This is a genomic window from Variovorax sp. S12S4 (assembly GCF_023195515.1).
GTDB lineage: Bacteria > Pseudomonadota > Gammaproteobacteria > Burkholderiales > Burkholderiaceae_C > Variovorax.
Genome location: NZ_JALPKR020000002.1, coordinates 5,826,949 through 5,883,272 on the forward strand (window position 1 = coordinate 5,826,949; position 56,324 = coordinate 5,883,272).

The following is a 56,324-nucleotide window of genomic DNA, read 5'->3' on the forward strand; positions in this document are numbered from 1 at the left end:
ATCACGAACAGCAGGCCGGCATTGATGTTGGCCAGCGCCATTTCGGGGCCGAACGGAATCACGGCCCATGCGACGAGTGCCGGCATGATGGTCATGATCGGGCCCAGCAGGAACAGGCCCTTGTTGGCGACCGTCGGAAGAATGATTTCCTTGGTCATCAGCTTGAGCGCGTCGGCAATGGGCTGCAGCAGGCCCAGCGGTCCGATGCGGTTCGGGCCCACGCGGATCTGCGTGAAGCCGATGGCCTTGCGTTCCCACAGCGTGAGGTAGGCCACGGCGCCCATCAGCGGAAGCACGACCACGATGATCTTGATCAGCGTCCAGATCACGGGCCAGGCCACCCGTCCACCAGCCGGCGTTGATCAGCCCCTGGCCGAAAGCGTGCACTGCGTCGATCATGCCAATGCCTCCTCGGCACGGGCCGGTGCGGCCGCCATTGCGTTGCGCGCGTCGGCGGTGAGTTGCAGCGACGGTGCGCGGCGCACGATGGAGTCGAGCTGATAGATGCTCGCCACCGCGGGTGCGGGAACCGCGCCGCTGGCAGCCACTGCCTTGGCGGCGGTGGCGTTGCCGAGCGCATCCGCGGGCACGGCGCCGTTGTCGCCGATGGTGCGGAGCACTTCAGCGGTGGATTCGAAAGCAAAGCCGGGCAGGCCGAGCAGGTTGGCCAGCACGCGCAGCACCTTCCAGGCTGGGCGCGTCTCGCCTTGCGGCTTGACGACGGCATGGAAGCTTTGCACACGGCCTTCGGCATTGACGAAGGTACCGGGCGTTTCGGTGAACGGCGCGATGGGCAGCAGCACATCGCTGAACTCGAGGTTGGCCTTGAAGGGGCTCAACGTGACGACCATCTGCGCATTGCCGATGACATCGGCGGCTGCGGCACCCGCGGCGGAGTCGAACACCGGCTCGGTGTTGAGCAGCACCACGGCCTTGAGGCCGGAACCGGCTGCCAGCATGCGGCCGGCATCGAGGCCGCCGTTCTTCGGGAATGCGCCGACGAGTTGCGCGCCCACGGTATTGGCGGCTTCGGTCAGGTAGCCGACGGTGGCGCCAGTTTGCGCGCCGATCCAGTTTGCAAGCGCCAGCAGGCTGCTGGCTTGCGCATGGTGGGCGGCGGCGTTGCCGAGCAGGATGGCCTTGCGCTCGCCGCTCAGCAGCGAAGCCGCAATGGCTTGCGCCGCGGCGTCGGGTGCGTTTGCCGGTGCGAGCGGCGCGGCCTGGCCGGTGGTCTGGCCCACGGCGGCGGCAATGCCGGCGAGCACTTCGACCCACTGGCCGGCATCGACGATCGACGCCTGCGCCACGCTCATGGCCCACGCTTCGCGGTCGGCCATGAGGTTGGACGAGGTCAGCACCGACAGCGCGGCGCCCTTGCGCACGGCCTGGCGGATGCGCTGCGCGAACAGCGGATGGTCCTTGCGCAGGTTCGAGCCGATCACGAATGCGCGCTGCAGCTGCGTAAGCGATGCGATCGAGGTACCGAGCCAGCGCACACCTTCGAACGCCGTGAATTCGGCGTTGCGGAGGCGATAGTCGATGTTGTCGCTGCCGAGCTCACGCGTGAGCATGGCGGCAAGCTGCAGCTCTTCGAGCGTGCTGTGCGGGCTGACCAGCGTGCCGATGCTCTGCGCGCCGTGGTCGGCCTTGATTTGCTTGAGGCCGTTGGCCACGTATTCGAGCGCCGTCTGCCAGTCGACCTGCTGCCATTGGCCGCCCTGCTTGAGCATCGGCTGCGTGAGGCGTTCGGGGCCGTTGAGCCCTTCGTACGAAAAGCGGTCGCGGTCGGCAATCCAGCATTCGTTGACGTCTTCGTTCTCGAGCGGCACCACGCGCATCACGCGGTTGTTCTTGACCTGGACGATCAGGTTGGCACCGGTGGAGTCGTGCGGGCTCACCGACTTGCGGCGCGACAGCTCCCAGGTGCGGGCGCTGTAGCGGAACGGCTTGCTCGTGAGCGCGCCGACCGGGCAGATGTCGATCATGTTGCCCGAGAGTTCCGAGTCGACCGAGTCGCCGAGGAAGGTTTCGATTTCGGAGTGCTCGCCGCGCTGGGTCATGCCGAGCTCCATCACGCCGGCCACTTCCTGGCCGAAGCGGACGCAACGCGTGCAATGGATGCAGCGGCTCATCTCTTCCATGCTGATCAGCGGGCCGACGTCCTTGTGGAACACGACGCGCTTTTCTTCTTCGTAGCGCGAAGAAGAACCACCGTAGCCCACGGCCAGGTCTTGCAGCTGGCACTCGCCGCCCTGGTCGCAAATGGGGCAATCCAGCGGGTGGTTGATCAGGAGGAACTCCATGACCGACTGCTGCGCCTTGATGGCCTTTTCGCTCTTGGTGCGAACGATCATGCCCTGCGTGACGGGCGTGGCGCAGGCCGGCATCGGCTTGGGCGCCTTTTCCACGTCGACCAGGCACATGCGGCAGTTGGCCGCAATGCTGAGCTTCTTGTGATAGCAGAAGTGCGGGATGTACGTGCCCGCCTTGTCGGCCGCATGCATCACCATGCTGCCTTCGGTCACTTCGACCTTCTTGCCGTCGAGTTCGATTTCAACCATATATGTGTTTCTCGCGCTCAGGCCTTGACGGGCGCTTTCGGGACGTAGCCCGGAATCAAGGCCTCGAACTCGTGACGGTAGTGCTTGATCATGGCGCGCACCGGCATGGCCGCCGCGTCGCCGAGCGCGCAGATCGTGCGGCCCTGGATGTTGTCTGCCACGGAGTTGAGCAGGTCCATGTCGGACGCCCTGCCCTGCCCGTTGTGGATGCGGTCCACCACGCGGTACAGCCAGCCCGTGCCTTCGCGGCAAGGCGTGCACTGGCCGCAGGATTCGTGCATGTAGAAATACGAAAGGCGCCTGAGCGACTCGACCATCGAACGGCTGTCGTCCATGACGATGACCGCGCCCGAACCCAGCATGGAGCCGGCCTTGGCGATGGAGTCGTAGTCCATCGTGCATTCCATCATGATCGACGCCGGCAGCACCGGCGACGACGATCCACCGGGAATCACGGCCTTGAGCGTGCGGCCCTTGCGAACACCGCCAGCCAGTTCAAGCAGCTTGGAGAACGGTGTGCCCATGGGCACTTCGTAGTTGCCGGGCAGCTCGACGTCACCGCTCACCGAATAGATCTTGGTGCCGCCGTTGTTCGGCTTGCCGCACTCGAGGTAGGCCTGGCCGCCGTTGCGGATGATCCAGGGCACCGCCGCGAAAGTCTCGGTGTTGTTGATGGTGGTCGGCTTGCCGTACAGGCCAAAGCTGGCCGGGAACGGCGGCTTGAAGCGCGGCTGGCCCTTCTTGCCTTCGAGCGACTCGAGCAGTGCGGTTTCTTCGCCGCAGATGTAGGCGCCGAAGCCGTGGGCCGCGTGCAACTGGAAGTTGTACGTACTGCCCATGATGCCGTCGCCAAGGTAGCCGGCGGCGCGCGCTTCCTCGAGGGCTTCCTCGAAGCGGTCGTAGCTCTGGAAGATCTCGCCGTGGATGTAGTTGTAGCCCACGCTGATGCCCATCGCATACGCGGCGATGGCCATGCCTTCGATCACGATGTGCGGGTTGAACTGCAGGATGTCGCGGTCCTTGCACGTACCCGGCTCGCCTTCGTCGGAATTGCAGACGAGGTACTTCTGGCCCGGGAACTGGCGGGGCATGAAGCTCCACTTCAGGCCCGTGGGAAAGCCCGCGCCGCCGCGGCCGCGCAGGCCCGAGGCCTTGACTTCGGCAATCACCTGGTCGGGCGTGAGGCCCTCGGTGAGGATCTTGCGCAGCGCCTGGTAGCCGCCGCGCGCTTCGTAGTCGGCCAGGCGCCAGTTGGTGCCGTCGAGGCCGGCATAGATCTGCGGCTCGATGTGGCGGTCATGGAAGCAGGTCTGGACGCCCGTGGCCTGGAACTGCTGGAGCACTTGTTCGGGCGACATCATGCGGCCTCCCCTTTGGTGGTTCCGTGGACGAGCGCAGCCCGTCGATGAGCTGGTCGAGCTTCTCGTTGCTCATGAAGCTGCACATGGTGCGGTCGTTGACCAGCATCACGGGCGAATCGGCGCAGGCGCCCAGGCATTCGCTCTGCTGCAGCGTGAACAGGCCGTCGGCCGTGGTCTCGCCCATCTTGATGCCGAGCTTCTTCTCGAGGTGAACGAGCGCTGTGACGCCGTCACGCAGCTGGCAAGGCAGGTTGGTGCACACGTTGAGCTTGAACTTGCCCACCGGGTGCTGGTTGTACATGTTGTAGAAGGTCGTGACCTCATGCACGGCGATGGGCGCCATGCCGAGGTAGTCGGCGATCTCGCGCTCGCGCTGCATGCTCACGTAGCCTTCGTCCTGCTGCACGATGGCCAGGCAGGCCATCACGGCCGATTGCTTGCCCGCTTCAGGGTACTTGGCAACCTCGCGCGCAAAGCGCTCGAGAATCGCGGGCCTCAGAGGAGCAGAAGGCGCCGTAGGCGCCGTGTCATGGTGGGTCGAGGAAGTCGTCATTCGCTCTTTCTCACCTGTCGATTTCGCCGAACACGATGTCCATCGTGCCGATCACCGCGACAGCGTCGGCGATCATGTGGCCGCGCGACATTTCGTCGAGGGCGGCGAGGTGCGGGAAACCGGGCGCGCGGATCTTCAGGCGGTACGGCTTGTTGGCGCCGTCGCTCACCAGGTAGATGCCGAACTCGCCCTTCGGGTGCTCGACGGCGGCATAGGCCTCGCCTTCGGGCACGTGGAAGCCTTCGGTGAAGAGCTTGAAATGGTGGATCAGCTCCTCCATGTTCGCCTTCATCGATTCACGCGCAGGCGCGGCGACCTTGTGGTTGTCGGTAATGACCGGACCGGGGTTGGCGCGCAGCCATGCCGAGCACTGCTGGATGATCTTGTTGGCCTGGCGCATTTCTTCCACGCGCACCAGGTAGCGGTCGTAGCAGTCGCCCGTCTTGCCGACTGGCACGTCGAACTGCATCTGGTCGTAGACGTCGTAGGGCTGCTTCTTGCGCAGGTCCCACTCCACGCCCGAGCCACGCAGCATGGGGCCGGTGAAGCCGAGATTCAGCGCGCGCTCCGGCGTGACCACGCCGATGCCCACGGTGCGCTGCTTCCAGATGCGGTTGTCGGTGAGCAGCGTTTCATACTCGTCGACCATCTTCGGGAAGCGCTTGCAGAAGTCGTCGATGAAGTCGAGCAGCGAGCCCTGGCGGTTCTCGTTGAGCTTCTCGATGGCCTTCGCATTCTTGATCTTGCTGACCTTGTACTGCGGCATGGCATCCGGCAGGTCGCGGTACACGCCGCCTGGACGGAAGTACGCCGCGTGCATGCGCGCGCCCGACACGGCTTCGTACATGTCGAACAGGTCTTCACGCTCGCGGAAGCAATAGATGAGCATGTTCATCGCGCCGCAGTCGAGACCGTGCGCGCCGAGCCACAAGAGGTGGTTCAGCAGGCGGGTGATCTCGGCGAACATCACGCGGATGTACTGCGCGCGGATCGGCACTTCGAGGCCCATCATCCGCTCGATGGCCAGGCAGTAGGCATGCTCGTTGGACATCATCGACACGTAGTCGAGGCGGTCCATGTACGGCAGCGACTGGATGAAAGTGCGCGATTCGGCGAGTTTTTCGGTCGCACGGTGCAACAGGCCGATGTGCGGATCGGCGCGCTGGATCACTTCGCCGTCGAGCTCGAGCACCAGGCGCAGCACGCCGTGCGCTGCAGGATGCTGGGGACCGAAGTTGAGTGTGTAGTTCTTGATTTCGGCCATATCAGTGCAAACCGCTGCCGTAGTTGTCTTCGCGAATCACGCGCGGCGTGATTTCCCGCGGCTCGATGGAGACCGGCTGGTAGATGACGCGCTTCTGCTCTTCGTCGTAGCGCATTTCGACGTGCCCCGACACCGGGAAGTCCTTGCGGAACGGATGGCCGATGAAACCGTAGTCGGTAAGGATGCGGCGCAGGTCGTCATGCCCCTCGAACACGATGCCGTAGAGGTCGAAGGCTTCGCGCTCGAACCACGTGGCGGCATTCCACACAGGCTGGAGCGAATCGACCACGGGCAGGTCTTCGTTCGGCGCAAACACCTTGAGGCGCACGCGCTGGTTGAGGCTCACCGAAAGCAGGTGCGTGACGACGCAATAGCGCTCACCCTGCCACTCGCCTTCGCGGTAGTCGGAGTAATCCATGCCGCAAAGGTCGATCAGCTGCTCGAAGCGGCAGCCGGGCGCATCGCGCAGCAGCGTGGCAGCTTCGATGTAGTCGGCAGCGCCGACGACCACGGTCACCTCGCCCAGCGCGATCGTCACGCTCTTGGCCTTGGCGCCGAGGGTCTCGGCGATGGTGGCGCGCAGCACCTCCGGCGATATTGCAAAGTCGGTCATCGTCGGCAGTCTCTCAGGCGCGGGCAATGGTGTTGGTGCGGCGAATCTTCTGCTGCAGCTGGATCACACCGTAGAGCAAGGCTTCGGCGGTGGGCGGGCAACCCGGCACATAGACGTCCACCGGCACGATGCGGTCGCAGCCGCGCACCACCGAATAGCTGTAGTGGTAGTAGCCGCCGCCGTTGGCGCAGGAGCCCATGGAAAGAACCCAGCGCGGCTCGGGCATCTGGTCGTAGACCTTGCGCAGAGCGGGCGCCATCTTGTTGCACAGCGTGCCGGCCACGATCATCAGATCGGACTGCCGGGGGCTGGGCCGAAACAGCATGCCGAAACGGTCGATGTCATAGCGGGCCGCGCCCGCGTGCATCATTTCGACGGCACAGCAAGCCAGACCGAAAGTCATCGGCCAGAGTGATCCGGTCTTCGCCCAGTTCACCACCGAGTCGTAGGTGGTGGTGACGAAGCCTTCCTTCATGACGCCTTCAATGGCCATTTTGATGATTCCTTGTCATTCCCAGTCGAGCGCGCCTTTTTTCCACTCGTAGGCGAAGCCCACGACGAGGATGGCGAGAAAGATCATCATGGCCCAGAAGCCGACGGCGCCGATTTCCTTGAGCGCAATGGCCCACGGAAAGAGAAAGGCAATCTCGAGATCGAACAGGATGAAGAGAATGGCGACGAGGTAATAGCGCACGTCGAATTTCATGCGCGCATCCTCGAAGGCCTCGAAGCCACACTCGTAGGGAGCGTTCTTCGCTGCGTCGGGCCGATTGGGACCCAGGATGTAGCCGATGACTTGCGGTGCGACACCTACACCGACACCGACCAAAATAAACAAAAGGACGGGGAGATAGGAATCGAGGTTCATCGGGAGATTTTTCACCGCTTGCCACCGGCAGGAAAACGCTCTGGATGAGGTTTTCTGCCGGTGAGATTTGGTGCGGTCGGCGAGACTCGAACTCGCACAGCTTTCGCCACTACCCCCTCAAGATAGCGTGTCTACCAATTTCACCACGACCGCGGTTTTTTGTTCGGATGGCATGAGGTACCTGTGAAGGTGTTTGGCTTTCCGAACAGCTTTAGAGTTTACCCTGAAATGGAGCCGTTTCTCACTGGCGGCTCCATGAAAACAACTTGATTATTTGTTCGGGATCTGGCCCGGGCCCGAAACAGGCGCGGCAGGAGCCGAGGCAGGCGCATTGGCCGGCGCAGCGCCCGAGGTACCCGAGGGAATCTGGCCGGGAATTTGCCCTGCGGGAGCAGAAGCAGGCGTGGCGGGTGCACCGACAGCCGCGCGCTCCAGCAGGCTGCCGCCGCCGGCGGGCCGTGCGTGGCTGAAGTAGGCCAGCAGCAACGTGCACACAAAGAACACCGCCGCCAGCACTGCCGTGGTGCGCGAAAGGAAATTCGCGCTGCCGCTTGCGCCGAACAGGCTACCGGCGCTGCCGCTGCCGAAGGCCGCGCCCATGTCGGCGCCCTTGCCGTGCTGGATCAGGATCAGCCCGATCATTGCAAGGGCCGACAGCATCTGCACGCCGACCAAGAGATTGAGGACCACATTCATTCGTTCTTACTCCTAATTGATGTCAGCCGCCCCTCGCGTTCAGCGAGCGGCAGCGGAAATGATCTGCAAAAAGTCTGCTGCCTTGAGCGAAGCGCCGCCGATGAGGCCGCCATCGATGTCGGGCTGCGCCAGCAACTGGGCGGCGTTGGCCGCGTTCATGCTGCCGCCGTAGAGGATGCAGATGCCGGCCGCGTGTTCGCTGGCCGCATGGTGCAGTTGCGCACGCAGCACGGCGTGCACGGCCTGCGCCTGCTCGGGCGTGGCGGTCTTGCCGGTGCCGATGGCCCAGACGGGCTCATAGGCCACGACGATCTCGCTGATGCAGTGGCCATTGACGTGGATCACCGCGGCCAGCTGGCGCTTGACGACTTCTTCGGTATGCCCGGCTTCGCGCTCGGCCAGCGTTTCGCCCACGCAGACGATCGGCGTGATGCCGTTCGCGAGCGCAGCCGCCGTCTTGGCTGCCACCGCTTCGTCGGTTTCGCCGTGGTACTGGCGACGCTCCGAATGGCCGACGATGGCATAGCGCACGCCGAATTCCTTCAGCATGGCCGCCGATTGCTCGCCGGTGAACGCGCCTTGCGGGTGCGCCGAAATGTCCTGCGCACCAAGTGCAATGGCCTTCGAGTCCGCCAGCAGCGATTGCAGCTGCGCGAAATACGGAGCCGGCGCGCAAAGCGCGACATCGCAACTGGCCGGCGCAGCAGCCAGGCCCTGCAGCAACGCCTTGACCAGCGCCTCGTTGGCAGCCAGGCTGCCGTTCATCTTCCAGTTGCCGGCGATCAGCTTCTTCTTGGTTGTCATCGTGTTGTTGCCCGTCACCATGTCAGCACGATCTTGCCAATGTGCTGGTTGGATTCCATGAGTGCATGCGCCTGCGCCGCGCCGCTGGGTTCGCCGCCCGCTGCAAAGGTGCTGTGGATCACGGGCTTGACCGCGCCGCTTTCGAGCAGCGGCCAGACCTTTTCGCGCAGCGCCTTGGCAATGGCGCCCTTGAACGCCACCGGCCGGGGACGCAGCGTCGAGCCGGTGATCACCAGCCGCTTGCGCAGCACCAGGCCCGCATTGAAGTCGCTCTTGACGCCGCCCTGCACCGCGATGATCACCAGCCGGCCGTCTTCGGCCATGCATTCGATCTCGCGCGCCACGTAGTCGCCCGCGACCATGTCCAGGATCACGTCCACGCCCTTGCCGCCGGTGAGCTTCTTCGCCTCTTCGGCGAAATCGCTCGTGCGGTAGTTGATGGCGTGGTCCGCGCCCAGCTTCTTGCAGGCTTCGCACTTGTCGTCGCTGCCGGCCGTGACGATCACCGTCGCGCCCAGCGCCTTGGCAATCTGGATCGCCGTCACGCCGATGCCGCTCGAACCGCCCTGGATCAGCAGGGTTTCGCCCTTTTGCAGGCGGCCCCGGTCGAACACGTTGCTCCAGACGGTGAAGAAGGTCTCGGGCAGCGAAGCCGCCTCGATGTCGCTCCAGCCCCTGGGCACAGGAAGACATTGCGCCACGGGGGCCACGCACAGCTCGGCATAGCCGCCGCCGGCGATCAGCGCGCAGACGCGGTCGCCGATCTTGAAGCCCGCCTCGGCCAGGGCCGCAGCATCACCCGACACGATCTCGCCGGCGACTTCGAGGCCCGGCAGGTCGGAAGCGCCCGGCGGCACCGGATAGTGGCCCTTGCGCTGCAACACGTCCGGACGGTTCACGCCGCTGGCTGCGACGCGAATCAACAGTTCGCCCACGCCGGCCACCGGATCGGGACGCTCCACGGCGCGCAGCACCTCAGGGGCGCCGTACGAAGTGATTTCAATGGCTTTCATGGTCTTTGGCCTGCAACGCCCGTGTTCCGGGCGTGGTTAGCTGTTTAAAAAGTTGGCAACGGCGGCAAAGCTGCCGTTGCGCCCTTCTTACTCTTGCGGTTCGCGCGGTGCGTACGGCTGCTCGCCGGCGGGGGCCTGCGGCTGCTCGTTGCGCGGCTGCTGCTGCTCGTTGTTGAAACGAGGAGCACGTTCGCCGCCGCGGTCACCACCGCGGTCGCCACGGTCCGAACGCTCGCGACGCTCGCCGCCGCGATCACCGCGGTCGCCACGATCTTCACGCGGTGCACGTTCCTGGAATTCCATGCCTGCCGGACGCTCGCTCAGGGCCTTCATGGACAGCTTGACGCGGCCCTTTTCGTCCGTCTCGAGAACCTTGACCTTCACGATCTGGCCTTCGCTCAGATAGTCGGTCACCTTCTCGACGCGCTCGTGCGCGATCTGGCTGATGTGCAGCAGGCCGTCCTTGCCGGGCAGCAGGTTGATGAGCGCGCCGAAGTCCAGGATCTTGGTGACCGGGCCTTCGTAGACCTTGCCGATTTCGACTTCGGCGGTGATCTGCTCGATGCGCTTCTTGGCCAGCTCGGCCTTTTCCGGATCGGTCGAGGCGATGGTGATGGTGCCGTCTTCGTCGATGTTGATCGTCGTGCCGGTTTCTTCCTGCAGGCCGCGAATGACCGCGCCGCCCTTGCCGATCACGTCGCGGATCTTCTCGGGATTGATCTTGAGCGTGGTCAGGCGCGGTGCGAACTGCGACACCTCGGTCTTGGCTTCGCCCATGGCTTCCTGCATCTTGCCGAGAATGTGCATGCGCGCTTCCTTGGCCTGCGCCAGTGCGACCTGCATGATTTCCTTGGTGATGCCCTGGATCTTGATGTCCATCTGCAGCGCGGTGATGCCGTTGGTCGTGCCGGCCACCTTGAAGTCCATGTCGCCCAGGTGATCTTCGTCGCCCAGGATATCGGTCAGCACCGCAAAGCGGTTGTCTTCCTTGATCAGGCCCATGGCAATGCCGGCCACGTGCGCCTTCATCGGCACGCCGGCGTCCATCATCGAGAGGCAGCCGCCACAGACCGAAGCCATCGACGAGGAGCCGTTCGATTCAGTGATTTCCGACACCACGCGAATGGTGTACGGGAATTCTTCCTTGGTCGGCAGCACGGCGACGAGCGCGCGCTTGGCCAGGCGGCCGTGGCCGATTTCGCGGCGCTTGGTCGAGCCCATGCGGCCCACTTCACCGGTGGCGAAGGGAGGCATGTTGTAGTGGAACAGGAAGCGGTCTTCGTACTCGCCGGCCAGCGCATCGATGCGCTGTGCGTCGCGCTCGGTGCCGAGCGTGGTCACGACCAGGCCCTGCGTCTCGCCACGCGTGAACAGCGCCGAGCCGTGGGTGCGCGGCAGCACGGAGTTGCGGATCTCGATGGGGCGCACGGTGCGCGTGTCGCGGCCGTCGATGCGGGGTTCGCCCGACAGGATCTGGCTGCGGACGATCTTCGATTCGATCGAGAACAGCAGGTCGTTGACCTTGCCGGCGTCGAAGGGCTCGCCGCTTTCCTTCAGCGTGTTCATCACGCTGGCATTGGCTTCGCGCAGGGCTTGCGTGCGGGCTTGCTTGCTGCGAATCTGATAGACGGCGCGCAGCTTTTCTTCGGCCAGGCTCTTGACCTTGGCGACGAAGGCTTCGTCTTCGGCCGGCGGCTGCCAGTCCCACACCGGCTTGCCGGCGTCGCGCACGAGTTCATGAATCGCGTTGATCGCGATGTTGGCTTGTTCGTGGCCGAACACCACGCCGCCCAGCATGATTTCTTCGCTGAGTTGCTGCGCTTCGGATTCCACCATCAGCACGGCGGCTTCGGTACCGGCAACGACGAGGTCCATCTGCGAATCCTTGCGGGCGGTCTGGCCCGGATTCAGCACGTACTGGCCGTTGATGTAGCCCACGCGCGCAGCGCCGATCGGGCCGCTGAACGGAATGCCGGAAATCGACAGCGCGGCGCTCACGCCGATCATGGCGGCGATGTCGGCGTCGACTTCGGGGTTGAGCGACAGCGTGTGGATGACCACGTGCACTTCGTTCAGGAAGCCTTCGGGGAACAGCGGGCGGATCGGACGATCGATCAGGCGGCTGGTCAGCGTTTCGTGTTCGCTGGGCTTGGCTTCGCGCTTGAAGAAGCTGCCGGGGATCTTGCCCGCGGCATAGGTCTTCTCGATGTAATCGACGGTCAGCGGGAAGAAGTCCTGGCCGGGCTTTGCCGACTTGGAGGCCACCACGGTCGCCAGGACCACGGTTCCGTCGATGTCGACCACCACGGCGCCGCTGGCCTGGCGGGCGATTTCACCGGTTTCCATGACGACGGTCTTGTCGCCCCATTGGAAGGACTTGGTGACTTTGTTGAAGAGGCTCATGTTTTGCTCCTGTTTTGATAGCGATGGACCTGTATTCATCACAGGTTTCGCAGGGACGGAGGCTTCTCAGAACACGATGCCATTCCAGCGAAGCTCGGCGGGAACTTCATTGGAATGACACAGCTTCGCTCTGTTTTGGCACTCCGAAAGTGGATCGCGAAGTAAAAAACGCCTGAGCTAGCGGACTAACCCAGGCGTTTTTTCATGCGATTCGGTTTACTTGCGCAGACCCAGCTTGGCGATCAGCGCGGTGTAACGATCGGCGTCCTTGGACTTGAGGTAGTCCAGGAGCTTGCGGCGACGGCTCACCATGCGCAGCAGGCCGCGACGGCCGTGGTGGTCCTTGGCGTGCGTCTTGAAGTGGGGGGTGAGCTCGTTGATACGGGCGGTCAGCAGTGCGACTTGCACTTCGGGGCTACCGGTATCGTTGGCGGCGCGGGCGTTGTCTTTGACGACTTCGGCCTTGATGGAGGCTGCGATCATGTTGAATTTCCTTGTTCCGGGATGTTTGACTTGCGGTGAGCGCTGGAACTGCCCTCACCGTGCGCCTTGCGGCATGCAAAGCCTCGGGATTATAGCTCGCCCGGGGCTTGCGCGTTTACTGTCTGGATAGCCAGGTTTTCAGGCGCTCCACCCCCTGCACAAGGCGCTGCGGGTCCTTCGAAGCGAAGCACCAGCGCAGCCACCCCTGGGCTTCCGGAGCAAAGGCATTGCCGGGGGCCAGGCCGAGGCCAGCCTCTACGACCAGGCGCTTGGCAAGCTCGAGGGAGTCGCCGAAGCCTTCAAGGCGGAAAAAGGCGTACATGCCGCCCTTGGCCGGGGCTACCTGCACACCGGGCAAGGCTTCCAGCAGCGGCACCAGGGTGTCCCGGCACTGTTTCAGATGGGCGACCACGCGGGGCGTGATCTCCGCGGTGTGCTCGATGGCGGCCACGGCGGCTCGCTGGGTGAAAACGCTGGCGCAGGAGGTGTTGAACTCGATCAGCTTGCCGATGCCCTCGACCAGCGCGGGCGGCAGCACCAGCCAGCCAAGGCGCCACCCGGTCATGAGAAAGCTCTTCGAGAAGCTGTGTGTCACCACCAGCCGGTCGTCGGGTCTCGAAATGTCGAGAAAGCTCGGCGCGCAACCATTGGGCGGCTCGAAATACAGCCGCTCGTACACCTCGTCGGCCAGGATCCAGGTGCCGGTTTCGCGGCAGTGGTCGAGCACGGCCTGCTGCTCTTCGCGCGTCATGGTCCAGCCGGTCGGGTTGTTGGGCGCGTTGACGATCAGGAGCTTGGTCTTCGGCGTGACGGCCTTCCGCAAGGCTGCAAGGTCGAGCGTCCATTGGCCATCGGCAGGCACCAGCGACACCGTGCGCACCACCGCGCCAAGAATCGCGGGTTGCGCCGTCAGGTTGGGCCACACCGGCGTGACCGCAACCACTTCGTCGCCTGCATCGACCAGTGCCTGCACCGCCAGCATCAGCGCGCTCACGCCGCCGGAGGTCACGGCAATGCGCGAAGCATCGACCTTGGGGTGCAGCTTGCTGGTGTAGCCGGCAATTGCCTCGCGCAGTTCGGGCAGGCCGAGGTTGTGCGCATAGAAGGTTTCGCCGCGCTGCAGCGAGTCGATGGCCGCCTGGCGGATCACCTCGGGCGTGACTTCGTCGCTTTCGCCGAACCAGAAGGCGAGCACGTCGTCGCGGCCCAGACCGGCATTGGCAACCTCGCGGATCTTGGAGGCTTCGAGGTTGTGGATGGCTTCACGCATGAGTTGGTTTCCTAGCTTCTCTTCATCTTGCAGGTGGTCGGCAGTTCGGCGCGTTCGGGTGCGATGGTCTTGATCACGCGGAAGCCGTAGCCGGAGCCTTCGACATCGAACTGCACGCCCGGCCTGCCCTGCCTGTCCATCACGCCGACCACGAGTTGCTGCTGGAACTGATGGTCCGCCGCGCGCATGCGTCCGCGCTGTCCGTAGAGGCTCACATCGGCCTGTTCGAGCGCCCGCGCCACGGCCGCCGCATCGACGCTGCCCGCGCGCTCGATGGCCTGCGCCAGCGACTCCACCAGCAGTTGCATGCGCATGTGCACGTAGTCGTCGGCGGGCTTGGGAAAGCGCGCGCGGAACGCGCGATAGAACGCCTCGGACTGCGCCGTTTGCACGTTGGGCAGCCAGTCGGCCACCGCTATCACGCGGCCGATACCTGCATCGCCGATGGCGGCCGGCGCACCGAGAGCGTTGCCGTAGAAGGTATAGAAGGTGCCATTGAAGCCACCCTCGCGCGCCGCCTTCACGAGCAGCGTGAGGTCGTTGCCCCAATTGCCGGTGAACACCGCCTGCGCGCCGCTTGCAATGATCTTGCCGGCATAAGGCGCGAAGTCCTTCACCCTTCCCATCGGGTGCAGCTCGTCCCCGACGATTTCCACATCGGGCCGCTGCACGCCGAGCTGGCGTTTCGTCTCGCGCAGCACCGCCTGGCCAAAGCTGTAGTCCTGGCCGATGAGGTACGCGCGCTTGAGCGTTGCATCGTCCTTCACCACATCCATCAGCGCGGCTACGCGCATGTCGGCATGGGCATCGAAGCGAAAGTGCCAGAAGCTGCAGCGCTCGTTGGTGAGCACCGGATCGACCGCCGCGTAGTTGAGAAAGATCACGCGCCGCGACGGATCGCGTTCGTTGTTCTTTTCAATGGCATCGACCAACGCCGCGGCGGTGGCCGACGAGTTGCCCTGCAGCACGATGCGCGCACCGTCGTCCATGGCCGCGCGCAACGCCGACAGAGCTTCTTCGTTCTGCCCCTTGCTGTCGTAGCGGTCGAGCTGCAGCGGCCGCGCACCGCCGGGCACACCCGGCAGCTTGACGCCGCCGCGCGCATTCACGCGCTCCACGGCCCAGAGCAGATTGCGAAACACCGCTTCTCCGGTGTTGGCGAAGGGACCGCTCATGCTCTCGATAAGCGCCAGGCGAATGGGCGCCGGCGGCGTTTGCGCCGCTGCGGCAAAGGGGGCCGCGCATAGCGCCAGCGCCGCAAATTTCAAGGCCTTGCGACGCCAAATAAAGGGGGGATTCATTGTCTTGAAACGGTTGCGGCCGCGCCTAGATGTGGTGGCAAGCGGCACTCAGCATTGAATGGCCGCGCAGTGTAAGGGACACACATTCTTGTCCCCATTGTGTTCATTCAGGAGTTCTTTCATGTTTTTCGCACCCGCCCTTCATACCGCCCGCTTTGCTCCGCGTTCGTACGACCGCGCCTTCGAGCGTTTCGTCAACGAAGCCTTTGCCGGCGCACGCAAGTCGCCGCTCGTCGAACAGGACGACAAGAGCTGGACGCTTTCCATCGATGTGCCCGGCCTTTCGCGCGAAGACCTCACCATCGGCATCGAGGGCACCGTGGTCCGCATCGACAGCAAGGCCGAAGCCAAGCGCCAGTTCAAGGCCGCGTACGAGTTGCCGCAAGACATCGACGTGAGCGCGAGCGAAGCCAAGCTTGAGAACGGCGTGCTCACGCTCAAGCTGGGCAAGCAAGTGCCGGTGAGCCGCGTTTCGGAGCTGCAGATCAACTGATCTTGCAATGCCCACGAGAGGAAAGTGTCGTTAACTATTGTTTTTGACTTTGAAGACGCTCCCTAATCACAATAGGGCAGTGAATAACGTCACATCATGTGACGTATTCACATTTTTCTTCTTTCTTCTTCGTGGGCGTCTCGCAAACGCACCGAATCGCTGACGGTGCGGATTCGGGTGCCCCTAAAGGCACGCCATGATCACGCACCTCAAGTCAGCCAATGACAATGAACGGTCCGATACGCTCCTGGTATTCCTGCCCGGTGCCTATCTCAAACCCGACGAATTCGAACGCGAAGGTTTCATCAGCGCCGTGCGAGAGCGCCATCTGGCCGCCGACTCGCTGCTGGTGGACGCCGACGTTTCCTACTACTACGACCAGACGCTCAGCGACCGCCTGCATGCGGACGTCATCGAGCCGCAGCGCGCCAAGGGCTACAAGTCGATCTGGCTCGTGGGCATTTCCATCGGCGGCTTCGGCGCGCTGATCCACGAGTTGTCCAGGCCGGGCTCGGTCGACGGCATCGTCGCGCTGGCACCCTACCTGGGGCGGCGCGTTCTGGGCGCCGAAATCCACAAGGCCGGCGGCCTGCGCACCTGGCAGGCGCCCACCGGCCCGCAGCCCGACGAGGAAGTCGACCGCAAGCTGTGGCCCTGGTTTCAGCAATACCTGGAACCCCAAAGATCCAAGAACCTGCCGCAGCTCTACCTGGGGTTCGGCCTGAGCGACCGTTTTGCGAGCAACCACAAGCTGCTGGCGGATGCGCTGCCCGAAGGGCGCGTGTTCACCACCGAAGGCGGCCACGACTGGCCGCAGTGGCGGCAGCTGTGGCGCAACATGCTCGACGTGCTGCCGGTGCCGTCGCTCGGCCGGGCGCAGCGCCCCGCTGCTACGCGGGCACCTGCGGCGCCGCCTCGGATGCCATCAGCGAAGCCATGGGCCATCGCGGCTTGACGTCGAAGGCATAGCGCGCGCTGGCCTGCGCCAGGCCCGACTGCAGCCGCATGGCGGCCGCCATTGCGATCATTGCGCCGTTGTCGGTGCACAGGTGCAGCTCGGGGTAGTGCACACGTACGCCGCGCCTGGCGCAGGCGGCGTTCAGTTGTTCCCGCAGGCTTCGATTCGCGCCCACGCCGCCCGCAACGACCAACCGCTTCAGGCCGGTCTGCCCGAGCGCGGCCAGCGACTTCTTCAGCAGCACCTCGACGATGGCCGCTTGCGTGGAAGCGGCCAGGTCGGCCTTGCTCGCCTCCAGCCCGGCGCCGAGCTTCTTGGCCTGCGTCAGCACCGCGGTCTTCAGCCCGGCGAATGAAAAATCCAGATCGCCGCTGTGCAGGAGCGGCCGCGGCAGCTTGAATGCCTCGGCATTGCCCTCTTCCGCCAGCTTGGCCAGCCACGGGCCGCCCGGATACGGCAGGCCCATGAGCTTGGCGCTCTTGTCGAAAGCCTCGCCCGCCGCATCGTCGATGGTTTCGCCCAGCAGTTCGTAGCGCCCCACACCGTCGACCCGCATCAACTGCGTGTGCCCGCCGGAAACCAGCAGCGCCACGAACGGAAACTCCGGCGGGTCCGCGCTCAGGAAGGGCGACAGCAGGTGCCCCTCGAGGTGATGCACCCCGAGCACCGGCTTGCCGAGCGCCGCCCCCAACGCGCACGCCACGCCTGCGCCCACCAGCAAGGCCCCGGCAAGGCCCGGGCCGCGCGTGTAGGCGACCACGTCGATATCGGTCAGCGCCCGCCCGGCTTCCGCCATGACGGCTTCGGTCAGCGGCAGCACGCGGCGAATATGGTCGCGGCTGGCGAGTTCGGGCACCACGCCGCCGTAGGCCTGGTGCATGGCGATCTGGCTGTGCAGCGCGTGCGAGCGCAACAGCGGCAGTGCGTCGCCGTGCGATTCGACCAGCGCCACGCCGGTTTCGTCGCAGGAGGATTCGATTCCCAGAAGAAGCATCCGCAGGAGTGTAGGCGGCGCAGAATGCCCGTGCGGCACGGATGTTGCAGCAAGCCTTTTGCCTCCCCTCCCCGCCATGAAATCCGGACTGAATTTCCTGATCGCCGCCAGAAAGTGCGAAATCGACGAGCTCGACCAGCTCGCGCGCACCAGCGACCTGGTCGGGCTGATCGCCCGGCTGGTTCATGCGCTGCAGCGGGAGCGCGGCATGTCCAACGTGTTTCTCGCCTCGCGCGGGGTCCGCTTTGCCGACCAGCGCGATCCGCAGATCGCCGAATGCCTGGCGCTCGAGCAGGAGGTGCGCGCCGGCTTCGACCAGCTCGAAACCGAAGGCCGACCGGGCGCCACCGCGGGCAACAGCGCCCGCCTCTTCAGCCGCATTGCCTGGGTGCTTCCCGGCCTGGACGGCCTGCCCGCGCTGCGCCGCCGCGTCGGTGCGCTCGAACTGACGCCCGCGCAGGCCACCGCCGCTTACGCCAAGCTCGTTGCAGGCCTGCTGGCGGTGGTGTTCGAGGCCGCCGACGGCGCCACCGACCCCGAGATTTCGCGCCTGCTCGTCGCGATGTTCAACTTCATGCAGGGCAAGGAATTTGCCGGCCAGGAGCGCGCCTTCGGAGCCGGGTCATTGGCGGTGGGGCGTACCGACGAGGCGCAGCGCCAGCAATGGCTGCACCTCATCGAGCTGCAGGAGCGCTGCTTCCAGGTGTTCATCGACTTTTCCAGCAGCGGCGTGCTTGCGCTATGGCACCAGAGCCAGTCCGACGCCGTCATGGCCGAGATCGAGCGCCTGCGCCGCATGAGCGTGACCTCGGCCCAGGCGGCTTCGGCGGCCGCGCCCGATCCCCGGCTGAGCCAGAACTGGTTCGACTGCTGCACCCGCCGCATCGACGCCATGAAGACCGTCGAACACCGGCTGGCCGAAGAACTGCGCGAACTCTGCGCCCGCAAGATCGCGCAGGCCCGCGGCGAACTGCAGAAATACCACGAGGTGCTCGGCACCCTCGCGCCGCAGGCCGAAGGCGCGGTCTTCTTCGACGACATCGGTGCGGAGGCCACGGCGCCGGCGCAGTACGGGCGGCACCTCGAACGCTCGGTGCTCGACATGGTGCAGGAGCAATCGCACCGGCTGCAGGCCATGAGCGAAGAGCTCGAAACCGTTCGCGCCTCCCTTAACGAGCGCAAGCTGGTCGAACGCGCCAAGGGCCTCCTGATGGCGCACCGCCGCATGAGCGAGAACGAAGCCCACAAGATGCTGCTGCAGACCGCCATGAACCAGAAGCGCCGCCTGGTGGACGTGGCCGAGTCGATGCTCGCCATGGCCGACTACCTGCCCCTGGATACGGCGTCGCGGCGCTGAACGGCCGCGTGCATTGCGTTCGAAATGGTGCGGCGCACAACAAGCGTGCATGGCGCCGACTTTCCGTCTCAGCTGCCCTGCGCACCCAGTGGCAGCCGCTCTTTTGCTGCCTATTCGATAGCAAGGCGATAGCAAAACACGGTCGATAAAGCTGGCACGCAGTTTGCTGAAGTAGTACATGGACCCCTGGGTCCGAGGCAGGCAGCACCCAACGGCGGGTGTTGCCCACCGAAATTGGACAAAGGCGTCCCCCATCCCGCAAGGGCTCGTTTTCGAGCAGCCCCTGCGCGGTGCGGGACGCCTTTTTGTTTTCTGCCTTCCTTTTGTTTGTTGTTGTTCTTCAACCGGAGCCCGCCACATGACCGACCTGCTGAAAACCCGTCTCAGCCGCCGCCGCGTACTGCAAGCCGCCGCCATTGGCGCCGTGGGAATCGATCCCGCCCTGCGCGCCGCCGTCTGGGCCCAGGGCTCCGACAAGCCGGAAAAGGAAGAAGTGAAGATCGGCTTCATTCCCCTGACCGACTGCGCCAGCGTGGTGATGGCCTCGGTGCTGGGCATCGACAAGAAGTACGGCGTGAAGATCGTGCCCAGCAAGGAAGCCAGCTGGGCCGGCGTGCGCGACAAGCTCTCCAATGGCGACCTGGACATGGCGCACGTGCTCTACGGCCTTGTCTACGGCATGCACCTGGGCCTGAGCGGCCCCAAGAAGGACATGGCCGTGCTCATGACCCTCAACAACAACGGCCAGGCCATCACGCTGTCGAAGAAGCTGGCGGACAAGGGTGCGGTGGATGCCGCCTCGCTCGCCAAGCTCATCGCCACCGAAAAGCGCGAATACACCTTTGCGCAGACCTTTCCCACGGGCACCCACGCAATGTGGCTCTACTACTGGCTGGCCTCGGCCGGCATCGACCCGTTCAAGGACGTCAAGAACATCACCGTGCCGCCTCCGCAGATGGTGGCCAACATGCGCGTCGGCAACATGGACGGCTACTGCGTGGGCGAGCCCTGGGGCCAGCGCGCGATCATGGACGGCATCGGCGTGACAGCGATCACCACGCAGGACATCTGGAAGGACCATCCGGAGAAGGTGCTCGGCACCACGGGCGACTTCGTCAAGAAGTACCCCAACACCGCGCGCGCCGTGACCGCGGCCATCATCGAAGCGGGCAAGTGGATCGACACCGGCCTGCAGAACAAGAACAAGATGGCCGAGACCATTGCCGACAAGAGCTACGTCAACACCAGCGTCGATGCCATCAACCAGCGCATCCTGGGCCGCTATGTCAACGGCATGGGCAAGAGCTGGGACGACCCCAACCACATGAAGTTCTACAACGGCGGCGCCGTGAGCTTCCCCTACCTGTCGGACGGCATGTGGTTCCTCACGCAGCACAAGCGCTGGGGCTTGCTGAAGGAGCACCCGGACTACCTGAAGGTGGCCACCGAGATCAACCGCATCGACATCTACAAGCAGGCCGCCGCCGCCACGCAGACGCCGGTTCCCAAGGACGTGACGCGCACCAGCAAGCTGTTCGACGGCTCCGTGTGGGACGGCAAGGACCCGAAGAAATATGCCGACTCTTTCAAGATCCACGTCTGAGACGCCTGAGGAGAAACACACCATGGTCAGCGCCGTATTTCATTCGCCCCTGGATGCCTCGCTCCCTCTTCCGCGTGCGGGAGAGGGCCGGGGTGAGGGTGCGCCCCGCGCAGAAGCTGCCCCCCTCCCCACCCCACTCCTCAAAGTGGAGAAGGAGCAAAAGCAACGCACATCCATCGACCTGCGCGCCTTCTGGATGCGCGTGCTCCCACCGCTCGCGGGCTTCGGCCTGCTGGTGCTGATCTGGGAGCTGGTCGCCATGAAGAGCACCACCGGCTTTCCTTCGCCGCTCGCCACCTGGCAGCAGGCGCTCACGGTGTTCAGCGATCCGTTCTACAGCAAGGGGCCGAACGACCAGGGTGTGGGCTGGAATGTGCTCTCGTCGCTGCAGCGCGTGGCATTGGGCTTCGGGCTCGCGGCTGCAGTCGGTATTCCGGCTGGCTTTGCCATCGGACGCTTCGAGTTTCTTTCGCGCATGTTCAATCCGCTGATCAGCCTGCTGCGCCCCGTGTCGCCGCTGGCGTGGCTGCCGATCGGCCTGCTGGTGTTCAAGGGCGCCAACCCGGCCGCCATCTGGACCATCTTCATCTGCTCGATCTGGCCGATGGTGATCAACACCGCCGTGGGCGTGCAGCGCGTGCCGAGCGACTACATGAACGTGGCCAAGGTGCTCAACCTCAGCGAATGGAAGATCTTCACCAAGATCCTCTTCCCCGCCGTGCTGCCCTACATGCTGACCGGCGTTCGCCTGGCGGTGGGCACCGCCTGGCTGGTGATCGTTGCGGCCGAAATGCTCACCGGCGGCGTCGGCATCGGCTTCTGGGTGTGGGACGAGTGGAACAACCTCAACGTCGCCAACATCATCATCGCGATCTTCGTCATCGGCATCGTCGGCCTGGTGCTGGAGTTCGCGCTCATCAAGCTTGCAACCGCGTTCACGTTCGAAGAGGTGAAGTCATGAGCCGCACGGCCGTTCTGAAGGCGAATACCGCAGCGCTGCTGCGCGGAGGTTTCCAATGAATGACGATTCCAAGTACATCGAGATCCACGACGTCGAGCAGCGCTTCAAGACCGCCAAGGGCAGCTTCCTGGCGCTGCAGGGCATCAACCTGAACGTGGCCAAGGGCGAGTTCATCACGCTCATCGGCCATTCGGGCTGCGGCAAGTCGACGCTGCTGAACCTGATTGCCGGCCTGACGACGCCCACGCAGGGCGTGCTGCTGTGCGCCAACCGCGAAATCAAGGGCCCCGGCCCCGAGCGCGCGGTGGTCTTCCAGAACCACTCGCTGCTGCCCTGGCTCACCTGCTTCGAGAACGTGTACCTCGCGGTCGAGCGCGTCTTTGCCGCCACCGAGAACAAGGCGCAGTTGCGCGCACGCACCGATGCGGCGCTCGCAATGGTCGGCCTTACGCCAGCAGCGCAAAAGCGCCCCGGCGAGATCTCGGGCGGCATGAAGCAGCGCGTGGGCATTGCACGCGCTCTCTCGATGGAACCCAAGGTGCTGCTGATGGACGAACCCTTCGGCGCCCTGGACGCGCTCACGCGCGCCAAGCTGCAGGACGAACTGCTCGGCATCGTGCAGAAGACCCAGAGCACCGTCGTCATGGTCACGCACGACGTCGACGAAGCGGTGCTGCTGAGCGACCGCATCGTGATGCTCACCAACGGCCCGGCCGCCACCATCGGCGAAGTGCTGAAGGTCGACATCGCACGTCCGCGCAACCGCGTCGAACTGGCCGAAGACCCGACCTATGTGCACGCCCGCAAGGCGGTGATCGATTTTCTCTACACGCGCCAGGCGCACGTGGAGAAGGTTGCGGCCTGACACCGCCGGCACGGCACAACCGGAGTCAGGACATGATGACTTGCAGGCTGTGCTCGTACCAGGCGGTGAGCCGCTCGAAAGTGTCCACCAGCGCTTCGCTGGAACGCACCAGCGTGGCGCGGCCTTCAGGGCTTTCGAGTGCCTGCACGCCGCCGACCAGGCGCAGCCATTCGTCCCGCGCGGCCGCCAGTGCAGCGCGAATCTCGGGTGAACTGAGGGGCGCGCGCTCCAGCTCCAGCAGCGCCGCCTCGAACTCGTTCATGGTCGGCAGCAGCCGTTCGCGCGAAGGCCCTGCAGCGAGCGCCGAAGCCAGCAACGCGTCCTTGGCCAGGCGCTGTGCGCGCATGCGCTGCCGCCCGCAGATGTTGACGATGCGCAGCGCACGCCGCGCGCCGGAGGCTTCGAGCGCATCGGTCAGCGCCTCGGCCGCGGCCAGCAGCTCGTCGCCGAGCTTGTCGATGTCAGCCAGCGCCTGCGGCACCGCGCGCGCCGCCAGCGCGGCGGAAAGCCCGCTCCACGCAGCCTGCACATCGCCCAGCGCGCCCGCGCCCGGGGCGCCCAGCTCAAGGGTGGCCAGGTGATCCAGGTTCTGCTGCACCCGCTCGACCGATTGCGTGCGCAACACGCGCGCACGCTGCACGTCGATGCCGGCAAGCATCTGAGCGGCAATCCGCACCAGCCGCTGCGACAGCATGCGCAGTTGCCCGGCGCGGTTGATCGCGTCGGCCCACTGCGCGGCCTCGATTACCGAGCGCGACACCTCGCCCAGCCGCAGGTTGGCATGCATGGCCGCGCCGCGGAGCAAGCCGAAGGCCTCGTCCTCCCCGATGCCGCGGGACGACATCAGCAGGCCCTTGGCGCGGTCGACCCATTTGCGTTCATCCATGCGCGTGCGCAAGCCGTCGAGTTCGGTGCGCAGCGCGGCCTCGCGTTCACGCCGGACCGGCGCGAGGGTCATCAGCGCGCGAAGCGAGGTGCCATCGAAAGCTTCGATCGGCAGCCACGCATGCACGCCCAGAGCAACCAGCGCTTCGTGCTGGGCGCTGTCCAGCGGTGCGCTGACGAGGCTCAGCCCGCAAGGAGGCGTGCCCTTCCATTCGCCGACAGCATCGAGCAGCGCCTGCAGCTGTTGCGCCGGTGCGGGCAGCCAGGCCATCACCTGTTGCGGTGCAAGCGCACCCACCTTCTGCACCAGCGTGTGGCAGGTGCTCCGCTCGACGGCAGCGACGCCGGTGCTCGCCAGCGCCTGCTGCAGAGGCTCCGGCAGCGGCGCGGATTCGGCGAAATCATTGGGCAGAACGACAAGAAGGGACATCATGGAAAAGCGGTTGGGGGCACGGCAAGCATAGGCCACGCCCGCGCATTTGCGCAGGCACGTCTCTTGCATCGACACGGGTGCGGTGTAACGAAGCACCGCTTTGGTGAGGCTGCAGGCTCCTGCATCCATCCTGGCTGCGCAATGGCCGGGAAGCACCCCCACGCCGACAGCGTTCGCTGCCGGCATTCCGCCCCAACCCCGTCTGTCGACTCGGCCCTCCAAAGGCTGCGCCGCGGCATTTCGCACGATTGAACGCCATGTCCAGTTTCAGGACCTTCTTGCACTCAGGCCACGGCCCGACGCTGTTCGCGGCCTTTCTGTACTTCTCGTTCTCCTGCTGCATCTGGGTGCTCAACGGCGCCATGGCGCCGTTCATCGGCGAAACCTTCGATCTTTCGCCTGCGCAAAAGGGGCTGATGCTGTCGGTGCCCATCATCGCGGGTGCGCTCATGCGCTTTCCGCTCGGCATCCTCTCGCAATACATCGGCCGCAAGAACGCCACGCTGGTCGAGATGGGCCTGATCGCGGTGGCGATGCTGTTCGGCTTCTTCTTCGTGAAGAGCTTCAACGACCTGCTGGCCATGGGCGTGCTGCTGGGCATTGCGGGCGCCAGTTTCGGCGTGGCGCTGTCGCTGGGTTCGGGCTGGTTCCCGCCGCAGCACAAGGGCCTGGCCATGGGCCTGGTGGGCGCCGGCAACGTGGGCACGGCGGTGTCGGTGCTGGTGGCGCCGCCGCTCGCGCAATGGCTCGGCTGGCAGGCGGTGTATGCCGTGGCGGCCGCCGCCATTCTGGTGCCGATGGTCGTGATGGTGCTGTTCGCCAAGGAGCCGCCCGATGTCGACAGCCACGCGAGCTTCCGCGAGCACATCGCCTGCCTGTTCGAAAAAGACGGCTGGGTGTTCAGCCTGATCTACGGCGTGACCTTCGGCGGCTTCATCGGCCTCATCACCTTCCTGCCCTCTTACTACTACGACCAGTTCGGCGTGAGCAAGGTGCAGGCGGGGCAACTCACCATGCTGGCGGCCTTCATGGGCGCGGCGGTGCGCATCGTCGGCGGCTGGATCTCCGACCGCTGGGGCGGCGTGAACACGCTGACCGTAGTGCTGCTTGTCGTGGCCGTCGGTCTCGTGCTGGTGGGCATCTCGTCGGCATCGCTTGCGCTCACCACGCTGCTCCTGATCTTGTGCTTTGCCGCCCTGGGCGCGGGCAACGGCGCGCTGTTCCAGCTGGTGCCGCTGCGCTGGCCCACCAGCACCGCCGTGGCCGGTTCGATGATCGGCGAAATCGGCGCGCTGGGCGGCGGCCTGGTGCCCAACGCCATGGGCCTGTCGAAGCAATACCTCGGCAGCTACGTCTGGGGCTTCGTGTTCTTCGGCGTGCTGTCGCTCGTCATGCTGGGCGTGATGCGCGTGATGCAGATCCGCTGGACCCGCACCTGGGCCGAAAAAGGCGGCCGTGCGCGCACCACGCCCTCACCGGCTCCGGCCAAGTACACCGCTCCACCGAAGGCAACGCGGCCATGACCCTTTTCCGTTCGCCGTCAGCGTGGCAGAAAAAGCAGCCACACCACGAGCAGTGCGTTGAACAGCAGCGACACGGCGAGCGCGATCTTGTAGAGCGCGGCCGGGTCGCGGCGGATCAGCGGCGTGGCGGGCGGCGCACCCACCGGGCGGGACGCGCCCCGCTCCAGGGCGAGCAGCATTTCCTCGGCGGTCTCGAAGCGTTCGCGCGGATCGCGTGCAACGGCCTTGCGCACCAGATGGTCGAGCCACACGGGCACGTCGGGCCGCAGGCGCGAGAGCGCGGCCGGGTCGCGCCGGTAGCGCGCCACCTGGTAGGGCTCGATCTCTCCGTAGGGCAAGTGTCCGCCAAGCCATTGGTACAGCGTGACGCCGAGCGCGAACAGGTCGCTGCCCGTGTCGGCGGGGGCGCCCTCCCATTGCTCGGGATTGATATAACTGGGCGTGCCCGCATGCAGCTCGCGCTGGGCCGCGCCTTCGCGGCCCGACAGCGCCACGCCCAGGTCGAGAATGCGCCAGCGGCCGTCGTCGCCCAGGTGCAGGTTGCCGGGCTTGATGTCGCGGTGCACCACGCCGTGGCGATGCAGCCGGCCCAGCGCCTTGGTCACTTCGATGGCCGCGGTGACCACCTCGGCCACCGCGCCGCGCGCGCCGGACTTTCGCATCTGCTCCAGCGTGCGTCCGCCATGCCAGTCGAACACGATGTAGAGCGCGCTGGCGTTCTCGGCGCGCTCGTGCACCCGCACGAATCCACCGCTTCCCACGCGCTGGCCCAGCCAGGCTTCGTGCGCAAGCATCGCGCGCTCCTGCGGATCGCTGGCGCGCGAGGGGTGCAGCGTCTTGAGCGCCACCAGTTCGCGCGTGGCGGCGTTGCGCGCCTGGTAGAGCAGGTGCACGCCGGTATCGGCCACCAAGGCGGTGACCACGTAGCCGTCGAGCACGTCGCCCACCTTCAGCAAGGGCGGCGGCGCCAGTCTGCGGCCGTCTCCGAGTTCGTCGTCCAGCTGCCGCGGATCGAGGCCGACGACGCGAATGACCAAGGCGGTCGCGTTGTCGCGCGTACCGGCCTCGAGAGCCGCGTTCACCAGCGCCTCGCTCGCCTGCTCGGCGCTGCCCTGCAAGGCGATAGCGGCCAGGCGCTGCGGCTTGAGCACGCCGTGCACGCCGTCGGACGTGAGCACGAAGCAGTCGCCCACGCGCACATCGCCCTGCGCGTAGTCGACGCGCACCTGGTCGTCCAGGCCGATGGCGCGCGTCAAGCGGCTGCGCATGTCGGGATGCTCGAAGGCATGGTCCTGCGTCAGCGGCATGGCCGGCTCGCCGTCGGCGCGCACGCGCCATGCGCGCGTGTCGCCCACATGCGCGAGCGTGTAGCTCTGGCCGTGCAGCACCAGCGCCGTGAGCGTGGTGAGCGCGGTCGCGCTGCCTTGGCGGCGCCGGTTGTGATCGGCAAGCCAGGCGTTCTGCGCCGCCACCAGGCGGTCGAGCGCGGCGGTCGGCTCCCAGGTGTCGGGCGTGGCGAAGTAGTCGGCCAGGAGGCCCATCACGGTGGTCTGCGCCGCTTCCAGGCCGCGTCCGCCGGTGGACACGCCGTCGGCAATGGCGGCAATGAGCCCGCGCGACTCGTCCCCCGGCGGTGCGTTGACGGCACCGGCAAAGTCTTCGTTCACTTCGCGCGGTCCGCGCTGGCTGCTGTAGCCGATGTCCACTTCAAAGCTCATGGCGCCATTCTCCATGTGCTTTCCACGCACTTTGCACGCGCACCGCGTGCTTCCTTTGCTTGAAACGTTGAAAGGCCCCACCCCATGAAGAAACTCAAGCTCGTGATGGTCGGCAACGGCATGGCCGGCGTGCGCACCCTGGAGGAGCTCCTGAAGCTCGCGCCGGACATGTACGACATCACCGTCTTCGGTGCCGAGCCGCACCCTAACTACAACCGCATCCTGCTGTCCCCCGTGCTCGCGGGCGAGCAGACCGTGGACGAGATCGTGCTCAACAGCTGGGAGTGGTACTCGGACAACCACATCACCCTGCACGCGGGCAAGAAAGTCGTCGAAGTCGACCGCGTCAAGCGCATCGTGCGCGCCGAGGATGGCACCGAGGCCCCCTACGACCGCCTCCTGATGTGCACCGGCTCCAACCCCTTCATGCTCCCGGTGCCCGGCAAGGACCTGAAGGGCGTGATCGCCTACCGCGACATCGCCGACACCGACTACATGATCGAGACCGCCCGCACCCACAAGAACGCGGTGGTCATCGGCGGGGGCCTCCTGGGCCTGGAGGCGGCCAACGGCCTCATGCTGCGCGGCATGAGCGTCACCGTGGTGCACGTCATGCCCTGGCTCATGGAGCGCCAGCTGGACGACGTGGCCGGCAAGCTGCTGCAGAAGTCTTTGGAAGACCGCGGCCTGAAGTTCCTCATCGGCGCCCAGACCCAGGAGCTCGTGGGCAATGACCAGGGCCGGGTGTCCGCCATCCGCTTCAAGGACGGCACCGAGGTCGCCGCCGACCTGGTCGTCATGGCTGTCGGCATCCGCCCCAACACCGAGCTGGCCGAGAAGATGCGCCTGCACTGCAACCGCGGCATCGTGGTCAACGACACCATGCAGACCGTGACCGATGCGCGCATCTACTCGGTGGGCGAATGCGCCGCCCACCGCGGCATCGCCTACGGGCTGGTCGCCCCCCTCTTCGAGCAGGCCAAGGTCGCGGCCAACCACCTGGCCCAGTTCGGCATCGGGCGCTACCTGGGCTCGCTCACCTCCACCAAGCTCAAGGTCACGGGCATCGACCTCTTCTCGGCCGGCGAGTTCATGGGCGGCGAAGGCACCGAGGAGATCGTCATGAGCGACCCCTTCGGCGGGGTCTACAAGAAGCTGGTGATCAAGGACGACAAGCTGGTGGGCGCGTGCCTGTACGGCGACACGGTGGACGGCAGCTGGTACTTCAAGCTCTTGCGCGACGGGCGCAGCGTGCACGACATCCGCGACAAGCTGATGTTCGGCGAATCGAACATCGGCGACACCGGCCACGAGGGCCACAACAAGGCCGCCAGCATGCCCGACGAGGCCGAGGTGTGCGGCTGCAACGGCGTGACCAAGGGCACCATCTGCAAGGCGATCAAGGAAAAGGGCCTGTTCACGCTGGACGAGGTCAAGAAGCACACCAAGGCCAGCGCCAGCTGCGGCTCGTGCACCGGCCTCGTGGAGCAGATCCTGATGTTCACCGCCGGCGGCGACTATTCGGCCACGCCCAAGAAGAAGGCGGTGTGCGGCTGCACCGATGCGAGCCACCAGGAGGTGCGCGACGCCATCAGGAAGGACCACCACCTGACGCACGACGCGGTGTACCGCCACCTGGGCTGGCGCACGCCCAACGGCTGCGCGACCTGCCGCCCGGCCGTGAACTACTACCTGATCAGCACCTGGCCCAAGGAGGCCAAGGACGATCCGCAGAGCCGCTTCATCAACGAGCGCAGCCACGCCAACATCCAGAAGGACGGCACCTATTCGGTGATTCCGCGGATGTGGGGCGGCCACACCACGCCGGACGAGCTGCGGCGCATCGCGGATGCGGCGGACAAGTACAAGATCCCCACCGTCAAGGTCACGGGCGGCCAGCGCATCGACCTGTTGGGGGTGAAGAAGGAAGACCTGGAGGGGGTGTGGAAGGACATCGGCATGCCGTCGGGCTTTGCCTATGCCAAGAGCCTGCGCACGGTGAAGACCTGCGTGGGCAGCGAGTGGTGCCGCTTCGGCACGCAGGATTCGACCCAGATGGGCAAGGACCTGGAGCGGGCGCTGTGGGCGATGTATTCGCCGCACAAGGTCAAGCTGGCGGTCTCGGGCTGCCCGCGCAACTGCGCGGAGGCCGGGATCAAGGACGTGGGGGTGATCGGGGTGGATTCGGGCTGGGAGCTCTATGTGGGGGGCAACGGCGGCATCAAGACGGAGGTGGCGCAGTTCCTGGTGAAGGTGAAGACGGCCGCCGAGGTGATGGAGTACTCGGGGGCGTTCCTGCAGCTGTACCGCGAGGAAGGCTGGTACCTGGAGCGCACGGTGCACTACATCGGGCGGGTGGGGCTGGACTATGTGAAGAAGAAGATCCTCGAAGACGAAGCCGGACGCAAGGCGCTGTGGGAGCGGCTGCAGTTCGCGCTGGACGGGGAGCCGGATCCTTGGTTCGAGTCGAGCCAGGCTTCTGTGGATGTGCGGCAGTTCACGCCGCTCACGGTGTAAGCGGGGGAAGCTTCTTGAAAAGACGACTCTTCATCGCTTCTTCCGCGCTTGCCGCAGTGGGCGCCCGCGCGCAGGTGGCCGACCTCAACGACGCCATCAACAAGGCGGGCCGCCAGCGCATGCTGTCGCAGCGCGCGAGCAAGGCTTATCTCGCGCTGGCGCAGAAAGTGGAAACGCGCAGCGCGCAACAAGTACTGGACAAATCGATTGCCCTGTTCGAAAGGCAGCTGACCGAGCTCAAGGCCTTCGCACCGAGCCCCGCCATTCGCGGCACCTACGACGCACTCGACGGCGCATGGAGCGAATTCAAGCGCGAGCTCACCGGCCCTTCGCTCGGCAAGGAAGAAGCCGCCCGGATCGTCAAGCTCGATGCCGCCGTGCTCGCGCTTGCAAACCAGGGCACCACGCAGTACGAAACCGCCTCGGGCAAGCCGGTGGGCCGGCTGGTGAATATCGCAGGCCGGCAGCGCATGCTGTCCCAGCGCATGGCCAAGTTCTACCTGGCGGGCGCGATGCAGATCGACGCCACCGGCAGCACGGCAGAAATTGCAAAGGCGCGCGGCGAATTCCTTGCCGCGCTCGAAACCCTGCGCAACGCGCCTGAAGCCACCGCGCAGATCCGCCAGGAACTGGTGCTCGCCGACGCGCAGTGGATGTTCTTCAACCGCGGCCTTCAGCGCCTCGAAGGCGCGGCAACCTCACCCGCCCTGATGTCCGACGTGTTCGTGGCCAGCGAGAACCTGCTGGCCATCATGGACCGCGTGACCGGCCTGTATTCCGACCTCAAAACCTAGAGACCCCACCATGAGCGAATGGAAAGCCATCTGCCGTATCGACGACATCCCCGTGCTGGGCGCCCGCCGCGTGGCTCGCCCCGTGGGTGTGGCCGTTGCCGTGTTCCGCAATTCAGAAGACCAGGTGTTCGCGCTGCTCGACCGTTGCCCCCACAAGGGCGGCCCATTGAGCCAGGGCATCGTGTTCGGTACCAGCGTGGCCTGCCCGCTGCACAACTGGGCCATCGGGCTGGACGACGGCTGTGCCAAGTCGCCCGACGAAGGATGCACGCCGAAGTTTGCCGTGAAGGTCGCCGAGGGCGTGGTGCACCTGGATGCGGAAGAACTCAAGACGCATGCGATCGACCTGGCACCGCCCCGCGCCGGCCCCGGCGCCGCAACGGCCGGCAAGCTGGGCGACGAGACCTTCGACGTGCAGGCGCCGCACGGCAGCTAGGCGCACAACCAAGGCACGACCCATGGAAGAAACTCGCTCCACCTGCCCCTATTGCGGCGTGGGCTGCGGACACGCCTTCGGCGGTCCGCTTCGCGGCGCATGTGGACGCCGCAACCTCCTTCTCTTATCCAACCATGGCTGAGACTCGCTCCACCTGCCCCTATTGCGGCGTGGGCTGCGGTGTGATCATCGAATCCGACGGCGCGCAGATCACCGGCGTGCGCGGGGACCCCGACCACCCGGCCAACTTCGGGCGCCTTTGCACCAAGGGCTCGACACTGCACCTCACGGCAACAGCCACGGTCACACGCCAGACGCGGCTGCTGCAGCCGATGCAGCGCGCCGCGCGCGGCGCCGAGCCGGCACCCGTGGCGTGGAACACCGCGCTCGACGGCGCAGTCGACAAGTTCGCGCAGGTCATTCGCGACCACGGGCCCGACGCCGTGGGCTTCTATGTCTCGGGCCAGTTGCTCACCGAGGACTACTACGTCTTCAACAAACTCGCCAAGGGTTTGATCGGCACCAACAACATCGACACCAACTCGCGCCTGTGCATGAGCAGCGCGGTGGCCGGCTACAAGCAGACGCTGGGCGCCGATGCGCCGCCCGCCTGCTATGACGACCTGAAGCATGCCGAGTGCCTTTTCATCGTGGGCAGCAACGCCGCTTGGGCGCACCCGATTCTTTTTCGCCGCATCGAGGACGCGAAGGCCGCCAACCCGGGCATGAAGATCATCGTGGCCGATCCGCGCCGCACCGACACGGTGGAAATTGCCGACCTGTTCCTGCCCATCCAGCCCGGCACCGATGTCATGCTGTTCAACGGCATGCTGCACCTGATGCTGTGGGAAGGCTGGACCGACAACCGCTATATCGCGGCCCACACCACGGGCTTCGATGCATTGAAGGCCACGGTGCGCGAATGCACGCCCGACAAGGTGGCGCAGATCTGCGGCATCTCGAAGGAAGACCTGCTTGCCGCGGCACGCATGTTCGCAACTTCGCCCGCCACGCTGAGCCTGTATTGCCAGGGCCTCAACCAGTCGTCCAGCGGCACCGCCAAGAATGCGGCGCTGATCAACTTGCACCTGGCCACCGGCCACATCGGCAAGCCCGGCGCCGGCCCGTTCTCGCTCACCGGCCAGCCCAACGCCATGGGCGGGCGCGAAGTGGGCGGCCTGGCCAACCTGCTGAGCGCGCACCGCGACCTGGCCAACCCCGCGCACCGCGCGGAAGTGGCGGCGCTGTGGAACCTGCCCTCCGTGCCCGAGAAGCCCGGCAAGACCGCGGTCGAGATGTTCCAGGCCGCCGCCGACGGAGAGATCCGCGCGCTGTGGATTGCCTGCACCAACCCCGCCCAATCGATGCCCGACCAGGCCACGGTGCGCCGCGCCCTCGAGCGCGCCGAATTCGTCGTGGTGCAAGAGGCTTTTTCGACCACATCGACCTGCGCCTTCGCCGACCTGCTGCTGCCCGCCACCACCTGGGGCGAGAAGGAAGGCACAGTGACCAACAGCGAGCGCCGCATCTCGCGCGTGCGCCCCGCGGTGGCTGCGCCCGGCGAGGCACGCCACGACTGGTCGATTGCCGTCGACTTTGCACGCCGCCTCGAACAGCGGCTCGGCCGGACGGCCACGCTGTTCCCCTACGGCTCGGCCGAACAGGTATGGAACGAGCATCGCGAATCCACCCGCGGGCGTGACCTCGACATCACCGGCCTGAGCTACACCATGCTCGAAACGGCCGGGCCCCAGCAATGGCCGCTGAAAGAAGGCGAGACCACCGGCCGCGCCCGGCTCTACGAAGACGGCGTTTTTCCCACGCCGGATGGCCGCGCACGCTTCGTCGATACCGTCTACAAACCCGTGGCCGAGGCGCGCGAGGCGCGCTATCCTTTCTCGCTCAACACGGGCCGCCTGCGCGACCAATGGCACGGCATGAGCCGCACCGGCACGGTCGGCCGCCTGTTCGGCCACGTGGCCGAGCCGGTGGTGCAGATGAACGCGCAGGACATGGCACGCCGCCTCCTGAAAGACGGCGACCTGGTGCACCTCACCTCCAAGCGCGGCTCCATCCTGCTGCCCGCGCGCGCCAGCGCCGAGATCGGCCTGAGCCAGGCTTTCGTCGCCATGCACTGGGGCGAGGAATACCTGAGCGGCTGCTCGTCGACCGGCACGCCGCTGGCCGGCATCAATGCGCTGACCACGCCGGCCTACTGCCCCACGTCGAAGCAGCCCGAGCTCAAGCACACGCCGGTCAAGATCCTCAAGGCCGAGTTGCCATGGTCGCTGCTCGCCATGGCCTGGCTGCCGCCCGATGCCGCCTTTGCCGCGCAGCAGGCGCTCAAGCCGCTGATGGCGATGTTTCCGTTTGCCACCTGCGTGCCGTTCTCGGGCAACACGCCGGGCGAAGAGCGCAGCGGCATCCTCTTTCGCGCGGCCGCGCACGACACGCCGGACGACAGCCTCGTCGACCGCATCGAAGGCGTGCTTGGCCTGGGTGCAAGCGATGCCCTGCGCTACGCCGACCGCCGACGCGGCCAGCGCCGCGTGGCCCGGCTGGTGCGCCGCGCCGACGGCAATGCAGGGCTCGAAGCCTTCCTGCTGGGCGGCGACACCAGCGCCGAGGCCTGGATCGGCACCTTGCTGCGCGAGGAAATTCCGGCCCAAACCTATGGCCGGCTCCTGCTGTCGCCGGGCGCCCGCGCGCCGGTGGCGGTGCAGTCCCGCGGGCAAACGGTGTGCACCTGCTTCAACGTGACCGACCTGGCCATCCAGGGTGAACTGGGCCGCTGCAGCGGCACGCCCGAGGAGCGGCTGGCCTCGCTGCAAGGCGCGCTCAAATGCGGCACCAACTGCGGCTCCTGCCTGCCCGAACTCAAGCGCATGGTGCGGGCAACGCCGGTGGAGGTTCTCGCGGAGGGTGCGTAGAGGGCGCATGGAGGGCATAAGCCGCCTTGCTTTCCGGCATAAGCATTGCGGGACAATCGGGGCACCCATGGGAATCAGCCAATACATCAAGGAAATCGGCCGCGGCGCACGAGGCGCCAAGCCGCTCACGCGCGAGCAGGCCACGGACCTGTTCGGCCAGGTGCTGGACGGCACCGTCACCGACCTGGAAATCGGCGGCTTCTGCCTGGCCATGCGCATCAAGGGCGAAACGCCTGAAGAGATGGCCGGTTTTCTCGATGCGACGCATGCGCGGCTCAACCACGTTCCGGCCGCCGACCGCCCGCTCATCGTGCTGCCGAGCTACAACGGCGCGCGCAAGCTGCCGGTGCTTACGCCGCTGCTCGCCCTGCTGCTCGCCCGCGAAGGCTTGCCGGTGCTGGTGCACGGCAGCGCCACCGAAACATCGCGCGTGCTGGCATCGAACGTGCTGGAGGCATTGGACATCCCCATGCTCACCGCCATCCGAAAAATCCCGTCCGGCGAGGTTGGCTTTGCACCGACCGAGCTGCTCAACCACGCGCTCAAGCGGCTGCTCGACGTGCGCCGCGCGGTGGGCCTGCGCAACCCTGGCCACAGCGTGGTCAAGCTGATGCAGCCGACCACCGGCCCCTGCGTGGTCGTGGCAAGCTACACCCATCCGGAATACGCGCGCACCATGGCAGAGACTTTCGAGCTCATGGGCATGACCGCCCTGCTCTCACGCGGGCTCGAAGGCGAAGTGGTCTCCGACCCGCGCCGCACCGCGCAGATCGACGGCTTTGTGCGCGGCCTGCGCAGCGAGCTGCAGGCCCAGGCTGCCGGCACGTCGAACGAGGTGCCGGGGCTGCCGAAAGAGATCGACGTCGCGACCACGGCCGACTACACGCGCCGCGTGTTGAATGGCGAGCTTCCTGTGCCGGAAGCCATTGCCACCCAGGTCAGGCACATCACGCAACTGGCAGCCCACGCATGAACGCACCCACATCTCCATTCACCGCCGGAAGCTGCACGCTGGTGGGCGCCGGCCCCGGCGACCCCGAGCTGCTGACCATCAAGGCCGTGAAGGCGATCCAGGCCGCCACCGTGCTGCTGGTGGACGACCTCGTGAGCGAGAGCATCCTGGCTTCGTATGCGCGGCCCGATGCGCGCATCGTGCACGTGGGCAAGCGCGGCGGCTGCAAGAGCACGCCGCAGGCGTTCATCGAGCGGCTCATGATCACCGCGGTGCGCGAAGGCGAAACCGTGGTGCGCCTCAAGGGTGGCGATCCGTTCATCTTTGGCCGCGGTGGCGAAGAGGTCGAGCACCTGCGCGAAGCCGGCATCGAATGCACGGTCATCAACGGCATCACCGCCGGCCTTGCCGCCGTCACCTCCCTGGGCGTGCCGCTCACGCACCGCGACCACGCACAGGGCGTGGTGTTCGTCACCGGCCACGCCAAGACCGGCGCCAGCGCCCATGAAGACGCCACCGACTGGCGTGCGCTGGCCGCCACCGCGCACAGCGCGCGGCTCACGCTGGTGATCTACATGGGCGTGGCGGGCGCGGGCCACATCGAACGCGAACTGCTGCAGGGACTGCCCGGCGACACGCCCGTTGCGGTCATCCAGCACGCGAGCCTGCCGCAGCAGCGCCACATCACGGCCACGCTCGACCGGCTGCAGGCCTGCATTGCCGAAGCCGGGCTGGCGAGCCCCGCGGTCATCGTGGTGGGCGATGTGTTGCGAGGGCTGGCTGCTGCGGCGCTGCCGGTGGGCTCGGACTCCGGCCGGTTCGGCACCTGACCTGACTGACGGAAAGAGAAAGCTCGGCAAGCCCGAGCCGTTCTCCAAGCAAAGCCTGCTGAGCCCGGCCTTTTGCATGGGCCCGCAGAGGGCGCGTTAGCACCCGGGTGGCATGGAGCGTGCTTAACGCCAGCATGCTCGTTTTTCGATCGTTTTCCGTGTGCGGCGCCGGCCAATGACTGTCGTCGCCACGCCTCCACCCGCCGCCGTTGAAATTGTTGCCCTGAGCAAGCGCTACGCCGCCGGCACACCGCCCGCGGTCGACCAGATCGACCTGCGCATTGCGAGCGGCAGCTACTGCTGCCTGCTGGGCCCGTCAGGTTGCGGCAAGAGCACCACGCTGCGGATGATCGCGGGGCATGAGTCCGTCACCAGCGGCGACATCCTGCTGGACAACCGCAACATCACCAACCTGCCCGCCGCCGCGCGGCACGGCGATGATGTTCCAGAGCTTTGCGCTGTTCCCGCACCTCTCGGCGGTGGACAACGTGGCGTTCAGCCTCAAGATGAAAGGCACAGGCAAGGCCGAGCGCCAGAAGCGTGCGCGCGACTTGCTCGAGCGCGTGGCGATGGGCCATCTGGCAGACCGCAAGCCCGGCGAACTCTCCGGCGGCCAGCAGCAGCGCGTGGCACTGGCGCGCGCGCTCATTACCGAGCCGCGCGTGCTGCTGCTCGACGAGCCGCTCTCGGCGCTCGACCCCTTCTTGCGCATCCAGATGCGCGCCGAGTTGCGTCGCTGGCAGAAGGAGCTGGGGCTGACTTTCGTTCATGTGACGCACTCGCAGGAAGAAGCGATGGCGCTGGCCGACACCATGGTGGTGATGAACCACGGCGTGATCGAACAGGTCGGCTCGCCCCACCAGATCTACAACCATCCCGCCAACGAATTCGTGGCGCGTTTCATGGGCGGCCACAACGTGTTCGACACGCCCGCCGGCCCGATTGCCGTGCGCAACGACCACATGCGGATCGCCCCGGCGTCCGGCGATGGAGGCATTGCCGCGGCCATCACCGACGTCGAGTACCAAGGCACCTACGTGCTGCTCGGGCTTGCACTCGAAGCCGCTGCGCCCGGGCGCCAGAACGTGTCGGTGCTGCTGGGCGAAGCCGCCTTTCTGGCAAGCCCCTATGCGCCGGGCGATGCGGTGCGCCTTGCATGGGCCGAGGCCGATGCGCGCGCACTCGCCGTGGCAGCGTAGTCCTCCCTTTCCGTTCCGTTCATCCGCCACCTTTTTTCCACGGAGACTCTTCCATGACCGACCCCATCGACTCGTCCGCCGGCCTCCAGCGCCGCACCCTGCTGCAAGGCACCGCCGGCATTCTGGCGACGGGCATCGCGCCCTTCGTGCATGCACAGGAAAAAATCGTGCTGCGCTACCTGGGCACGGCGGTGAACCAGGACAAGGCGATTGCCGAGAAGTTCAAGGCCGACACCGGCATCGAGATCCAGTACGTGGCCGTGACCACCGACGACGTGACCAAGCGCGCCGTGACCGCGCCCAACAGCTTCGACCTGATCGACACCGAGTTCTTCTCGCTCAAGAAGATCGTGCCCACCGGCAACCTGAAGGGCATCGATACGAAGAAGATCAAGAACGCGGACAAGATCACCACGCTCTTCACCAAGGGCGAAGTCGCCGGCAAGGCCGTGGGCGACCAGGGCACCGCGCCAAAGAAAGTGATCTACCTCGAAGGCGAAAAGTCGAAGAAGTTCGCCGCCGCGCCCACGCAATTCATGTCGCTCATTCCGACGGTCTACAACGCCGACACGCTGGGCATTCGCCCCGACCTGATCAAGCGGCCCATCGGCTCCTGGGCCGAGCTGCTGAACCCCGAGTTCAAGGGCAAGGCGGCCATCTTGAACATTCCGTCGATCGGCATCATGGATGCGGCGATGGTGGTGGAGGCCAAGGGCATCCACAAGTACAAGGACAAGGGCAACATGACCAAGGCCGAGATCGACCTGACGATCAAGACCTTGATCGAAGCCAAGAAGGCCGGCCAGTTCCGCGCGCTGTGGAAGGACTTCAACGAGTCGGTCAACCTGATGGCTTCGGGCGAGGTGGTGATCCAGTCGATGTGGTCGCCGGCCGTGACGGCCGTGCGCACCAAAGGCATTGCCTGCAACTTCCAGCCGCTCAAGGAAGGCTACCGCGCCTGGGCCGCCGGCTTCGGTCTGCCGGCCACGCTATCGGGCAAGAAGCTCGACGGCGCGTATGAATTCATCAACTGGTTCCTCGACGGCTGGGCCGGCGCGTACCTCAACCGCCAGGGCTACTACAGCGCGGTGCTCGACACCGCCAAGGCCAAGATGGAGGCCTATGAGTGGGCCTACTGGATGGAAGGCAAGGCCGCCACGCAAGACATCAAGGGCCCGAACGGCGACCTGCTGGCCAAGGCCGGTGCGGTGCGCGACGGCGGCAGCTATGAGCAGCGCATGGGCGGCATCGCATGCTGGAACGCGGTGATGGACGAGAACGAGTACATGGTTCGCAAGTGGAACGAGTTCGTCGCGGCCTGATCCTGTGAGCGCTCCAACCGCCAGCGCGCACGCGCCCAGCCCGTCCGTCCATGCCGTGAAGGCATGGTGGCAGGCGGCGCCGTTCGCGCTGGTTTTCTTGCTGTTCTTCTTGATTCCGCTGGCGCTCATCGCCATGGTGAGCCTGTGGAACTTCAACGAGTACGAGCTGATCCCGGCGGTAACTCTGCGCAACTACGCGAGTCTGTTCGAGGGCTGCTCGCAGCTCACCGACAACGGCGATTTGTGCGTCACGCTCAACACCTACCTGAGCACTTTCAAGTTCTGCCTGCTGGTGTGGGGCATCACGCTGCTCATCGGGTTTTCGGTCGCGTACTTTCTCGCTTTCCACGTGCGCTCGTCGACCATGCAGACGGTGCTCTTCGTGCTGTGCACGGTGCCGTTCTGGACCTCGAACGTGATCCGTATGATTTCGTGGGTTCCTCTCTTGGGCCGCAACGGGCTGGTCAACCAGATGTTGACCGGGCTTGGCCTGGTGGAGCAGCCGGTCGAGTGGCTGCTGTTCTCCGATTTTTCAGTGGTGCTCGCCTTCGTGCACCTCTACACGATGTTCATGATCGTGCCGATCTTCAACAGCATGATGCGCATCGACCGCTCGCTGCTCGAAGCAGCCAGCGACGCGGGCGCCTCGGGCTGGCAGACGCTGTGGAACGTGGTGGTGCCGCTGTCGCGCACCGGCATCCTGATCGGCTCGATCTTCGTGATCACCATCGTGATGGGCGACTTCGTGACCATCGGCGTCATGGGCGGCCAGCAGATCGCATCGATCGGCAAGATCATCCAGGTGCAGACCTCGTACCTGCAATTTCCGCTGGCTGCGGCCAACGCGATGATTCTGTTGGCGGTGGTGCTGATGATCATCTGGGGGCTCACCCGGCTTGTCGATATTCGCAAGGAGCTTTGAGATGAAGCCTTGCTTTGTCATCCTTCGCGTTGATGGTGCTGAACGCCGCTGTTCGGGGCGCGCACCCGCCGACGGGGTACCTTTCTCCGCGAATGTCCCCCGGCCTGCGGCCTCCTCCTTTATTTCGCTGCGCAAGGCACCCCATCGACGGGTGCGTTGCACAGAGCGGTGGTTGATCGGCGGTACACCAGCAGCGTGCCCAAGTGCACAGGGCATCGGGTGCTCCGCGCAGCGAAATAAAGGAGGAGGGGCGCAGCCCCCGGGGACATTCGCGGAGGGGAGTACCCGGTGACCTTTGCACACGCCCTGAAGGAAAAACACAAATGACCCAACGCATAGGAGAACAACGCAGCCCAGGCTTCTGGCCCCTCGCAATCGTGTTCGCCCTCTTCGTGCTGTTCCTCTACGGCCCGATGATCACGATCTTCATCCTGAGCTTCCAGGGCCCCGAAGGCGGCCTCACCTTTCCGCTGCGCGGCGTCTCGCTGCACTGGTTCTACAAACTGGCCGAGGGCCTGGGCACTGTCGATATCGGCGCCGCATTCAGGCGCTCGCTCGCGCTGGGTGCTGTGGTGATGGCGTTCACCGTGGTGCTCTCGGTGCTGGCCGGCCTCGCGTTCCGCAAGAAGCTCGCCGGCAGCAACGCCCTCTTCTTCGTGACGGTCGCGAGCCTCATCATGCCGTCCATCATCATTTCGCTCGGCATCGGCCTGCAGTTCCGGCTCATCGACACCGGCGTGAAGAGCCTGCTCGAGGCCATGGACGCCACCACCCTGCTCGAAGGCTACGGCACCGCGCTCGGCCTGTTCAGTTCAGCGCTCGGGGCCCATCTGACCTGGACCCTGCCCTTCGGCCTGCTCATCATGTTCGCGGTGTTCAACCGCTTCAACCCCGCCTACGAAGAAGCCGCGCGCGATCTGGGTGCCACGCCCTGGCAGACCTTCCGCCACGTGGTGCTTCCGCTGATCGGCCCTTCCATCGTCGGCATCGGCATGTTCGGCTTCACCCTGTCGTGGGACGAGATTGCCCGCACTTCTCAGGCCATCGGCGACGTCAACACGCTGCCGCTCGAGTTGCAGGGCCTCACCTCGACCGTGACCACGCCGTCGATCTATGCGCTGGGCACGGTGACCACCGTCGTGTCCCTGCTGGTGATGGCCGTGGCCCTGGGCGCGGCTGCGCTGCTGCGCCGGCGTGCCGTTCGGCCGCGGTAGCGCCGAAGACCGGCGCCGCGTCTAGACCTTTTGGCGGACGTGGGCGTTTTCCTACGGCCGCCTAAAATCGCGCTCCAACAAAAGCGCAAACAACGTGAGAGAGGCGGGAATGCTCGACATCGACAAACTCAACGAATTCACCCAGAACCATGGCGAGCTGCAGCGCGGCCGCGGCCTGGTCACCGGAACCATCGCCCTGAGCCTGGGCATCCTGTGTTTCCTGGGTGTGCTGGCGTTCCACTTTCCGCAGTACCTCACAACGCCGGAGTTGCGCCGCAGCTACAACGTCGACGTGATGCGTTTCATCCTGCTGGCGGCCATGGTCGTCTCGGGCGGGCTGGCGCTGGTCAACATCATCTTCAACCGCTCGCGCTGGCTCTCTTCGGCCGCATTCTTGCTGGTGGCCGCGGCCGCGCTGCTCGGCGGGCACAAGGTGCCGGTGAACGACTTTGCCGACAACACGCCGTACATCGGCCTCGACTGGTTCATTCTCGACCTGCTGGGCTCCTCGCTGATCTTCATCTTCATCGAGAAGCTGTTCGCGCTGCGCAAGGACCAGCCGGTTTTTCGCGCCGAGTGGCAAACCGACTTCCACCACTTTGTGGTCAACCACATGATCGTGGGCTTCGTGCTGCTGGCCACGAACCTGATGGTGCACAAGTTCTTCGGCTGGGCGGCCAACGACGGCATTCGCGGCTGGGTGGGCAACCTGCCGTTCTGGGCCGGGCTGCTGCTGATCATCCTGGTGGCCGACCTGGTGCAGTACTGGACCCACCGCGCCTATCACGAGGTGCCGGTGCTCTGGCGCCTTCATGCGGTGCACCACAGCGTGAAAAGCATGGACTGGATGGCCGGCTCGCGCCAGCACATTCTCGAGCTGCTGATCACGCGCACGCTGGTGCTCGCGCCGATCTACGTGTTCGGCTTTTCGAAGGAAGTGATCGACGCGTACATCGTGGTGGTGGGGTTCCAGGCGGTGTTCAACCACTGCAACGTGAGCGTTCGGCTCGGCCCGCTGCGCTACATCATCGTGACGCCCAACTTCCACCACTGGCACCACAGCCAGGACGTCGAGGCGCTCGACAAGAACTATTCGGCGCACTACGCCTTTCTTGACTACATCTTCGGCACCGCGGTGAAGAGCACCAAGCTCTGGCCCGAAAAATACGGCGTGCTCGGCGACTACGTGCCCAACGGCTTCTTCAAGCAACTGAAGTTCCCGTTCGTCTGGAAAGGATGATGCGTACCGCCCTTCTCATGGCGGCGGCCACCGCCGCGCTGCTGCTTACGGCGTGCGCCACGCGAGTGGACCTGCCCTCCAAGGACACCGGGTTGCGCCTGCGCGTGCAAAGCTCGGTCATTGCGCCCGGCAACGGCGGCGAGCTCATCGCCGCCGATGCGCTGCAGCCCGGCGACATCCTGCTGACCTCGATCGCCACGGTCAATTCCTTCGGCATTCGCCTTGGCACCTTCTCGCCGGTGAGCCATGCGGTGCTGTACCTGGGCGACGGACTGATTGCCGAAGCCGTGGGCACCGGCGTGCGCGCACGGCGGGTGGCTGATGTGGTGGACGAAGAACAGATGGTCGTCGCCTTTCGCGTGCCCGGGCTCGATGCCGCGGGGGTCGAAAAGCTACGCGCCTGGGCCAACTCGCAGGTCGGCACCCGCTACAACACCACCGGCGTGCTGCTGAACGCGCCTTTCGTGCTGAACCGGCGCCTGTGCGAGCTGCCGCTGATACCTTCGGCCGTGAGCCACTATTGCATCAGCGGCATGGCCATGGTGCAGCTGGGCGCGAGCCGCGACGACCAGTTCTTCTGCTCGCAGTTCGTGCTCGAAGCCTACCGCCAGGCCGGCATGCCGATCACCGACGCCGACCCACGCTGGGTGAGCCCGGCCGACCTGCTGCACATGCGCGAGGGCGACGTGCCCTCGATTGCCGCGACGCAGCCGCTGCGCTACGTCGGGCACCTGAAGTACAACGCGCCGCCGCTTCTTGCGGCCGATGGCCCCTGATCTCCCTCGTACCGGTTTGAGCGCTCCTTTCCAGTTCGATGTCGTCGTGGTCGGCGCCGGTGCGGCCGGGCTGTTCTGCGCCGGGCTGGCGGGCCAGCGCGGGCTCAAGGTGCTGCTGGTCGACCACAGCGAGAAGGTCGGCGAGAAGATCCGCATCTCGGGCGGCGGCCGCGCCAACTTCACCAACCGCGATCTCGACGTGCGCGCCCCGCAGCGCCACTTCATCGGCGACAACCCGAATTTCTGCCGCTCGGCGCTCTCGCGCTATGCGCCGCAACAATTCATCGAGCTGGTGCAAAAGCACGGCATCGCCTTTCACGAGAAGCACAGGGGGCAACTGTTCTGCGACGGCTCTTCGCAGCAAATCGTCGACATGCTGCTGGCCGAGTGCGAGGCAGGCAATGTCACGCGCTGGCAGCCTTGCAAGCTTGGGAAGATCGCGTTCTCGCCGGCTGAAAACGGCTCGGCGGGGCCAGGCAGCTACCAAATCGATAGCAGCAAGGGCCCCATCGAAACGCCCAAGCTGGTGGTCGCCACCGGCGGCCTGTCGATTCCGCAGATCGGCGCCAGCGATTTCGGCTATCGCCTGGCCGAGCAGTTCGGCCTGCGCGTGATTGCGCCCCGCCCCGCCCTGGTGCCGCTGACCTTCGGCGGCGAAGCCTGGGCGCCGTATGCCGAACTGGCCGGGCTGGCGCTGCCGGTGCGCATCGAGACCGGTGCCAAGAAAGAAAAGATGGCCTTCCTCGAAGACCTGCTGTTCACGCACCGCGGCCTCTCAGGCCCGGCCGTGCTGCAGATTTCGAGCTACTGGAAGCCCGGAACCCCGCTGACGCTCGACTTTGCACCGGGCGTGAACGTGGCCGAAGCCCTGGGCGAAGCCAAGCTCCGCTCGAAGAAGCGCATTGCCAACGAACTGGCGGCGCTGGTGCCGTCCCGGCTGGCAGACGCCTGGGTGGGGCAAGACCCCGCCCTGCAGCGCCCGGTCAACGAGGCCGCTGACAAGGCGCTGGCGGCCCTGGCCGAGCGCATTGCCCGCTGGCAGATCACCCCCAGCGGCACCGAGGGCTACAAGAAGGCCGAAGTCACCGCGGGCGGGGTCGACACCCGCGATTTGTCGTCCCAAACGATGGAATCCAAGCAGCCGGGCCTTTATTTCATCGGCGAAGTGGTCGATGTGACCGGATGGTTGGGCGGATACAACTTTCAATGGGCCTGGGCGAGCGCACATGCGTGCGCAACCGCGCTATAATCGCGGGCTAACTTTGGCCTTCCCTCAACGGCCGCAAAAATTTTCAGTTGAGGAACCCCGGCTTGGGGCCTCGATCTCCCCGAGCCAAATTCAGTTCAACGATTCATCAATGACCACCATCCGCGTTAAAGAAAACGAGCCTTTCGACGTCGCCCTGCGCCGCTTCAAGCGCACCATCGAAAAGCTCGGCCTGCTGACCGACCTGCGTGCCCGCGAGTTCTACGAAAAGCCGACCGCCGAGCGCAAGCGCAAGAAGGCAGCCGCCGTCAAGCGCCACTACAAGCGCGTGCGCAGCATGCAGCTCCCCAAGAAGCTGTACTGATGCCCGTTGGCAACAGGGTCGCCGGCCTTTGACGCAAGTCGGCCCAGCGACCCGATTGCTGCCTCAGCCGCGCCAGGGAAACCTGCCGCGGCTTTTGTTTTTTCCGAACCAGGAGCCCCGAGCATGAGCCTCAAGGAACAGATCACCGAAGACATGAAGACCGCGATGCGCGCCAAGGACTCGGAGCGCCTTGGCACCATCCGCCTGCTGATGGCCGCCCTGAAGCAGAAGGAAGTCGACGAGCGCGTGGAGCTCGACGACGCCATGATCGTTGCCATCGTCGACAAGATGGTCAAGCAGCGCAAGGACTCGATCGCCGCCTTCACCACCGGCGGCCGCACCGACCTGGCCGACAAGGAATCCGCCGAGATCAAGGTGCTCGAGGTGTACCTGCCGCAGCGCATGAGCGCCGACGAAGTGGCCACCGAGGTGAAAGCCATCGTGGCCGAACTGGGTGCCAAGGGCCCGGGCGACATGGGCAAGGTGATGGGCGCGGTCAAGACCCGCCTCGCCGGCAAGGCCGACATGGGCCAGGTGAGCGCGGCGGTCAAGGCCGCCCTCGCAGGCGCCTGATGAGCGACGGCGGCTGCGCCACCACCGTCCTGAAAGCCTGCGCCTGCCTCGTCGATGCACGGGGCCGGCTGCTGGTGTTCCGCCATCCCGGCGACGGGAACATGCAGTTGCCCAAGGGCACCATCGAGCCCGGCGAATCACCCGAGGTGGCGGTGCGCCGCGAACTGCTCGAGGAATCGGGCATCGACCACGTCGGCGAGCTGCAATCGCTCGGCACGCTGCACCGCGACTGCGAGGCCGGCACCGAGGGCAACACACTGCGCCATCCGCAGCTGTGGCACCTGTTCCTGATGCGCGCCGAAGCGCCTCTGCCCGAAAGCTTCGACCACGTGGCCATGGGCAGTCCGGAAGAAGACGGCCTGGTGTTCTCGTTCAGCTGGCTGGCGCAGGGCGACGACGTCGAGAACTTCACCCTGCCCTACCGGCAAGCCATCGAGCGCGTTCGCGAAGCCTTGCTCGCAGCCTGAGGCTCCACTGCCGGCGGCGCCGGGCGGTAAGAGCCTCACCCCAGCGCGCGCACCACCATATAGAACCCCAGCAGCGCCAGCCCGGCCAGGAAGCAGCGCCGGAACACCGCCACGGGCAACCGCTTGCGCAGCCACGTGCCCAGCGCCATGCCGCCGATGGCCGGCAGCAACATCGCGATGGAGCCGCCGAGCGCCGACACCGGATACTCCCCGTTGCCCGCCAGCCCGATGGCGAGCACCACGGTCGACGTGGTGAATGAAATGCCCATCGCCTGAATCAGCGCATCGCGCTGGAATCCCAAAGCCTGCATATAAGGCACGGCCGGCATTGCGAACACGCCGGTCACCGCGGTGACCAGGCCTGTTGCCGCGCCCACGACAGGGCCGAGCCAGCGCTCACGCCCCGGCGGCACATGCAGTTGCCGGCCCGTGAGCCCCCACAGCGCATAGGCCACCAGCGCCACCCCGAGCGCCACCGACGCCCATGCGCCCCCGGGCACGCCAAGCCACAACGCGCCGCCAAGAGTGCCCGCCACGATGCCGGCCTGCATGCCGCCGATGCGGCGCAGCACCGGCTTGAAAGTCGCGCGCGGCCCGGTCTGCCAAATATTGGTAACCAGCGACGGCACGATCAGCAAGGCGGCTGCCTGGGCCGGTGGCATCCAGAGCGCGAGCAGCGCCATCGCCACCGTCGGCAGGCCGAGCCCAATCACCCCCTTGACCGTGCCGGCCAGCAGAAACACAGCGGCGGCGGCAAGCCAGTGACCGGCCAGTTGGTTCGATATTTCCATCGATGCCCAGTCTGCCGGCGAGGCCCGCGCCTGCAAATGCGGCTTTGGCGCAGCCGGCCTCAGGCACAGACTGAGGCTCCCGTGCTACCTTGCGGGCTCACCATGCGATTCGACCTCACAGACCTTCGGCTGTTTCTTCACGTTGTGGAGGCCGGCAGCCTCACCGCCGGCGCACAGCGTTCGCACATGACGCTCGCTTCGGCGAGCCAACGCGTGCGCGGCATGGAAGACGCGCTCGGCAGCCCGCTGCTCACACGGCACGCGCAGGGCGTGCGCCCCACCGAGGCGGGCCGCACGCTGCTGCACCATGCCCGCGTCGTGCTGCAGCAGATGGAACGCATGCGCGGCGAGCTTGGCGAATACGGCCAGGGCCTCAAGGGCCACGTGCGATTCATGTGCGGCACCTCGGCGCTGAACGAACACCTGCCCGAAGTGCTGAGCCGCTTTCTCGCGCAGCACCCGCGCATCTCGGTCGACCTGGAAGAGCGGCCGAGCCCCGATTCTGTGGAGGCGCTGCGTGCGGGCCTGTGCGACATCGGCATCGTTTCGGACGCGGTCAGCACCGAGGGCCTCGAGTGCCACCCCTTCCGCCGCGACGACCTCGTGCTCGTGATGCCGCGCGGGCATGCGCTGGCCGGACGGCGCCGCGTGCACCTGGCCGAGGTGGCCGACAGCGAATTCGTCGGCCTGACCGAGGACAGCGCGCTGCAGCGGCTGGTCACGCAGCATGCCCGCGCTATGGGCAAGCAGCTGGCCTACCGCGTGCGCGTGCGCAACTTCGAAGCGGTGTGCGGCATGGTCGAGCACGGCATCGGCGTGGGCATCGTGCCGCAGACCGCGGCCGTGCGCTGCGCCCGCTCGATGAAGATCGCGCGCGCCGGGCTGAGCGACGCATGGGCCGAGCGCACGCTGATGGCCTGCGTGCGTTCGTCGGAAGACCTGCCGCTCAACGCGCGCCGCATGCTGGAGCATTTGCTGACGCCGCCGGAGAAGGTTGCGGCGAAGTAGCCGGGCCGCCACCGCATTGGCGCCTGCCTTGCGGCCGCCGCAGGCTCAGGCCGCTGCAGGCTCGGGAAACTCGATCTGGATCTTCACGTCCGTCGCCTTGCCCGCCGCGGCCTCTTCGAAGGCCTTGATGCCGTCTTCGAAAGCGAAGGTGCGCGAGATGAACGGCTTCACGTTCACCTGCCCCGAGGCGATCAGCGCGAGCGCGCGCGGAAAGATGTTGGCGTAGCGAAAAACGGATTCGATGCGCACTTCCTTCGCCTGGATCGCGACGATGTCGAAGGCCACCTTGGCGGGCGGAATGCCCACCAGCACCAGGCACCCGCCGGGGCACAGCAGGTCGAAGATGCCGTCGAAGGCGCGCGTGCTGCCGCTGGCTTCGAACACCACATTGGCGCCCCAGCCGTCGGTGAGCGTCTTCACGGTTTCCGCAAGGTTGGTGTCACGCACGTTGACCGTGGTCACCGCGGGATTGCCGGCAAACAGCGCCAGCTTTTCAGCAACCAGGTCGGCAAGGATCACGCGCGCCGCACCGCCCGCGAGCGCGGCCAGCGCCGTCATGGCGCCGATGGTGCCGGCACCGACGACAACCGCCACGTCGCCAGGCTTGAGCGCTGCCTTCTTAGCGGCCTGCAGGCCGATGGCCAGCGGCTCGACGATGGCGCCTTCGCCAAAACTCACGTTGTCCGGCAGGCGAAAGGTGAATGCGGCCGGATGCACGACGAAAGGCGTGAGGCAACCGTGGATGGGCGGCGTGGCCCAGAAGCGCACGGCCGGATCGAGGTTGTAGATGCCTTCGCGCGTCGCGCGCGAATCCATCTGCGGAATGCCGGGCTCCATGCACACCCGGTCGCCAGGCTTCAGGTGCGTGACCTCCGCTCCCACTTCGGCCACCACGCCGGAAGCTTCGTGGCCGAGGATCATCGGCTCGTCGACCGTGTAGGGGCCGATGCCGCCATGCTGGTAGTAGTGAACATCGCTGCCGCAAACGCCCACCGTGTGCATGCGGATCTTCACGTCGCGGGGCCCCACGTGCAGGGGAACCTCGACGTCGCGCAGCGTGAGTTCGTGCGCCTTTTCCAGAACAAGTGCTCTCATGTCGATCTTTCGCTAAGGGTGTGCTTGGGGGTTTCAGTGCAAGGGCGTGTCGGCGCGCAGCAGCGAGGCGCCGGTTTCAACATCGAACAGGTGCATCTGCAGCGGGTCGGGCACGAAGCTGACGCGCTCGCGCAGCCGCGGCCCTTGCGCCGAGGGCATCAGCGCGGAAATTTCGCTGCCGTCCGCACCAAAGCTCACCAGCACTTCGTTGCCGAGATATTCGATGAGCTGCACCTCGCCCGAGAAGCCGCCGTTGCGCCCATCGTTCGTGTCGACCTGCAGGTGCGCGGGGCGCACGCCCAGGGTCACGCGCTCGCGCCCCTCGAGCGCGAACCGGCGCGCGTCCACCTGCACGCTGCCGCCCCGGCCGCTCAGCTCGCAGCGCCCGCCAAGGTCCCTGACCGCCATCTCGACGAGGTTCATCGGCGGTGTGCCGATGAAGCCGGCCACAAAGGCCGAGCGCGGCCGTTCGAAGATCTCCTTGGGCGAGCCCACCTGCTCGATGCTTCCGTCGCGCAGCAGCACGATGCGGTCGGCCAGCGTCATCGCCTCGTGCTGGTCATGCGTCACGTACACGGTGGTGGTCTTCAGTGCCTGGTGCAGCCGGGCGATCTCGATGCGCATGTGGTTGCGCAGCTTGGCATCGAGGTTGGACAGCGGCTCGTCGAACAGGAAGACCTTGGGCGTCTTGATCATGGCGCGCGCAATCGCCACGCGTTGCTGCTGGCCGCCCGAAAGTTCCGCCGGCTTGCGCTGCAGATAGCGCTCCAGCCCGAGCGTGTCGGACACCTCCTTGATGCGGCTGTCGATCTCGGCCTTGGGCACCTTCAAGCGCTTGAGGCCGAAGGCAATGTTGTCGCGCACCGTCATGTGCGGATAAAGCGCGTAGTTCTGGAACACCATGGCAATGCCGCGCTCCTGCGGCGGCAGGTCGTTCACGCGCCGGCCGCCGATCAGCAGGTCGCCGTCGCTGATTTCTTCCAGCCCCGCCAGCATGCGCAGGATGGTCGACTTGCCGCAGCCCGAAGGCCCGAGGAACACGACGAACTCGTTGTCCGACACTTCCAGGTCGAACTGGTGCACGACCTGCGTGTCGCCGTAGCGCTTGATGATGTTGTTGCAGCTGATCGCGGACATGGTCTGCCTTCCGGAAAGTTGATCGGCCCGGCTCATGCGCCGTCCCTTTTGCGCTTGAACGCGGCGTTGAGAAAGCCGCTGAGCACCCCGACCATCAACAGCGGCGGCAGCGACAGCAGGATGACGGAGGCATTCAGAATGCCCCAGGGCACGTCGCGCCCCAGCTGGCTGAGCTCCGAGGCGACGATGGGCAGCGTCTTGGCGTCCGAGGTGGTGAGCATCAGCGCAATGAGAAACTCGTTCCACACCAGCACAAAGCCGAAGGCAATGGCCCTGATGAGTGAACGAGCTGCAATCGGCAGCGACACGCGAAAGAAGATGGCGTAAGGCCCGTAGCCGTCGACCCTGCCGGCCTCCTCCACCTCTTTGGGCACCGCCTTGAAAGCCGGAATCGCCAGCCAGATCACGGTGGAGAGCGTGAGCAGCGTGTAGGTCACGATGAGCGCAATGCGGGTGTCGTAGAGCTCCAGTTGCAGCCAGATCACCATCAGCGGAATGGCGACAGCCACCGGCGGCAGGAATCGCATCGACAAGACGAAGAACTGGATGTCGTTGGCCCAGCGCAGCGGATAGCGCGCCAGCGCATAGGCGGCAGGCAGCCCCAGCACTGCGCCAATGACCACAGCCGAGCCGACCACCACCAGCGAGTTGACCAACCCGCTGGCCACGGAATCGCGGCCAAGCACGTAGAGGTAGTTTTCGAGTGTCGGCGTGAAGACGAACTTGGGCACCGCCGAGACGATGTCCACCCGGTTCTTGAACGAGTTGATGAACGTCCACAGCACCGGCACCAGCGCCGAGAGCCCCGCGCCCACCAGCACCAGGCGCGCGAGCAGCGTGCCAAGGGAGAACGGCTTCTTCTTGTTCACGAGGGTCGCGTCCATTTCCAGATGTAGGTGAATGCCACGGTCGAGGCGACCATCATCAGCACCGCCATGCTCGAGGCGTACGAAATGCGGCCCGACTCGATGAAGCCCTGCGAGAACGCGTACATGTCCAGCGTTTCTGTGGAAATGCCGGGCCCGCCGCGCGTCATCACGTAGATCAGGTCGAACGCGCGCAGCGACTCGACCATCTTCACGAAGGTCAGGCTGATGAGCGGCGCCTTCAGCATCGGCAACGCCACGTAGGCGTAGACCTCCCACGTCTTCGCATGGTCCATGCGCGCGGCCTCGAAAGGTTGCGGCGGCAGCGTTTCGAGCAGCTTGAGCACGATGACGGCAAAGAACAGCCCCCACTGCCACACGTCCACGAAGGCCACGGTCAGCAGCGCCGTCACCGGGCTGGCAAGCAGGTCCAGCGGCTCGCCGGTAATCGCCTTGTACGGCCAGGTCAACAGGCCGAACAACGGATGGAAGGCAAATTTCCATACGAAGGCGGCCGACACGCGCGGCAGCAGCACCGGCACGATGAACAGCATCGACAGCACGTTGCGCCAGCGCGGTGTCGCGCATTGGAAGAGCAGCACGCCCAGCAGCACGGCCAGGCCCATGGTGGCGCTGACGGTCAGCACTTCCCACGTCAGCGACACACCCACCGAGTTCAGGAAGCGCCGGTCCAAAAACAGCTGGACATAGTTCGACAACCCCACCCAGCTCGAATCGGCCTGCCCCAGCTCACGGTCCTGCAGCGAGATGACGATGGCAAACAGCGTGGGAACCAGCGCCAGAACCGCCAGCACCAGCAGCCCCGGCCCGATGAAGACGGCCGGGAGCCTTGTCTTGTTGCGCCTTGTCTTCTTCACTTCTTGCGTCGCGCGATCAGCTGCCTGGCGTAGGCGTCGAGTTCGTCCAGCCCGCCCTTGATGTCGCTGCGCGAACCGGTGATCAGTTCTTCGAGAATGATTCCCCAGCGGTCGCCCAGGTCGGGCCAGGCCGCGTCCTGCCAGAAGTTCACCGCCGTGAGCTTGCCGGTGTCCGCCAGCGCCTTGCCCAGGTCGGCGCCGTAGCGCTTGGCGAACTCGGGGCTGCCGAGCACGCTGGTGCGGTTCAGTTCGCCGAACTGGCCTTCGGCAAGGCGACGCTGCTCGTTCTTCTTGGAGGTGGCCCAGGCGATGAACAGGCCCGCGCACTTCTTCGCCTCTTCTGTCTTGTTGGCCTTGGTGCCGATGGCCAGCCCGTGGCCGTAGCCGCCGCCGGTCAGCGGCGAAGGCGGCGGCAGGTAGGCCACCTTGCCGATCACGGTAGACATCTTCGGGTCGAGCGCGTTGCCCGCCAGCGGTGTCGATTCGATCAGCATCGCCACCTTGCCGGCCAGGAATGCGCCCGTGGACTCGTCCCATCCACCGGTCTTCGTGCCCGGCGCCGAATACTTGAACAGTTCGAGATAAGTCTGCGTGGCCTTCACCGCCGCAGGCGAGTTGAACACCGGCTTGTCGCCGTCGAACCACTGGCCGCCGTTGCCGCGGAAGAACGGCATCCAGCGCCATACGTTGGCGCCCGAGCCGCGCTGGCCGCGCAAGGCCACGCCGTAGATCCCGTTGGCGGGGTCGTTGAGCTTCTTCGCGGCGGCGACAAATTCCTCCAGCGTGGCCGGTGGCTTGATGCCGGCCTTTTCGAGCAGGTCCTTGCGGTACACCAGCAGGTCGCCGCCACCGGTGAGCGGCGCGAACCAGGCCTCGCCGCCGAAGGTGGCCACCTTCTGCCGGCCGGGGTCGAAGTCCGCGTAGTCGTAGTCGGCCGGGTAGTACTTCGCTAGCGGCGCAATCCATTTCGACTGCGCGAACAGCGGCACATTGGCCTCGTCGACGTAGTACACGTTGTACTTTCCGACAGTGGAAGCGTCGGCGCGCGTCTTGGTGCGGCGGTCGTTCTCGTTGAGGTTGTCGATGCTGAAGGAGGCGCCGCTCAGGCTCTTGAACTCGTCCTTGTACTTTTCGAGCAGGGTCAGGCCGTCGCGGGGCTGCGACAGCACGCGCACGTCTTCCTTGCAGACCTGGGCCTGCGCCTGACCCCAGGTGGCCAGCGCTGCCAGCAGCATGGTGCCGGCCGTGATGCGGCGTGTGGTTCGAGTCGACATCGTTCGTCTCCTAGTGGCTTGTTGTGGATTGCCGGCAACTTGCCGGCGCGTGGACGGCAGAAGCAGGAGGGACGAAGCGTATGCAGCCGATGCCCGGCGCTGCGTACACGCAGACCGGTTGACTGATATTTTTATGACCAGCCGGCTCGGGGTTTTGCCGGGGGTCAGGGTTGTATCAGGCGAGCAGTTCCGCCATCTTCGACAACGCCGCCTCGGGCGTCGGCGCAATGTGGATCGAGCAGGCCAGCATGAGGTTCAGCGGCTGTCCGAAGTCCTCGACCGCAATGCCGCTGCCGTTTTCGCGCAGCACGCCGGCCGGATCGACCGCGCATGGCAAGGCGGACCTGGCGCGGTCCGCATAGCTGCCTTCCGGAACGCCGTAGGCCACGACCGGAATGCCGAGCGCCACCGCGGCGCCAACCTCGAACACCGTGCCCGAATCGGGCTCCAGTCCACGAAAGCACGCCAGATTGGCCACCACGCCGTCGGCACCGCGAAGGCGCAGCATGTTGGCCTCGTAGATGCGCTTTTCGGGAGCTTCGGCGCTCAGCTCCTCGTTGCCGTCGGCCGGCAGCAGGGCCGCAAGCCCCAGCGCCTCGCAGGCCGCTGCAAGCCGCACGAAGTGGTCCCGCGCGTCGGGGCGAAAGACGTCCGGCCCCGCCAGGTAGATGCGCGGGCGTGACGGGGGTTGAGGGTCTTCTTTCATGGACTGCGCATTTTCAAGCCACGGCAGCAACCGGCGTGTTCTGCGCCGTGCGAAGTCCGAACCGGTCTTGCGCCTGGTGCCGGTAAGCCGAGGGTGTCATGCCCTTGAGCTGAAGAAAACGCCGGTTGAAATTGGCGAGGTTCGAAAAGCCCACCTCATAGCAGATGTCGCTCACCAGCCGGTCGGACACTTGCAGCATCTCGCAAGCTTTCGAAATGCGCAGACGGGTGACGAAGTCGGTGAACGTGCTGCCCATGTGCTTGTGAAAGTAGCGCGAGAAGCTGCTTTCGGCCATGTTGGCCACCGCGCACACCGCCGGCAGCGAGAGGTCTTCGGTGAGGTGCTGGTCGAGGTAGTCGAGCACGCGGCGCATGCGCGAGTTGGCGCTCGGGTCTTCGCCCAGCGGGCCTGCGGCACTCGAAATCTGGCGATAGTCTTCCCAGTTGGCGAGCTCGTGCAGCAGGCCGATGAACTCCGACAGCCGGGCCAAACCCTCCTGCGCCTGAACACGCGCAAAGCGCTCCCGCACACGCTCGCCGACACCGAAGAACTCGACGCCGAGCTTCGCGCGGTCGAGCATCGGCAGCACCGCCTCCAGCTCGGGGAACAAGCCCACGCCCTTGCGCAGCGGCTCGTCGCGAAAATGAATGACCATGCTGCGATCGGCAATGCCCTCGGGCGGCACGCCGTCCGAGATCCAGGTGTGCGGCAGGCGCCCGCCCACAAGCGCCACGTAGCCGGGCTCGAAGCGTCCGATGTGGTTGCCGACATAGGCATCGCCGCTGCTGCGGTTGATGATCTGCAGTTCGTACTCGTCGTGGTAGTGCCAGCAGTCGAACGGCCAGGGCACGCCGTGCTGCAGGCAGCGCACGGAGCTCCCGCCCGCCGGCTCGAATCCGAGCCGCGGATCGCGCATGAGTTCATGTTCGAGTTCCGGCTTTCGCGCGGTGTGGTGTCTGCTCATGGCATCTCTCGGGGGTGGCTTGCTTGCCTGTCAGGCCCTGTCGCCTTGCCAAGCCCGGCATCGGCCTGGCTGCGAAACTGCCGCGGCGTCACGCCGTTGCGCAACCTGAACCGGCGGCTGAAGTACACCGCGTCGCCAAAGCCGCACTGCCGCGCGATGTCGGCAATGCGCGCGTTCGACGTCAGCAGCAGTTCCTTCGCGCGCTCCAGGCGGCGTTCGGTCACCAGTTCGGTGAAGGTGCGGTGGGTCTGCTTCTTGAGCAGGTGCGCAAGGTAGTTGGGCGACAGCATGGCGGCCGCGGCGGCATCGTTGAGCGACATCTCTTCGCCCAGGTGCTCGCGCACATAGCGCATCACGCGCTGGAGCGCATCGCGGCTCGAGCAGCGGCCGGTCCGCAGCGCGGCCTGCGCGAGCAGCTGCGCCTCGTGCCGGCTGCAGGCCAGGCCCATCAGCTGCAGCAGAATGCCGCGGATCGCGCCCACGCTGCCGAAGCGCCGCTCGCGGTTCAGCACGGCAAGCTCTTCGAGCCAGCCGAGGATGCGCGCGAAATCGGCGTCGCCGAAATGAAAGTCCATGTACTCCTGGAACAGGAAGGGCGCGAGCTCGGGCTGGCGCGACACGGGCACCTCTTCGAGGTCGAGCGCCTCGACCGGCAGCTCGGGCCAGAGAAACCCCTGGTCGAAGTTCACGATGGCATAGCGGGCGCCGGGGGGTGCGGCACCACGTGCACGCGGTAGGGCAGCACAAAGCTCAGGTGCCCGGCAGTGAACGGGCGCACCGCCCCGCCCACCACCTGCTGCGAGCCGCCATGGATGCTGACCTGGATCTGGAAATACTCGTGCCGGTGCGGCCGCGCCAGCACGTCCCGCGCGCCTTCGAAGCGGATGTCGAAGTCGAGATGGTTCGCGCGCTCCTGCATGCCGTAGAGGCGAAGGCTGGATTGAAGGGCCGACATGGCGCGATGGTAAGCCTTTGCCCCGGGCCTGCCGAGCGGCGGCGGGTGTTGTTTGCGTCCTGTTTTTGCGTAGATGCGTGCGGTAGCGCCGCGCCAGCGCGCTCCAGAATGGCCCGGCTGGCCTCGGCCGGTTTTCATCGCCCAACAAAAGACTCAGGAGACAAAAATCATGTCCAGTTCACGACGCGGGCTGCTGGCCGGCTCTGCCGCCATGGCGGCCGGCGCAGTTGCCGGTTGCGCCCTGCCGGCCGGCGCATCGCGGGCGCCGCAAACGCCCTTCACGGTTGCGCAGACCACGGTTCCGATCGTCGGCAGCGAGCAGGCGTTTCCGGTGCGGCGCATCTACTGCATCGGCCGCAACTATGCGGCCCACGCGCGCGAAATGGGCTCCGACCCGACCCGCGAGCCGCCGTTCTTCTTCCAGAAGCCGGCGGACGCGATCCAGGTCGTGATGCCCGGCACCGTGGCCGACCATCCGTACCCGACGCTCACCAAGAACTATCACTACGAGGTGGAACTGGTCGTGGCCCTTGCCAAGGGCGGCCGCAACATCGCGCCCGCGGATGCGCTGGGGCTGGTCTACGGCTATTCGCTCGGCCTGGACATGACCCGCCGCGACCTGCAGCGCGAAATGGGCGACCAGAAAAAGCCCTGGGAAATCGGCAAGAGCTTCGACCATTCGGCGCCCATCGGCCCGATTCATCCGGTGGCGAAGGTCGGGCACTACACCGACGGGTCGATCTGGCTCAAGGTGAACGGCCAGACCAAGCAGAACGCCACGCTCAAGCACATGATCTGGTCGGTGGCGGAGCAGATCAGCCGCCTGTCGCAGGCGTTCGAGCTGATGCCCGGCGACATCATCTATTCGGGCACGCCGGAAAACGTGGGCCCTGTGGTGCGCGGCGACGTGATCGAGATCCACATCGACGGGCTGCCGAACCTTTCGGTCCGGATCGTCTGAGGAATTGGCCGGCTCAGCTGCCGGCCACCTTCATGCGGTTGACCAGCACCGAGCCCGTGGTCTTGGCGCCGAAGGTGTAGGCATCGGCGCCAATGGCCTCGATGCCCATCAGCATGTCCTTCAGGTTGCCGGCGATGGTGATCTCCTGCACCGGAAAGGCGATGCGCCCCTTCTCGACCCAGAAGCCGCTGGCACCGCGCGAATAGTCGCCGGTCACGTAGTTCACGCCCTGCCCCATCAGCTCGATCACGAAGAGGCCCGTGCCCAGCTTGGCGAGCATGGCGTCCAGGTCGTCGCCGGCCTTGGTGAGGCGCGAACTCAGCGTGAGGTTGTGCGAGCCGCCGGCGTTGCCGGTGGTTTTCATGCCGAGCTTGCGGGCCGAATAGGTCGACAGGAAGTAGCCTTCGAGCCGGCCGGCATCCACCACCTTGCGCGCGCGGGTTTTCACGCCTTCGTCGTCGAACGGCGAGCTGCCCTTGCCGCGCGGGATGTGCGGGTCTTCGGCCACGTCCACGTGCTTGGGCAGCACCGGTTTACCGAGCGAATCGAGCAGGAAGGTGCTCTTGCGGTAGAGCGCCCCGCCGCTCACGGCCTGCACCAGCCCGCCCAACAGGCCCACGGCCAGCGGCGACTCGAACAGCACCGGGCATTCGGTGGTCTTGATCTTGCGCGACTTCAGCCGGCTCAGCGCCCGCTCGGCGGCGTAGCGGCCCACGGCTTGCGGGCTGGCCAGCTCGTCGGCCGAGCGCATGGAGCTGTACCAGGAGTCGCGCTGCATGTCGTCGCCCTTGCCGGCGATGGGTGCAACCGAAATCGAATGCCGCGAACTGGCGTAGCCGCCGCGAAAACCGTGCGTGTGGGCGCTGAAGAAGTGGCTCTGCTGGGCCGAAACGCCCGCGCCTTCGCTGTTGGTGATGCGCTTGTCGGTCGAAAGCGCCGCGGCTTCGCATTCCAGCGCCAGCTTGG

50 protein-coding genes, 1 tRNA gene and 3 pseudogenes (2 of these 54 only partly in view) are annotated in these 56,324 nt (G+C 65.8%); 25 read left to right on the forward strand and 29 right to left on the reverse strand.

What is annotated here, in order from left to right; translation table 11 throughout:
* From nuoH to M0765_RS28555, 16 genes and pseudogenes are all read right to left on the reverse strand, one after another.
* A pseudogene (gene nuoH, locus M0765_RS28480) lies at positions 1-399 on the reverse strand (NADH-quinone oxidoreductase subunit NuoH); it reaches 676 nt to the left of the window's first position.
* A complete protein-coding gene (gene nuoG, locus M0765_RS28485; RefSeq protein WP_258507943.1) occupies positions 396-2,561 on the reverse strand; it encodes an NADH-quinone oxidoreductase subunit NuoG in 2,166 nt (721 codons plus the stop codon). Before nuoG ends, nuoH begins: the two are co-directional and overlap by 4 nt.
* A 17-nt stretch (positions 2,562-2,578) precedes the next feature.
* Complete coding sequence (gene nuoF / locus M0765_RS28490) at positions 2,579-3,919, reverse strand: NADH-quinone oxidoreductase subunit NuoF (RefSeq protein ID WP_432445621.1); 1,341 nt, start codon at positions 3,917-3,919, stop codon at positions 2,579-2,581.
* Positions 3,858-4,475, reverse strand: coding sequence for an NADH-quinone oxidoreductase subunit NuoE family protein (locus M0765_RS28495; RefSeq protein ID WP_258507953.1), 618 nt, complete (start codon positions 4,473-4,475; stop codon positions 3,858-3,860). Before M0765_RS28495 ends, nuoF begins: the two co-directional genes overlap by 62 nt.
* A gap of 10 nt (positions 4,476-4,485) precedes the next feature.
* Positions 4,486-5,739 carry an NADH-quinone oxidoreductase subunit D gene (locus M0765_RS28500; RefSeq protein WP_258507955.1) on the reverse strand — a complete coding sequence of 418 codons (1,254 nt, stop codon included), beginning with the start codon at positions 5,737-5,739 and terminating at the stop codon, positions 4,486-4,488.
* 1 nt (position 5,740) lies between these two features.
* Positions 5,741-6,352 (reverse strand): NADH-quinone oxidoreductase subunit C, encoded by a 612-nt coding sequence (locus M0765_RS28505; protein WP_258507957.1) that lies wholly within the window; start codon positions 6,350-6,352, stop codon positions 5,741-5,743.
* A 13-nt stretch (positions 6,353-6,365) separates the two neighbouring features.
* Positions 6,366-6,845 carry a NuoB/complex I 20 kDa subunit family protein gene (locus M0765_RS28510; RefSeq protein WP_012748606.1) on the reverse strand — a complete coding sequence of 160 codons (480 nt, stop codon included), beginning with the start codon at positions 6,843-6,845 and terminating at the stop codon, positions 6,366-6,368.
* Positions 6,846-6,860: 15 nt separating this feature from the next.
* Positions 6,861-7,220: an NADH-quinone oxidoreductase subunit A gene (locus M0765_RS28515; RefSeq protein WP_012748607.1), complete on the reverse strand. Its 360-nt coding sequence runs from the start codon at positions 7,218-7,220 to the stop codon at positions 6,861-6,863.
* 68 nt (positions 7,221-7,288) lie between these two features.
* Positions 7,289-7,373 (reverse strand) — tRNA-Leu (locus M0765_RS28520).
* Positions 7,374-7,490: 117 nt separating this feature from the next.
* Entirely contained in the window at positions 7,491-7,916 is a 426-nt protein-coding gene (gene secG / locus M0765_RS28525; protein ID WP_126749731.1) for a preprotein translocase subunit SecG, read from the reverse strand.
* Positions 7,917-7,955: 39 nt separating this feature from the next.
* Positions 7,956-8,741: a triose-phosphate isomerase gene (tpiA, locus tag M0765_RS28530; protein ID WP_258507964.1), complete on the reverse strand. Its 786-nt coding sequence runs from the start codon at positions 8,739-8,741 to the stop codon at positions 7,956-7,958.
* Positions 8,735-9,733, reverse strand: coding sequence for an NAD(P)H-quinone oxidoreductase (locus M0765_RS28535; protein ID WP_258507965.1), 999 nt, complete (start codon positions 9,731-9,733; stop codon positions 8,735-8,737). Before M0765_RS28535 ends, tpiA begins: the two co-directional genes overlap by 7 nt.
* 87 nt (positions 9,734-9,820) lie before the next feature.
* Positions 9,821-12,136 (reverse strand): polyribonucleotide nucleotidyltransferase, encoded by a 2,316-nt coding sequence (pnp, locus tag M0765_RS28540; protein ID WP_258507974.1) that lies wholly within the window; start codon positions 12,134-12,136, stop codon positions 9,821-9,823.
* A 216-nt stretch (positions 12,137-12,352) separates the two neighbouring features.
* Positions 12,353-12,619: a 30S ribosomal protein S15 gene (gene rpsO / locus M0765_RS28545; protein ID WP_007837783.1), complete on the reverse strand. Its 267-nt coding sequence runs from the start codon at positions 12,617-12,619 to the stop codon at positions 12,353-12,355.
* A 115-nt stretch (positions 12,620-12,734) separates the two neighbouring features.
* On the reverse strand, positions 12,735-13,889 hold the full coding sequence (locus M0765_RS28550; protein ID WP_258507987.1) for a pyridoxal phosphate-dependent aminotransferase: 1,155 nt from the start codon (positions 13,887-13,889) through the stop codon (positions 12,735-12,737).
* 11 nt (positions 13,890-13,900) lie between these two features.
* Positions 13,901-15,190, reverse strand: coding sequence for a branched-chain amino acid ABC transporter substrate-binding protein (locus M0765_RS28555; RefSeq protein WP_258507989.1), 1,290 nt, complete (start codon positions 15,188-15,190; stop codon positions 13,901-13,903).
* A 121-nt stretch (positions 15,191-15,311) separates the two neighbouring features.
* On the opposite strand from M0765_RS28555, the gene M0765_RS28560 reads away from it, so the two are divergent.
* Positions 15,312-15,683: an Hsp20/alpha crystallin family protein gene (locus M0765_RS28560; protein WP_258507990.1), complete on the forward strand. Its 372-nt coding sequence runs from the start codon at positions 15,312-15,314 to the stop codon at positions 15,681-15,683.
* Positions 15,684-15,879: 196 nt separating this feature from the next.
* Positions 15,880-16,638 carry an esterase family protein gene (locus tag M0765_RS28565; protein WP_258507991.1) on the forward strand — a complete coding sequence of 253 codons (759 nt, stop codon included), beginning with the start codon at positions 15,880-15,882 and terminating at the stop codon, positions 16,636-16,638.
* Here M0765_RS28565 and tsaD read toward each other — a convergent pair.
* Positions 16,574-17,635 carry a tRNA (adenosine(37)-N6)-threonylcarbamoyltransferase complex transferase subunit TsaD gene (tsaD, locus tag M0765_RS28570; protein ID WP_258507992.1) on the reverse strand — a complete coding sequence of 354 codons (1,062 nt, stop codon included), beginning with the start codon at positions 17,633-17,635 and terminating at the stop codon, positions 16,574-16,576. The genes M0765_RS28565 and tsaD overlap by 65 nt on opposite strands.
* Positions 17,636-17,711: 76 nt before the next feature.
* Between tsaD and M0765_RS28575 the strand changes: the two genes are divergently transcribed.
* The 4 genes from M0765_RS28575 to M0765_RS28590 all read left to right on the forward strand — a co-directional run bounded on the left by M0765_RS28575 (position 17,712) and on the right by M0765_RS28590 (position 22,421).
* On the forward strand, positions 17,712-18,992 hold the full coding sequence (locus tag M0765_RS28575) for a nitrate regulatory protein (RefSeq protein WP_258507994.1): 1,281 nt from the start codon (positions 17,712-17,714) through the stop codon (positions 18,990-18,992).
* A 358-nt stretch (positions 18,993-19,350) separates the two neighbouring features.
* Positions 19,351-20,595 carry a CmpA/NrtA family ABC transporter substrate-binding protein gene (locus tag M0765_RS28580; protein WP_258507995.1) on the forward strand — a complete coding sequence of 415 codons (1,245 nt, stop codon included), beginning with the start codon at positions 19,351-19,353 and terminating at the stop codon, positions 20,593-20,595.
* A gap of 22 nt (positions 20,596-20,617) precedes the next feature.
* On the forward strand, positions 20,618-21,556 hold the full coding sequence (ntrB, locus tag M0765_RS28585) for a nitrate ABC transporter permease (RefSeq protein ID WP_258507997.1): 939 nt from the start codon (positions 20,618-20,620) through the stop codon (positions 21,554-21,556).
* Between the two features lie 55 nt (positions 21,557-21,611).
* Positions 21,612-22,421, forward strand: a complete 810-nt coding sequence (locus tag M0765_RS28590; protein ID WP_258507998.1) for an ABC transporter ATP-binding protein — start codon at positions 21,612-21,614, stop codon at positions 22,419-22,421.
* Positions 22,422-22,446: 25 nt separating this feature from the next.
* Here M0765_RS28590 and M0765_RS28595 read toward each other — a convergent pair whose 3' ends face one another.
* Entirely contained in the window at positions 22,447-23,739 is a 1,293-nt protein-coding gene (locus M0765_RS28595) for an ANTAR domain-containing protein (protein WP_258508000.1), read from the reverse strand.
* A gap of 257 nt (positions 23,740-23,996) precedes the next feature.
* On the opposite strand from M0765_RS28595, the gene M0765_RS28600 reads away from it, so the two are divergent.
* On the forward strand, positions 23,997-25,262 hold the full coding sequence (locus tag M0765_RS28600; RefSeq protein ID WP_258508001.1) for an MFS transporter: 1,266 nt from the start codon (positions 23,997-23,999) through the stop codon (positions 25,260-25,262).
* A gap of 17 nt (positions 25,263-25,279) precedes the next feature.
* On the opposite strand, the gene M0765_RS28605 is transcribed toward M0765_RS28600, so the two are convergent.
* Complete coding sequence (locus tag M0765_RS28605) at positions 25,280-26,980, reverse strand: bifunctional protein-serine/threonine kinase/phosphatase (RefSeq protein ID WP_258508002.1); 1,701 nt, start codon at positions 26,978-26,980, stop codon at positions 25,280-25,282.
* Between the two features lie 84 nt (positions 26,981-27,064).
* Here M0765_RS28605 and nirB point away from each other — a divergent pair, with 84 nt between their 5' ends.
* From nirB to M0765_RS28685, 16 genes and pseudogenes are all read left to right on the forward strand, one after another.
* On the forward strand, positions 27,065-29,497 hold the full coding sequence (nirB, locus tag M0765_RS28610; protein WP_258508004.1) for a nitrite reductase large subunit NirB: 2,433 nt from the start codon (positions 27,065-27,067) through the stop codon (positions 29,495-29,497).
* Between the two features lie 14 nt (positions 29,498-29,511).
* Positions 29,512-30,291: a type IV pili methyl-accepting chemotaxis transducer N-terminal domain-containing protein gene (locus M0765_RS28615; protein WP_258508005.1), complete on the forward strand. Its 780-nt coding sequence runs from the start codon at positions 29,512-29,514 to the stop codon at positions 30,289-30,291.
* Between the two features lie 10 nt (positions 30,292-30,301).
* Positions 30,302-30,727 (forward strand): nitrite reductase small subunit NirD, encoded by a 426-nt coding sequence (gene nirD, locus M0765_RS28620; protein WP_258508007.1) that lies wholly within the window; start codon positions 30,302-30,304, stop codon positions 30,725-30,727.
* A 134-nt stretch (positions 30,728-30,861) separates the two neighbouring features.
* On the forward strand, positions 30,862-33,657 hold the full coding sequence (locus M0765_RS28625; RefSeq protein WP_258508009.1) for a nitrate reductase: 2,796 nt from the start codon (positions 30,862-30,864) through the stop codon (positions 33,655-33,657).
* Positions 33,658-33,724: 67 nt separating this feature from the next.
* Positions 33,725-34,630: a DNA-binding protein YbiB gene (gene ybiB, locus M0765_RS28630; RefSeq protein WP_258508010.1), complete on the forward strand. Its 906-nt coding sequence runs from the start codon at positions 33,725-33,727 to the stop codon at positions 34,628-34,630.
* Positions 34,627-35,439, forward strand: coding sequence for a uroporphyrinogen-III C-methyltransferase (gene cobA / locus M0765_RS28635; protein WP_258508011.1), 813 nt, complete (start codon positions 34,627-34,629; stop codon positions 35,437-35,439). The genes ybiB and cobA overlap by 4 nt, the downstream gene beginning before the upstream one ends.
* A gap of 175 nt (positions 35,440-35,614) precedes the next feature.
* A pseudogene (locus tag M0765_RS28640) lies at positions 35,615-36,638 on the forward strand (ABC transporter ATP-binding protein).
* 53 nt (positions 36,639-36,691) lie between these two features.
* Entirely contained in the window at positions 36,692-37,960 is a 1,269-nt protein-coding gene (locus M0765_RS28645) for an ABC transporter substrate-binding protein (protein ID WP_258508013.1), read from the forward strand.
* Between the two features lie 4 nt (positions 37,961-37,964).
* On the forward strand, positions 37,965-38,882 hold the full coding sequence (locus tag M0765_RS28650; RefSeq protein WP_258508015.1) for an ABC transporter permease: 918 nt from the start codon (positions 37,965-37,967) through the stop codon (positions 38,880-38,882).
* A 323-nt stretch (positions 38,883-39,205) separates the two neighbouring features.
* The gene (locus M0765_RS28655; protein WP_258508017.1) at positions 39,206-40,096 is read left to right on the forward strand and encodes an ABC transporter permease; all 891 of its coding nucleotides are present in this window, start codon (positions 39,206-39,208) and stop codon (positions 40,094-40,096) included.
* A gap of 109 nt (positions 40,097-40,205) precedes the next feature.
* On the forward strand, positions 40,206-41,336 hold the full coding sequence (locus tag M0765_RS28660; protein WP_258508018.1) for a sterol desaturase family protein: 1,131 nt from the start codon (positions 40,206-40,208) through the stop codon (positions 41,334-41,336).
* On the forward strand, positions 41,333-42,112 hold the full coding sequence (locus tag M0765_RS28665; RefSeq protein WP_258508026.1) for a YaeF family permuted papain-like enzyme: 780 nt from the start codon (positions 41,333-41,335) through the stop codon (positions 42,110-42,112). The genes M0765_RS28660 and M0765_RS28665 overlap by 4 nt, the downstream gene beginning before the upstream one ends.
* A 16-nt stretch (positions 42,113-42,128) precedes the next feature.
* Positions 42,129-43,361, forward strand: a complete 1,233-nt coding sequence (locus M0765_RS28670) for an NAD(P)/FAD-dependent oxidoreductase (RefSeq protein ID WP_258508027.1) — start codon at positions 42,129-42,131, stop codon at positions 43,359-43,361.
* A gap of 109 nt (positions 43,362-43,470) precedes the next feature.
* Positions 43,471-43,683 (forward strand): 30S ribosomal protein S21, encoded by a 213-nt coding sequence (gene rpsU / locus M0765_RS28675; protein WP_007833691.1) that lies wholly within the window; start codon positions 43,471-43,473, stop codon positions 43,681-43,683.
* 123 nt (positions 43,684-43,806) lie between these two features.
* Positions 43,807-44,256, forward strand: a complete 450-nt coding sequence (locus M0765_RS28680; protein WP_258508035.1) for a GatB/YqeY domain-containing protein — start codon at positions 43,807-43,809, stop codon at positions 44,254-44,256.
* A complete protein-coding gene (locus tag M0765_RS28685; protein ID WP_258508040.1) occupies positions 44,256-44,723 on the forward strand; it encodes an NUDIX domain-containing protein in 468 nt (155 codons plus the stop codon). Before M0765_RS28680 ends, M0765_RS28685 begins: the two co-directional genes overlap by 1 nt.
* Positions 44,724-44,758: 35 nt before the next feature.
* On the opposite strand, the gene M0765_RS28690 is transcribed toward M0765_RS28685, so the two are convergent.
* Positions 44,759-45,514: a sulfite exporter TauE/SafE family protein gene (locus M0765_RS28690; protein WP_258508042.1), complete on the reverse strand. Its 756-nt coding sequence runs from the start codon at positions 45,512-45,514 to the stop codon at positions 44,759-44,761.
* A gap of 102 nt (positions 45,515-45,616) precedes the next feature.
* On the opposite strand from M0765_RS28690, the gene M0765_RS28695 reads away from it, so the two are divergent.
* Positions 45,617-46,522: a LysR family transcriptional regulator gene (locus tag M0765_RS28695; RefSeq protein ID WP_258508043.1), complete on the forward strand. Its 906-nt coding sequence runs from the start codon at positions 45,617-45,619 to the stop codon at positions 46,520-46,522.
* Between the two features lie 45 nt (positions 46,523-46,567).
* Here the strand turns inward: M0765_RS28695 and M0765_RS28700 are convergent, their stop codons facing one another.
* The 8 genes and pseudogenes from M0765_RS28700 to M0765_RS28735 all read right to left on the reverse strand — a co-directional run bounded on the left by M0765_RS28700 (position 46,568) and on the right by M0765_RS28735 (position 54,361).
* A complete protein-coding gene (locus M0765_RS28700; RefSeq protein WP_258508045.1) occupies positions 46,568-47,617 on the reverse strand; it encodes an NAD(P)-dependent alcohol dehydrogenase in 1,050 nt (349 codons plus the stop codon).
* 33 nt (positions 47,618-47,650) lie between these two features.
* A complete protein-coding gene (locus M0765_RS28705) occupies positions 47,651-48,754 on the reverse strand; it encodes an ABC transporter ATP-binding protein (RefSeq protein ID WP_258508047.1) in 1,104 nt (367 codons plus the stop codon).
* Positions 48,755-48,786: 32 nt separating this feature from the next.
* Positions 48,787-49,638 (reverse strand): carbohydrate ABC transporter permease, encoded by an 852-nt coding sequence (locus M0765_RS28710; RefSeq protein WP_258508049.1) that lies wholly within the window; start codon positions 49,636-49,638, stop codon positions 48,787-48,789.
* Positions 49,620-50,498: a carbohydrate ABC transporter permease gene (locus M0765_RS28715; protein WP_258501340.1), complete on the reverse strand. Its 879-nt coding sequence runs from the start codon at positions 50,496-50,498 to the stop codon at positions 49,620-49,622. The genes M0765_RS28710 and M0765_RS28715 overlap by 19 nt, the downstream gene beginning before the upstream one ends.
* Positions 50,495-51,772 (reverse strand): ABC transporter substrate-binding protein, encoded by a 1,278-nt coding sequence (locus M0765_RS28720; protein WP_258501341.1) that lies wholly within the window; start codon positions 51,770-51,772, stop codon positions 50,495-50,497. Before M0765_RS28720 ends, M0765_RS28715 begins: the two co-directional genes overlap by 4 nt.
* A gap of 175 nt (positions 51,773-51,947) precedes the next feature.
* On the reverse strand, positions 51,948-52,478 hold the full coding sequence (locus M0765_RS28725) for a nucleoside 2-deoxyribosyltransferase (protein ID WP_258508051.1): 531 nt from the start codon (positions 52,476-52,478) through the stop codon (positions 51,948-51,950).
* A gap of 13 nt (positions 52,479-52,491) precedes the next feature.
* Complete coding sequence (locus M0765_RS28730) at positions 52,492-53,442, reverse strand: AraC family transcriptional regulator (protein ID WP_258501345.1); 951 nt, start codon at positions 53,440-53,442, stop codon at positions 52,492-52,494.
* Positions 53,439-54,361: pseudogene (locus tag M0765_RS28735) on the reverse strand (AraC family transcriptional regulator). The gene M0765_RS28730 and the pseudogene M0765_RS28735 overlap by 4 nt, the downstream one beginning before the upstream one ends.
* Positions 54,362-54,566: 205 nt before the next feature.
* Here M0765_RS28735 and M0765_RS28740 point away from each other — a divergent pair.
* On the forward strand, positions 54,567-55,358 hold the full coding sequence (locus M0765_RS28740; RefSeq protein ID WP_258501347.1) for a fumarylacetoacetate hydrolase family protein: 792 nt from the start codon (positions 54,567-54,569) through the stop codon (positions 55,356-55,358).
* Positions 55,359-55,371: 13 nt separating this feature from the next.
* Here the strand turns inward: M0765_RS28740 and pmbA are convergent, their stop codons facing one another.
* Positions 55,372-56,324 carry the 3' portion of a metalloprotease PmbA gene (pmbA, locus tag M0765_RS28745; RefSeq protein ID WP_258501348.1) on the reverse strand. The gene runs 418 nt beyond the window's last position, so the window shows 953 of its 1,371 coding nt (coding positions 419-1,371); its start codon lies beyond the right edge, outside the window; the stop codon is at positions 55,372-55,374.

What these genes read in the sequence shown, in the direction of transcription:
- nuoG (WP_258507943.1), bottom strand. Translation starts at nt 2,561, where the DNA reads ATGGTTGAAATCGAACTCGACGGCAAGAAGGTCGAAGTGACCGAAGGC.
- nuoF (WP_432445621.1), bottom strand. Translation starts at nt 3,919, where the DNA reads ATGTCGCCCGAACAAGTGCTCCAGCAGTTCCAGGCCACGGGCGTCCAG.
- M0765_RS28495 (WP_258507953.1), bottom strand. Translation starts at nt 4,475, where the DNA reads ATGACGACTTCCTCGACCCACCATGACACGGCGCCTACGGCGCCTTCT.
- M0765_RS28500 (WP_258507955.1), bottom strand. Translation starts at nt 5,739, where the DNA reads ATGGCCGAAATCAAGAACTACACACTCAACTTCGGTCCCCAGCATCCT.
- M0765_RS28505 (WP_258507957.1), bottom strand. Translation starts at nt 6,352, where the DNA reads ATGACCGACTTTGCAATATCGCCGGAGGTGCTGCGCGCCACCATCGCC.
- M0765_RS28510 (WP_012748606.1), bottom strand. Translation starts at nt 6,845, where the DNA reads ATGGCCATTGAAGGCGTCATGAAGGAAGGCTTCGTCACCACCACCTAC.
- M0765_RS28515 (WP_012748607.1), bottom strand. Translation starts at nt 7,220, where the DNA reads ATGAACCTCGATTCCTATCTCCCCGTCCTTTTGTTTATTTTGGTCGGT.
- secG (WP_126749731.1), bottom strand. Translation starts at nt 7,916, where the DNA reads ATGAATGTGGTCCTCAATCTCTTGGTCGGCGTGCAGATGCTGTCGGCC.
- tpiA (WP_258507964.1), bottom strand. Translation starts at nt 8,741, where the DNA reads ATGGTGACGGGCAACAACACGATGACAACCAAGAAGAAGCTGATCGCC.
- M0765_RS28535 (WP_258507965.1), bottom strand. Translation starts at nt 9,733, where the DNA reads ATGAAAGCCATTGAAATCACTTCGTACGGCGCCCCTGAGGTGCTGCGC.
- pnp (WP_258507974.1), bottom strand. Translation starts at nt 12,136, where the DNA reads ATGAGCCTCTTCAACAAAGTCACCAAGTCCTTCCAATGGGGCGACAAG.
- rpsO (WP_007837783.1), bottom strand. Translation starts at nt 12,619, where the DNA reads ATGATCGCAGCCTCCATCAAGGCCGAAGTCGTCAAAGACAACGCCCGC.
- M0765_RS28550 (WP_258507987.1), bottom strand. Translation starts at nt 13,889, where the DNA reads ATGCGTGAAGCCATCCACAACCTCGAAGCCTCCAAGATCCGCGAGGTT.
- M0765_RS28555 (WP_258507989.1), bottom strand. Translation starts at nt 15,190, where the DNA reads ATGAATCCCCCCTTTATTTGGCGTCGCAAGGCCTTGAAATTTGCGGCG.
- M0765_RS28560 (WP_258507990.1), top strand. Translation starts at nt 15,312, where the DNA reads ATGTTTTTCGCACCCGCCCTTCATACCGCCCGCTTTGCTCCGCGTTCG.
- M0765_RS28565 (WP_258507991.1), top strand. Translation starts at nt 15,880, where the DNA reads ATGATCACGCACCTCAAGTCAGCCAATGACAATGAACGGTCCGATACG.
- tsaD (WP_258507992.1), bottom strand. Translation starts at nt 17,635, where the DNA reads ATGCTTCTTCTGGGAATCGAATCCTCCTGCGACGAAACCGGCGTGGCG.
- M0765_RS28575 (WP_258507994.1), top strand. Translation starts at nt 17,712, where the DNA reads ATGAAATCCGGACTGAATTTCCTGATCGCCGCCAGAAAGTGCGAAATC.
- M0765_RS28580 (WP_258507995.1), top strand. Translation starts at nt 19,351, where the DNA reads ATGACCGACCTGCTGAAAACCCGTCTCAGCCGCCGCCGCGTACTGCAA.
- ntrB (WP_258507997.1), top strand. Translation starts at nt 20,618, where the DNA reads ATGGTCAGCGCCGTATTTCATTCGCCCCTGGATGCCTCGCTCCCTCTT.
- M0765_RS28590 (WP_258507998.1), top strand. Translation starts at nt 21,612, where the DNA reads ATGAATGACGATTCCAAGTACATCGAGATCCACGACGTCGAGCAGCGC.
- M0765_RS28595 (WP_258508000.1), bottom strand. Translation starts at nt 23,739, where the DNA reads ATGATGTCCCTTCTTGTCGTTCTGCCCAATGATTTCGCCGAATCCGCG.
- M0765_RS28600 (WP_258508001.1), top strand. Translation starts at nt 23,997, where the DNA reads ATGTCCAGTTTCAGGACCTTCTTGCACTCAGGCCACGGCCCGACGCTG.
- M0765_RS28605 (WP_258508002.1), bottom strand. Translation starts at nt 26,980, where the DNA reads ATGAGCTTTGAAGTGGACATCGGCTACAGCAGCCAGCGCGGACCGCGC.
- nirB (WP_258508004.1), top strand. Translation starts at nt 27,065, where the DNA reads ATGAAGAAACTCAAGCTCGTGATGGTCGGCAACGGCATGGCCGGCGTG.
- nirD (WP_258508007.1), top strand. Translation starts at nt 30,302, where the DNA reads ATGAGCGAATGGAAAGCCATCTGCCGTATCGACGACATCCCCGTGCTG.
- M0765_RS28625 (WP_258508009.1), top strand. Translation starts at nt 30,862, where the DNA reads ATGGCTGAGACTCGCTCCACCTGCCCCTATTGCGGCGTGGGCTGCGGT.
- ybiB (WP_258508010.1), top strand. Translation starts at nt 33,725, where the DNA reads ATGGGAATCAGCCAATACATCAAGGAAATCGGCCGCGGCGCACGAGGC.
- cobA (WP_258508011.1), top strand. Translation starts at nt 34,627, where the DNA reads ATGAACGCACCCACATCTCCATTCACCGCCGGAAGCTGCACGCTGGTG.
- M0765_RS28645 (WP_258508013.1), top strand. Translation starts at nt 36,692, where the DNA reads ATGACCGACCCCATCGACTCGTCCGCCGGCCTCCAGCGCCGCACCCTG.
- M0765_RS28655 (WP_258508017.1), top strand. Translation starts at nt 39,206, where the DNA reads ATGACCCAACGCATAGGAGAACAACGCAGCCCAGGCTTCTGGCCCCTC.
- M0765_RS28660 (WP_258508018.1), top strand. Translation starts at nt 40,206, where the DNA reads ATGCTCGACATCGACAAACTCAACGAATTCACCCAGAACCATGGCGAG.
- M0765_RS28665 (WP_258508026.1), top strand. Translation starts at nt 41,333, where the DNA reads ATGATGCGTACCGCCCTTCTCATGGCGGCGGCCACCGCCGCGCTGCTG.
- rpsU (WP_007833691.1), top strand. Translation starts at nt 43,471, where the DNA reads ATGACCACCATCCGCGTTAAAGAAAACGAGCCTTTCGACGTCGCCCTG.
- M0765_RS28680 (WP_258508035.1), top strand. Translation starts at nt 43,807, where the DNA reads ATGAGCCTCAAGGAACAGATCACCGAAGACATGAAGACCGCGATGCGC.
- M0765_RS28685 (WP_258508040.1), top strand. Translation starts at nt 44,256, where the DNA reads ATGAGCGACGGCGGCTGCGCCACCACCGTCCTGAAAGCCTGCGCCTGC.
- M0765_RS28690 (WP_258508042.1), bottom strand. Translation starts at nt 45,514, where the DNA reads ATGGAAATATCGAACCAACTGGCCGGTCACTGGCTTGCCGCCGCCGCT.
- M0765_RS28695 (WP_258508043.1), top strand. Translation starts at nt 45,617, where the DNA reads ATGCGATTCGACCTCACAGACCTTCGGCTGTTTCTTCACGTTGTGGAG.
- M0765_RS28700 (WP_258508045.1), bottom strand. Translation starts at nt 47,617, where the DNA reads ATGAGAGCACTTGTTCTGGAAAAGGCGCACGAACTCACGCTGCGCGAC.
- M0765_RS28705 (WP_258508047.1), bottom strand. Translation starts at nt 48,754, where the DNA reads ATGTCCGCGATCAGCTGCAACAACATCATCAAGCGCTACGGCGACACG.
- M0765_RS28710 (WP_258508049.1), bottom strand. Translation starts at nt 49,638, where the DNA reads ATGGACGCGACCCTCGTGAACAAGAAGAAGCCGTTCTCCCTTGGCACG.
- M0765_RS28720 (WP_258501341.1), bottom strand. Translation starts at nt 51,772, where the DNA reads ATGTCGACTCGAACCACACGCCGCATCACGGCCGGCACCATGCTGCTG.
- M0765_RS28725 (WP_258508051.1), bottom strand. Translation starts at nt 52,478, where the DNA reads ATGAAAGAAGACCCTCAACCCCCGTCACGCCCGCGCATCTACCTGGCG.
- M0765_RS28730 (WP_258501345.1), bottom strand. Translation starts at nt 53,442, where the DNA reads ATGAGCAGACACCACACCGCGCGAAAGCCGGAACTCGAACATGAACTC.
- M0765_RS28740 (WP_258501347.1), top strand. Translation starts at nt 54,567, where the DNA reads ATGTCCAGTTCACGACGCGGGCTGCTGGCCGGCTCTGCCGCCATGGCG.